This window comes from Nocardia sp. NPDC051030 (genome assembly GCF_040683015.1).
Taxonomy (GTDB): Bacteria; Actinomycetota; Actinomycetes; order Mycobacteriales; family Mycobacteriaceae; genus Nocardia.
Genome location: NZ_JBFBCD010000011.1, coordinates 112179 through 167536, shown reverse-complemented (window position 1 = coordinate 167536; position 55358 = coordinate 112179). Strand labels below are relative to the sequence as shown.

Annotated in this window: 60 protein-coding genes and 1 pseudogene (2 of these 61 cut by a window edge); 29 read left to right on the top strand and 32 right to left on the bottom strand. The window is 65.5% G+C overall.

Annotated elements, in window-relative coordinates; translation table 11 throughout:
- The 4 genes from AB0N05_RS33145 to AB0N05_RS33130 all read right to left on the bottom strand — a co-directional run.
- Positions 1-849 carry the 5' portion of a hypothetical protein gene (locus AB0N05_RS33145; RefSeq protein ID WP_364701283.1) on the bottom strand. The gene continues 129 nt to the left of window position 1, outside the view, so the window shows 849 of its 978 coding nt (coding positions 1-849); its start codon is at positions 847-849; its stop codon lies off the left edge, out of view.
- A gap of 99 nt (positions 850-948) precedes the next feature.
- Positions 949-1725 (bottom strand): iron export ABC transporter permease subunit FetB, encoded by a 777-nt coding sequence (gene fetB / locus AB0N05_RS33140; protein WP_364701281.1) that lies wholly within the window; start codon positions 1723-1725, stop codon positions 949-951.
- Positions 1722-2387 carry an ATP-binding cassette domain-containing protein gene (locus AB0N05_RS33135; protein ID WP_364701279.1) on the bottom strand — a complete coding sequence of 222 codons (666 nt, stop codon included), beginning with the start codon at positions 2385-2387 and terminating at the stop codon, positions 1722-1724. The genes fetB and AB0N05_RS33135 overlap by 4 nt, the downstream gene beginning before the upstream one ends.
- Before the next feature lie 54 nt (positions 2388-2441).
- Positions 2442-3008 (bottom strand): TetR/AcrR family transcriptional regulator, encoded by a 567-nt coding sequence (locus tag AB0N05_RS33130; RefSeq protein WP_364701277.1) that lies wholly within the window; start codon positions 3006-3008, stop codon positions 2442-2444.
- Positions 3009-3082: 74 nt separating this feature from the next.
- Between AB0N05_RS33130 and AB0N05_RS33125 the strand changes: the two genes are divergently transcribed.
- A complete protein-coding gene (locus AB0N05_RS33125; RefSeq protein ID WP_364701275.1) occupies positions 3083-4288 on the top strand; it encodes an FAD-dependent monooxygenase in 1206 nt (401 codons plus the stop codon).
- Positions 4289-4431: 143 nt separating this feature from the next.
- Positions 4432-4881 (top strand): nuclear transport factor 2 family protein, encoded by a 450-nt coding sequence (locus AB0N05_RS33120; RefSeq protein ID WP_364701273.1) that lies wholly within the window; start codon positions 4432-4434, stop codon positions 4879-4881.
- Here AB0N05_RS33120 and AB0N05_RS33115 read toward each other — a convergent pair.
- From AB0N05_RS33115 to AB0N05_RS33100, 4 genes are all read right to left on the bottom strand, one after another.
- Positions 4839-5438 carry a hypothetical protein gene (locus AB0N05_RS33115; protein ID WP_364701271.1) on the bottom strand — a complete coding sequence of 200 codons (600 nt, stop codon included), beginning with the start codon at positions 5436-5438 and terminating at the stop codon, positions 4839-4841. The two genes, AB0N05_RS33120 and AB0N05_RS33115, sit on opposite strands and share 43 nt — an antisense overlap.
- 9 nt (positions 5439-5447) lie before the next feature.
- Positions 5448-6011 (bottom strand): hypothetical protein, encoded by a 564-nt coding sequence (locus AB0N05_RS33110; protein WP_364701269.1) that lies wholly within the window; start codon positions 6009-6011, stop codon positions 5448-5450.
- Between the two features lie 97 nt (positions 6012-6108).
- A complete protein-coding gene (locus AB0N05_RS33105) occupies positions 6109-6837 on the bottom strand; it encodes a hypothetical protein (protein WP_364701267.1) in 729 nt (242 codons plus the stop codon).
- A 60-nt stretch (positions 6838-6897) separates the two neighbouring features.
- The gene (locus tag AB0N05_RS33100; protein WP_364701265.1) at positions 6898-7779 is read right to left on the bottom strand and encodes a TIGR03621 family F420-dependent LLM class oxidoreductase; all 882 of its coding nucleotides are present in this window, start codon (positions 7777-7779) and stop codon (positions 6898-6900) included.
- A 179-nt stretch (positions 7780-7958) separates the two neighbouring features.
- Here AB0N05_RS33100 and AB0N05_RS33095 point away from each other — a divergent pair, with 179 nt between their 5' ends.
- From AB0N05_RS33095 to AB0N05_RS33085, 3 genes are all read left to right on the top strand, one after another.
- Positions 7959-9197 (top strand): transcriptional regulator, encoded by a 1239-nt coding sequence (locus AB0N05_RS33095; RefSeq protein ID WP_364701263.1) that lies wholly within the window; start codon positions 7959-7961, stop codon positions 9195-9197.
- A gap of 123 nt (positions 9198-9320) precedes the next feature.
- Positions 9321-10838: an aldehyde dehydrogenase family protein gene (locus AB0N05_RS33090; RefSeq protein WP_364701261.1), complete on the top strand. Its 1518-nt coding sequence runs from the start codon at positions 9321-9323 to the stop codon at positions 10836-10838.
- 46 nt (positions 10839-10884) lie between these two features.
- Entirely contained in the window at positions 10885-11292 is a 408-nt protein-coding gene (locus tag AB0N05_RS33085) for a DUF779 domain-containing protein (RefSeq protein ID WP_364701259.1), read from the top strand.
- Between the two features lie 49 nt (positions 11293-11341).
- Here AB0N05_RS33085 and AB0N05_RS33080 read toward each other — a convergent pair whose 3' ends face one another.
- A complete protein-coding gene (locus tag AB0N05_RS33080) occupies positions 11342-12157 on the bottom strand; it encodes a methyltransferase domain-containing protein (protein ID WP_364701257.1) in 816 nt (271 codons plus the stop codon).
- A 51-nt stretch (positions 12158-12208) separates the two neighbouring features.
- The gene (locus tag AB0N05_RS33075) at positions 12209-12511 is read right to left on the bottom strand and encodes a cupin domain-containing protein (RefSeq protein WP_364701677.1); all 303 of its coding nucleotides are present in this window, start codon (positions 12509-12511) and stop codon (positions 12209-12211) included.
- Positions 12512-12596: 85 nt separating this feature from the next.
- On the opposite strand from AB0N05_RS33075, the gene AB0N05_RS33070 reads away from it, so the two are divergent.
- A complete protein-coding gene (locus AB0N05_RS33070; RefSeq protein WP_364701255.1) occupies positions 12597-13547 on the top strand; it encodes a helix-turn-helix domain-containing protein in 951 nt (316 codons plus the stop codon).
- A gap of 42 nt (positions 13548-13589) precedes the next feature.
- Here the strand turns inward: AB0N05_RS33070 and AB0N05_RS33065 are convergent, their stop codons facing one another.
- The 3 genes from AB0N05_RS33065 to AB0N05_RS33055 all read right to left on the bottom strand — a co-directional run bounded on the left by AB0N05_RS33065 (position 13590) and on the right by AB0N05_RS33055 (position 17538).
- Positions 13590-15143 (bottom strand): succinic semialdehyde dehydrogenase, encoded by a 1554-nt coding sequence (locus tag AB0N05_RS33065; protein ID WP_364701253.1) that lies wholly within the window; start codon positions 15141-15143, stop codon positions 13590-13592.
- 353 nt (positions 15144-15496) lie between these two features.
- Positions 15497-16015: a hypothetical protein gene (locus tag AB0N05_RS33060; RefSeq protein ID WP_364701251.1), complete on the bottom strand. Its 519-nt coding sequence runs from the start codon at positions 16013-16015 to the stop codon at positions 15497-15499.
- A 17-nt stretch (positions 16016-16032) separates the two neighbouring features.
- Positions 16033-17538: an alkaline phosphatase gene (locus AB0N05_RS33055; RefSeq protein WP_364701249.1), complete on the bottom strand. Its 1506-nt coding sequence runs from the start codon at positions 17536-17538 to the stop codon at positions 16033-16035.
- Between the two features lie 376 nt (positions 17539-17914).
- On the opposite strand from AB0N05_RS33055, the gene AB0N05_RS33050 reads away from it, so the two are divergent.
- From AB0N05_RS33050 to AB0N05_RS33020, 7 genes are all read left to right on the top strand, one after another.
- Entirely contained in the window at positions 17915-20290 is a 2376-nt protein-coding gene (locus tag AB0N05_RS33050) for a nitrate- and nitrite sensing domain-containing protein (protein WP_364701247.1), read from the top strand.
- Positions 20291-20321: 31 nt separating this feature from the next.
- On the top strand, positions 20322-20726 hold the full coding sequence (locus tag AB0N05_RS33045; RefSeq protein WP_364701245.1) for a roadblock/LC7 domain-containing protein: 405 nt from the start codon (positions 20322-20324) through the stop codon (positions 20724-20726).
- A gap of 8 nt (positions 20727-20734) precedes the next feature.
- Positions 20735-21328 (top strand): ATP/GTP-binding protein, encoded by a 594-nt coding sequence (locus AB0N05_RS33040; protein WP_364701243.1) that lies wholly within the window; start codon positions 20735-20737, stop codon positions 21326-21328.
- A 101-nt stretch (positions 21329-21429) separates the two neighbouring features.
- Positions 21430-23895, top strand: coding sequence for a nitrate- and nitrite sensing domain-containing protein (locus AB0N05_RS33035; protein WP_364701241.1), 2466 nt, complete (start codon positions 21430-21432; stop codon positions 23893-23895).
- Entirely contained in the window at positions 23873-24298 is a 426-nt protein-coding gene (locus tag AB0N05_RS33030; protein WP_364701239.1) for a roadblock/LC7 domain-containing protein, read from the top strand. The genes AB0N05_RS33035 and AB0N05_RS33030 overlap by 23 nt, the downstream gene beginning before the upstream one ends.
- The gene (locus tag AB0N05_RS33025) at positions 24298-24672 is read left to right on the top strand and encodes a DUF742 domain-containing protein (RefSeq protein WP_364701674.1); all 375 of its coding nucleotides are present in this window, start codon (positions 24298-24300) and stop codon (positions 24670-24672) included. The genes AB0N05_RS33030 and AB0N05_RS33025 overlap by 1 nt, the downstream gene beginning before the upstream one ends.
- Positions 24653-25243, top strand: coding sequence for an ATP/GTP-binding protein (locus AB0N05_RS33020; RefSeq protein ID WP_364701237.1), 591 nt, complete (start codon positions 24653-24655; stop codon positions 25241-25243). The genes AB0N05_RS33025 and AB0N05_RS33020 overlap by 20 nt, the downstream gene beginning before the upstream one ends.
- 124 nt (positions 25244-25367) lie before the next feature.
- On the opposite strand, the gene mtnC is transcribed toward AB0N05_RS33020, so the two are convergent.
- From mtnC to mtnA, 3 genes are all read right to left on the bottom strand, one after another.
- Complete coding sequence (gene mtnC, locus AB0N05_RS33015; RefSeq protein WP_364701235.1) at positions 25368-26066, bottom strand: acireductone synthase; 699 nt, start codon at positions 26064-26066, stop codon at positions 25368-25370.
- Complete coding sequence (locus AB0N05_RS33010) at positions 26063-26638, bottom strand: cupin (RefSeq protein WP_364701232.1); 576 nt, start codon at positions 26636-26638, stop codon at positions 26063-26065. The genes mtnC and AB0N05_RS33010 overlap by 4 nt, the downstream gene beginning before the upstream one ends.
- A gap of 63 nt (positions 26639-26701) precedes the next feature.
- Positions 26702-28474 carry an S-methyl-5-thioribose-1-phosphate isomerase gene (mtnA, locus tag AB0N05_RS33005; protein WP_364701230.1) on the bottom strand — a complete coding sequence of 591 codons (1773 nt, stop codon included), beginning with the start codon at positions 28472-28474 and terminating at the stop codon, positions 26702-26704.
- Between the two features lie 172 nt (positions 28475-28646).
- Here mtnA and AB0N05_RS33000 point away from each other — a divergent pair, with 172 nt between their 5' ends.
- Both AB0N05_RS33000 and AB0N05_RS32995 read left to right on the top strand, forming a co-directional pair.
- On the top strand, positions 28647-28928 hold the full coding sequence (locus AB0N05_RS33000; protein ID WP_364701228.1) for a hypothetical protein: 282 nt from the start codon (positions 28647-28649) through the stop codon (positions 28926-28928).
- Positions 28925-29338: a hypothetical protein gene (locus AB0N05_RS32995; protein ID WP_364701226.1), complete on the top strand. Its 414-nt coding sequence runs from the start codon at positions 28925-28927 to the stop codon at positions 29336-29338. The genes AB0N05_RS33000 and AB0N05_RS32995 overlap by 4 nt, the downstream gene beginning before the upstream one ends.
- Before the next feature lie 162 nt (positions 29339-29500).
- Here AB0N05_RS32995 and AB0N05_RS32990 read toward each other — a convergent pair whose 3' ends face one another.
- Entirely contained in the window at positions 29501-30745 is a 1245-nt protein-coding gene (locus AB0N05_RS32990; protein WP_364701224.1) for a KasA/KasB family beta-ketoacyl-ACP synthase, read from the bottom strand.
- Between the two features lie 39 nt (positions 30746-30784).
- Here AB0N05_RS32990 and AB0N05_RS32985 point away from each other — a divergent pair, with 39 nt between their 5' ends.
- A complete protein-coding gene (locus AB0N05_RS32985) occupies positions 30785-31351 on the top strand; it encodes a TetR/AcrR family transcriptional regulator (protein WP_364701222.1) in 567 nt (188 codons plus the stop codon).
- Between the two features lie 41 nt (positions 31352-31392).
- On the opposite strand, the gene AB0N05_RS32980 is transcribed toward AB0N05_RS32985, so the two are convergent.
- Complete coding sequence (locus AB0N05_RS32980) at positions 31393-32202, bottom strand: hypothetical protein (RefSeq protein ID WP_364701719.1); 810 nt, start codon at positions 32200-32202, stop codon at positions 31393-31395.
- Here AB0N05_RS32980 and AB0N05_RS32975 point away from each other — a divergent pair.
- The 3 genes from AB0N05_RS32975 to AB0N05_RS32965 all read left to right on the top strand — a co-directional run bounded on the left by AB0N05_RS32975 (position 32110) and on the right by AB0N05_RS32965 (position 34038).
- The gene (locus tag AB0N05_RS32975; RefSeq protein WP_364701671.1) at positions 32110-32409 is read left to right on the top strand and encodes a DUF559 domain-containing protein; all 300 of its coding nucleotides are present in this window, start codon (positions 32110-32112) and stop codon (positions 32407-32409) included. The genes AB0N05_RS32980 and AB0N05_RS32975 overlap by 93 nt on opposite strands.
- Positions 32382-32792 carry an NUDIX domain-containing protein gene (locus AB0N05_RS32970; RefSeq protein ID WP_364701220.1) on the top strand — a complete coding sequence of 137 codons (411 nt, stop codon included), beginning with the start codon at positions 32382-32384 and terminating at the stop codon, positions 32790-32792. Before AB0N05_RS32975 ends, AB0N05_RS32970 begins: the two co-directional genes overlap by 28 nt.
- 124 nt (positions 32793-32916) lie before the next feature.
- On the top strand, positions 32917-34038 hold the full coding sequence (locus tag AB0N05_RS32965) for a nitronate monooxygenase family protein (protein WP_364701218.1): 1122 nt from the start codon (positions 32917-32919) through the stop codon (positions 34036-34038).
- Positions 34039-34127: 89 nt separating this feature from the next.
- On the opposite strand, the gene AB0N05_RS32960 is transcribed toward AB0N05_RS32965, so the two are convergent.
- Positions 34128-34364 carry a hypothetical protein gene (locus AB0N05_RS32960; protein WP_364701216.1) on the bottom strand — a complete coding sequence of 79 codons (237 nt, stop codon included), beginning with the start codon at positions 34362-34364 and terminating at the stop codon, positions 34128-34130.
- 270 nt (positions 34365-34634) lie between these two features.
- Between AB0N05_RS32960 and AB0N05_RS32955 the strand changes: the two genes are divergently transcribed.
- A complete protein-coding gene (locus tag AB0N05_RS32955; protein WP_364701214.1) occupies positions 34635-35432 on the top strand; it encodes an HNH endonuclease family protein in 798 nt (265 codons plus the stop codon).
- Between the two features lie 35 nt (positions 35433-35467).
- The gene (locus tag AB0N05_RS32950; RefSeq protein WP_364701212.1) at positions 35468-35692 is read left to right on the top strand and encodes a hypothetical protein; all 225 of its coding nucleotides are present in this window, start codon (positions 35468-35470) and stop codon (positions 35690-35692) included.
- Between the two features lie 64 nt (positions 35693-35756).
- On the opposite strand, the gene AB0N05_RS32945 is transcribed toward AB0N05_RS32950, so the two are convergent.
- Positions 35757-36203: an SRPBCC domain-containing protein gene (locus AB0N05_RS32945; protein ID WP_364701210.1), complete on the bottom strand. Its 447-nt coding sequence runs from the start codon at positions 36201-36203 to the stop codon at positions 35757-35759.
- Between the two features lie 86 nt (positions 36204-36289).
- On the opposite strand from AB0N05_RS32945, the gene AB0N05_RS32940 reads away from it, so the two are divergent.
- Positions 36290-36820 (top strand): NUDIX domain-containing protein, encoded by a 531-nt coding sequence (locus AB0N05_RS32940; protein WP_364701208.1) that lies wholly within the window; start codon positions 36290-36292, stop codon positions 36818-36820.
- A 73-nt stretch (positions 36821-36893) separates the two neighbouring features.
- On the opposite strand, the gene AB0N05_RS32935 is transcribed toward AB0N05_RS32940, so the two are convergent.
- The 3 genes from AB0N05_RS32935 to AB0N05_RS32925 all read right to left on the bottom strand — a co-directional run bounded on the left by AB0N05_RS32935 (position 36894) and on the right by AB0N05_RS32925 (position 40860).
- Positions 36894-38114 (bottom strand): FAD-dependent oxidoreductase, encoded by a 1221-nt coding sequence (locus tag AB0N05_RS32935; RefSeq protein WP_364701206.1) that lies wholly within the window; start codon positions 38112-38114, stop codon positions 36894-36896.
- A gap of 90 nt (positions 38115-38204) precedes the next feature.
- On the bottom strand, positions 38205-39344 hold the full coding sequence (locus AB0N05_RS32930) for a serine hydrolase domain-containing protein (protein ID WP_364701204.1): 1140 nt from the start codon (positions 39342-39344) through the stop codon (positions 38205-38207).
- Between the two features lie 100 nt (positions 39345-39444).
- Positions 39445-40860 carry an MFS transporter gene (locus AB0N05_RS32925; RefSeq protein WP_364701202.1) on the bottom strand — a complete coding sequence of 472 codons (1416 nt, stop codon included), beginning with the start codon at positions 40858-40860 and terminating at the stop codon, positions 39445-39447.
- A 185-nt stretch (positions 40861-41045) separates the two neighbouring features.
- Between AB0N05_RS32925 and AB0N05_RS32920 the strand changes: the two genes are divergently transcribed.
- Entirely contained in the window at positions 41046-41525 is a 480-nt protein-coding gene (locus AB0N05_RS32920; protein WP_364701200.1) for a helix-turn-helix domain-containing protein, read from the top strand.
- Between the two features lie 65 nt (positions 41526-41590).
- Here the strand turns inward: AB0N05_RS32920 and AB0N05_RS32915 are convergent, their stop codons facing one another.
- Positions 41591-42718, bottom strand: coding sequence for a winged helix DNA-binding domain-containing protein (locus tag AB0N05_RS32915; RefSeq protein WP_364701198.1), 1128 nt, complete (start codon positions 42716-42718; stop codon positions 41591-41593).
- Positions 42719-42791: 73 nt separating this feature from the next.
- Positions 42792-43958 (bottom strand): thiolase family protein, encoded by a 1167-nt coding sequence (locus AB0N05_RS32910; RefSeq protein WP_364701196.1) that lies wholly within the window; start codon positions 43956-43958, stop codon positions 42792-42794.
- Positions 43959-44095: 137 nt separating this feature from the next.
- Here AB0N05_RS32910 and AB0N05_RS32905 point away from each other — a divergent pair, with 137 nt between their 5' ends.
- On the top strand, positions 44096-44854 hold the full coding sequence (locus AB0N05_RS32905) for a YoaK family protein (protein WP_364701194.1): 759 nt from the start codon (positions 44096-44098) through the stop codon (positions 44852-44854).
- Positions 44855-44891: 37 nt separating this feature from the next.
- Positions 44892-45494: an HdeD family acid-resistance protein gene (locus AB0N05_RS32900; protein WP_364701192.1), complete on the top strand. Its 603-nt coding sequence runs from the start codon at positions 44892-44894 to the stop codon at positions 45492-45494.
- 70 nt (positions 45495-45564) lie between these two features.
- Here the strand turns inward: AB0N05_RS32900 and AB0N05_RS32895 are convergent, their stop codons facing one another.
- Genes AB0N05_RS32895 through AB0N05_RS32875 form a run of 5 tightly spaced genes read right to left on the bottom strand, consistent with a single transcriptional unit; the run spans position 45565 to position 50570 of the window.
- Complete coding sequence (locus tag AB0N05_RS32895) at positions 45565-46443, bottom strand: phosphoribulokinase (protein WP_364701190.1); 879 nt, start codon at positions 46441-46443, stop codon at positions 45565-45567.
- Between the two features lie 40 nt (positions 46444-46483).
- A complete protein-coding gene (locus AB0N05_RS32890; protein ID WP_364701188.1) occupies positions 46484-47560 on the bottom strand; it encodes a class 1 fructose-bisphosphatase in 1077 nt (358 codons plus the stop codon).
- A gap of 16 nt (positions 47561-47576) precedes the next feature.
- A complete protein-coding gene (locus AB0N05_RS32885; RefSeq protein WP_364701186.1) occupies positions 47577-48647 on the bottom strand; it encodes an AAA family ATPase in 1071 nt (356 codons plus the stop codon).
- 26 nt (positions 48648-48673) lie between these two features.
- Positions 48674-49096: a ribulose bisphosphate carboxylase small subunit gene (locus AB0N05_RS32880; protein WP_364701184.1), complete on the bottom strand. Its 423-nt coding sequence runs from the start codon at positions 49094-49096 to the stop codon at positions 48674-48676.
- Positions 49097-49112: 16 nt separating this feature from the next.
- On the bottom strand, positions 49113-50570 hold the full coding sequence (locus tag AB0N05_RS32875) for a form I ribulose bisphosphate carboxylase large subunit (protein WP_364701182.1): 1458 nt from the start codon (positions 50568-50570) through the stop codon (positions 49113-49115).
- A gap of 124 nt (positions 50571-50694) precedes the next feature.
- On the opposite strand from AB0N05_RS32875, the gene AB0N05_RS32870 reads away from it, so the two are divergent.
- On the top strand, positions 50695-51570 hold the full coding sequence (locus AB0N05_RS32870; RefSeq protein WP_364701180.1) for a LysR substrate-binding domain-containing protein: 876 nt from the start codon (positions 50695-50697) through the stop codon (positions 51568-51570).
- Positions 51571-51575: 5 nt separating this feature from the next.
- Here AB0N05_RS32870 and AB0N05_RS32865 read toward each other — a convergent pair whose 3' ends face one another.
- Complete coding sequence (locus AB0N05_RS32865; protein WP_364701178.1) at positions 51576-52469, bottom strand: SMP-30/gluconolactonase/LRE family protein; 894 nt, start codon at positions 52467-52469, stop codon at positions 51576-51578.
- Positions 52470-52863: 394 nt separating this feature from the next.
- Here AB0N05_RS32865 and AB0N05_RS32860 point away from each other — a divergent pair, with 394 nt between their 5' ends.
- The 3 genes and pseudogenes from AB0N05_RS32860 to AB0N05_RS32850 form a co-directional block, all read left to right on the top strand.
- Positions 52864-53070 (top strand): hypothetical protein, encoded by a 207-nt coding sequence (locus AB0N05_RS32860; protein ID WP_364701176.1) that lies wholly within the window; start codon positions 52864-52866, stop codon positions 53068-53070.
- A gap of 72 nt (positions 53071-53142) precedes the next feature.
- The gene (locus AB0N05_RS32855; RefSeq protein ID WP_364701174.1) at positions 53143-53589 is read left to right on the top strand and encodes a nitroreductase/quinone reductase family protein; all 447 of its coding nucleotides are present in this window, start codon (positions 53143-53145) and stop codon (positions 53587-53589) included.
- A 14-nt stretch (positions 53590-53603) separates the two neighbouring features.
- Positions 53604-54182: pseudogene (locus AB0N05_RS32850) on the top strand (peroxiredoxin); the annotation flags it as partial.
- On the opposite strand, the gene AB0N05_RS32845 reads toward AB0N05_RS32850, so the two are convergent.
- Positions 54179-55358: the 3' portion of an FAD-binding oxidoreductase gene (locus tag AB0N05_RS32845; RefSeq protein ID WP_364701171.1), read on the bottom strand. 206 nt of this gene lie beyond the right edge of the window; the window shows 1180 of its 1386 coding nt (coding positions 207-1386); its start codon lies off the right edge, out of view; the stop codon is at positions 54179-54181. The pseudogene AB0N05_RS32850 and the gene AB0N05_RS32845 sit on opposite strands and share 4 nt — an antisense overlap.

Sequence of the window (55358 nt, the reverse complement as noted above, 5' to 3'; positions counted from 1 at the left end):
ACGGTCGGTGCCGGTGATGCCCGCGTCGTCGAGTTCGTCGGGGAGCCGCTTGCGGGCATCGGTCATCTGCTCGATGCACTCGGTCAGCATGGAGTTGACGAGTTCCATCGCCTCGGTGCGACTGTGCCCGTAGTGATATTCGGCCAGCAGCACCGAGTTGTAGAGATAGCCCGAGGCCTCGTCCGAGGGCACCGACAGCACATCGTTGAACAGTCCCATGTGCTCGACCGCGGCCTGCCGCAGTCGGTGCATGGCGGGCAGGTGCCGGGCTCCCGGATGCAGGTCGATGCCATCGGCGATCTCACTGATATCCAGAAATACGAACAGCGCCACGCCGTCTCGCCGATGTGCGCGATAGGTCTCGAGATCCGGCAGATTCCCCGATAGGCGGCCCACGCTTTCGGTGTAATAGGTCCACAACCAGGCGCGCAGTTCCGCGCGCACGCTCTCGCGCCATTCCACGGATCGACCGCGCGAGAGGCGATCCCAGAGATCCGCGAAGGCGATCGCCAGCAGGCCCGAGGGCGGTTCGCCGTCGAGTACCCCGTTCAGGCCGCGCACGATATCCAAACATCGTGATGGCTCGGGGATCTCGATGTCGAACTGATCGTCGACGACGAAAGCCCATGCGGTGTACTGGCTCAGCAGGGTCAGCGACTCCAGGTCGGCCCTTGGACACCACAGCGCATACATGCGTGTGGGCCGTGTGCGCTCCATTCGCCGGCGCGTCAGTTCGGTTGGTACCAGCCCGTAGTTCTCGAGCCAGGTCCACATTCCGGCCTCGGCCTCGACCTCCAGGGGGTTGAGACCCTCTGGATCGAATGGCATGAAGAATTCGGTTACTTCCATCGAAACTACCTATCCCCCAACTATTTTACCCACCACATCGTAACCATTACGACATTTCGGGCAGGTTCCTCATTCCGTTCGCTGGGAAACGGCTGGTAGTCACTCTGGGAGGGGGATGAGGCGCTGGGCCGAATCGAACAGGGTGCGCTCGGCCGCGCGTGCGCTGGCCAGGGCGGCGAGGGTGGTCGCGGCCAGCAGCATGTACATAACGACTATCTGGTAGCGGATCGCTGTCAGCGGGTCCACCCCGGCCAGAATCAGACCGGTCATGGCGCCAGGGAGGCTGATCAGACCGACCACCTTGGTCGAGTCGATGGCGGGGATGAGCGCCGTGCGCAGTGCGGAACGCCGGAACGGAAGAAAGGACTGATGCGAGGACAACCCCAGCGCCAGCCGGGCTTCGATCGAATCCCGCGCCGTCCGGGCATCCTCGACCAACCTGCGCAGGGCGATGCCGGTCGATTGCATTGCCGAAGAAACGATCATCCCGCCCACCGGAACCACCACCCGCGCATGCGTCGAGATAACCCCCAGCAGAATCAGCGCACCCAGCGTGATGGACGACCCGAACGCCACCCCGATCGTCGCCGACAGCTGCGCATGCGGCAGCCCCGCCCCGCGCCGCCCGGCCACGAACCCCGCGATAATGACCATCAGCACCACCCAGCCGAGCGCTCCCGGTAACCCGGTGTGGCGGAACAAGATCAACAGAATCGCGCCCACCGCGATCAATTGCACCCCGGCCCGTGCCGCGGCGATCAGCAGCTCGCGCGTGAGGTGCAGATGCTGCCGATAGGCAATGACCGCCGCCAATGCCACCAAGATCAGCGAAGCACCCACCCCGGTCCAATTCGGCACCGAAAGCTCTTGTGTCATAGCGCTTCCCGCCTGTTCACCCCGGACTGCGGGGATTGCCGGACCAGCCGGTTCCCCGTCACCGTCCACACGTCGTCGGCCACCTCGGCCACGAACCCCGGATCATGACTGACCAGCACGACGCTGCCCCCGGTCCCGACATGCGAACGAATGAGTGCCCCGATCGCGCCCGCCGCCACGCCGTCCAAGGCGGACGTCGGCTCATCCAGCAATAACACCTCGGGCTCGACGGCCAGCGCACGCGCCAGGCAAACCCGTTGTGCCTCACCCCCGGACAGCCCCGCGCAGCGGCGTTCCAGGAACTCTCCGGGCAGCCCGGCCCGGATCAGTAACTCCCGAATCCGATCGGTCCCCAGCTCCCGCCCGACCTGAACCTCGTCGCTCACCGTATTCGTGAGCAGTACCGGCCGCTGCGGCACCAACCCCACCCGTCGCCGGAGTGCCAGCACATCCATCTCCGCAATCGGCGTGCCGTCCAGCAGAATCCGCCCTCGGCCGGGCTCGGCGAAGCGATTGAACAGCCGCAGCAATGAGGTCTTCCCCGCCCCGCTCGGCCCGACCACCGCCGTGCATCGACCGGCCGGGAACGTGGCGTCGATATCGACGAGCAACGCCGTCTCCCCGGGACCGACGCAGACCCCCTCGAACGCGATGGCTGGCACCGGCCCACCCTATGCGCCGAACGCCGCGACGCCCGGGAACCTGGATCGCCCGCCTTATTCGGCTGGTTGCGGGAGTCCGACCATCCGCCGCAATGCCTCGGCGAGTTCGGTTCCGGTGGGGGCGGTTTCGGGATCGATGAGGTACTGGGCGGCGATGCCCACCAGTAGGGCTTGGTAGAGGGCTCCGGTGGCGCGGGCGGCGGCGGGGGTGGGGGGTTCGGTGGGTGCGAGGAGATGGGCCAGCCCGGTGCGGGATTCGGGCATCTCGGCGGCCAGGCGGGCGCGGGTCTCGGGGTGGGAGAGGGCGTCGAAGGTGGCGGACCAGAGGCCTCGGTGGGTGCCGATGGAAGCTCGGACGGTGTCCCAGGTGGCGGCGAAGTGCTGGAAGGGATCTGTGCGCGCGGGCGGGTTCGTAAGGAGTTGGGCCAGTTCGTCTCCCCATTCCCGGGTGGCGTCGGACAGGGCGGCGGTGAGCAGGGCCTCCTTCGAGCCGAAGTGGTAGCCGATGGCGGCCATGCTCACGCCGGAGGCGGTGGCTATGTCGCGGACGGTGGTGCGGGCATAGCCCTTGTCGACGAGGCATTGACGTGCGCCTGCCAGTAGATCCTCGCGGTTTCCCATGGTCAGCACTATAGCGCAATTGCCTAAGACATATGTCTTGCGCATTTGCCCAAATCCGTTGTACGGTTCTGGGCATGCCTCAGATGAAGAACCCGAACATCCTGATCTCCGGTGCGAGTATTGCGGGCCCGGCGCTCGCCTTCTGGCTCAAGCGCTACGGCTTCAATCCGACGATCGTCGAGAAGTCGCCGTCACTGCGCGAGGGTGGACAGGCCATCGACGTGCTCGGTACCGCCACCGAGGTGGTGCGCCGGATGGGGCTGCTCGAGGCGGTTCATGAGGTGAGCACCGGTAAGCGCGGCACGTCGTATGTGGACGCGAACGGCAAGCGGCGCGCCAGCATCAGCAGCGAGGTCTTCAATGGCGTGGGAGCCAATGGGGACACCGAGATCCAGCGCGGCGATCTGGCCCGGGTGCTCTACGAGGCGACTCGTGATGATGTCGAATACCTCTTCGGCGACTCCATCGCCACGCTGGACCAGGACGAGAACGGTGTGCACGTCACCTTCGAGAACTCCCCCGCCCGCACCTTCGACCTGGTGATCGGCGCGGACGGCGTCCATTCCCACACCCGCAAGCTGGTTTTCGGGCCGGAGGCGGATTTCGTGAAGCATATGGGCTACTACATCTGCATCTACACGGTGCCCAACCTGCTGAACCTGGATCACTGGGAGGAGGACTACAACACTCCCGGAACGATCGCCGGAACCTACAGTGCGCGCCACAATACCGAGGCCAAGGCGATTTTCGCGTGGGCGTCGGACCAGTTGGACTACGACTACCGCGATACCGATGCGCAGCGGCGCATTGTCACCGATACCTTCGCCGGTCAGGGCTGGGAGGTGCCGCGACTGCTGGCCGAACTGCCCAAGGCCCAGGACTTCTACTTCGATGCGATGGCCCAGATTCATATGGACAGCTGGTCCGAGGGGCGCGTCAGCTTGGTCGGGGACGCCGGATACTGCGCGTCGCCGCTGTCCGGACAGGGTGCGGACCTCTCACTGGTCGGGGCGTACGTGCTCGCGGGTGAATTGGCGGCGGCGGCAGGCGATCACACCGTCGCGTTCGCGCGCTACGAGCAGGACATGCGGCCCATGGTCGACGCCTGCCAGAAGTTCGCCGAGGGCGTGGGCGGCTGGTACGCCCCGAACAGCAAGGCCATGATCCGGATTCGCGACCTGAATGTCCGGTTGCTGCCGTACCTGCCGTGGCGCGGGCTCATCGGTGGCGCACCGCAGAAGGTCGCGCGCACCATTGCTGCCAAGGATTACGCCGCCTGACTTCCCGTCGTTCCCACTAACGAACCGGTCTGAACGAGATCTATTGCACCCCCGTATATTTCGGAAACGCCAAGATCAACGCCCGCGCCGCCGTACGCTTGCGCACCGTCACTGAACACCATCGGCACGACCCGGAGGCGCGCATGCTGTCCCTGCAGGAGATTTCGGACCGTCTGGAAATAGAGGACCTGATGGTCCGCTACTCCCATGCGGTGGACACCCACCAGTGGGACCTGCTGGACGAAATCTTCACCGCCGACGCGCATATCGACTACACCGCCATGGGCGGCCCGGCCGGTGACCTGGACTCCACCAAGAAATTCCTGGCCACCGTCATGCCGAACTTCTCCGCCTTCCAACACCTGGTCAGCAACTCCTCCATTCGCGTGGAAGGCGACCACGCCACCGCGCGCACCATGTGCCACAACCCCATGCTGGTGGCGGGCGCGGACGGCCACCAGCGCTTGATGCTCTGCGGCCTCTGGTACCACGACACCTTCGTCCGCGTGAACCACCAGTGGCGCATCCACCAGCGTGTGGAGGAGAAGAGCTACCTGTTCGTGGCCACCGACGCCGCACCGCCGACCAACTGATCGAACAGGTGGCGATACCCGCGCAGTGCCTGGCGCAGGGCCTCGGTGTCCGCGTCTTCGCTGCGCGACCACTGGGTTTCGAGCTCCTGGCGGCGCTGCGCACAGGTATCGGCGAGCTGATGAATCGCGCCGTCGACGAGTTCGTTCGCCCGAGTCACCGCATCGCGTGGATCGTCCACGAACAAGGTCTGGACCTCCCGCCACTGTCCGCGCAGCCGCTGCACCTCGGGCTCGGCCAGCAGTTGGTCGCCGCCATTCCCGGTGGTTGATATCGGCTTGTCTGCACTCTGTGCCGAATCGCCTGGGGCTGGTGTCGGCTTGCTTGCAGTCGGTGCCGGATTGTCCGGTGCTGTGCCGACTGAAGTCGATGCGGAATCGCCGGGGTTGCGTGCCGCGCTCTTTGCATCGAATGCTGAATCGGTGTGCACCGGAACGTTTTCGCCCCGCGCGGACCTCTCGGGGGTCTGCGGGAAATCGTCGGCTGTCGATACCGCTTCCGTGGACCGCCGCATCTTCTGGGTACGGTCGTCGTCGGTCTGTTCGGTTTCATTCTTCATGGTTGTGCCTCACTTGTTCTGTGCCGCATGGTGAGCGGGGTTGCCGTCGAGGACATCGATGAACAGCTTTCGGTAATGCACGATGGCGGCGCGCATGTCCTCGGTGGACGCCTCATCGCGCTCGGCTCGCCCGGCGATATCGTGCGCGGTGCGGAACTGGCCCAGCGGTTCGGCGTGCTCCACCGACAGGTCGGCAAGCTGCTGGTCGTAGCTCTCGCTCGGATAGCCGCGATCCTTCATCACCTGGGTGAGCAGCTGGTCGGCGGCGGTCAATGCGCCCGCGGGATCGTCGACGAACTGTTCTTGTACGCGCGCCCACTGCAATTCGTAGCGGCGCTTCTCATCCTCGGGCAGCGTCCGCAGCTCCAGCTGCTGATGGCGCTTCTCCCGTTCGGCGAGTTCACGTTCCGCGACCCGCCGGTTCTGCGACTCCTGCACGGTCCGGTCGTACTCCGGCCCGAATCTATCGCGCAGTCGCCGACTCCGGAATCTGGGCAGCAGGGCCAGCCCGACCACGAGCAGCGCCGCTATCACCAGCAATACGACGATCACAATCGTCACTACACCCGACATCTGAAACCTCCTTGTCGAGTTGGTCATATGTGACGTAATGCCTCGACGTGGCGTTCCCAAACGCGCGGTTACCGCGCGACCGGCGTGTCGGATGCGCTCACGAGTCGGTGAGGTTGCCCAGCGACACAATGACTCTGCCGTCACGGATGGATACATCCGCGCAGCTGCGGTACCGATCGAGCGGCCAGCCCTCCCCGCGACAGCCACCGGTCCAGGAGCCGGAGTCACCCGGTGCCGGGATGCTCGGGGTGAACGACCAACCGTAGGCATCGTGCAGGTGCGTCCGGACTCGCTCGGCGATCTCCTCGGGCGTTCCTCCCGAGCCCGCGATGACGAATTCCCGGTCACAGCCGCTGTTCGACGATCGTTCCGTGCAGCCCTGGTCCACGGTCGAGCTCACCGACAAGCCATCCGGCAGCGGTCCGATCGCGTCCGCGTCGGGAACCCACGCTTTCCCGCCCATCGTCGCGAACACCGCGGCCATCACGACAAGCAGCATCCCGCTCAGTACGCAGTACCCGAAGGTGAGAATGCGCCCGATCATCCTGCGCGCCTTGGCAGCCCCCACCGGTTCGGGATGGTCCACGGCCGCAACCGCTTCCACCGCCGGCGCACCCATCAGCACCACGATGATGAGCGCTTCCATGACGGCCACCCCGGTGAACTGGAAGCCGTGCCCCAGCAACTCCGATGCCAGCACCCACTGCCCCGCGAGCAGCGCCAGCAGAACCAGAACTCCGATGACCCGCCCGCGCATGGTCTCCGCCGCCAGCGCCCAACACACGACCGGTACGACACCGGCAAGCACCAAGTAAACGAGCAACACTCCCCCACCTTGTAACAGCCCCCGCGCCAAGGCTACCGGTGGCCGTGCCGAGCGCTGCGGTTACTCCCCGTGCAGGACTTCGATGAGCGGGGCGAACTTCTCCATATTGTGTTCCAGGACGGTGATGTAGTTGAAGCCGAACTGCTCTCGGCGAGCGCGGAGGGTTTCGGCCATATCGTTCGGGGTGCCGACCAGCATGGTGGGAATGTCCTCGGCCGCGTCGGCGAAGTCGAACGGCAGGTTGGCCGAGATCCACTGCAGGAGGGCATCCCGCTCGTTCGGCCCGGCCAGGCCCTGAACCAGGAGGTTGAATTCGACCTTCTCCGCGCGGGTTCCGAGCAGGGATCGCACATGGTCGGTCTTCTTGGCGGTGGTCGCGACGTCGGCGAGGGTGATCTTGCCGCTGTCGGCCGTGCCGCCGCCGGTGAAGGCGATGACGTCCGCGCGCTCGGCGGCCAGCCGCAGCATGCGGTCGCCCCATCCGGCGAGGAGCAGCGGCGGGCCCGAAGGCTGAGCGGGTTGCGGCTTGTATTCGGGGTCGGTGAAGAGGCGGCGCAGGGTGATGACCGTCTGCTCGAGGTGATCGATGCGCTCGCGGGCGGACGGGAATGGGATTCCGGCGGCTTCGAATTCGGCCTGCACGTAGCCCGCCCCGAGCCCGAGCTCGATGCGGCCGTCGGTGAGCTGGTCGAGTCCGGCCACGTCACGTGCGAGCAGGACGGGGTTGTAGAACGGCGTATTCAGCACGAACGTGTTCAAACGCGGCCGAGTGGTCACATCGGCGGCCAGCATCAGGGCGGGGAACGGCGCGGGCAGGCCGAGATGGTCCGGGACGCCGATGACGTCATAGCCGAGGTTCTCGGCATGCCGGCACTTCTCGATCCAGGAGGCCCGGGAGGTAGGGGCCATCATGTTCACACCGAAACGGAAGGGGAGCACCATATGTCCTGTCTACCAGTCGAATCCGAGCGCATTCCGGCCGGGATCCGCACCTTGGCGAACACTGCGAAGGCAGCTCGAATGAATTAACGCATGGACTGCGCGGAATGGGGTACGCGCGGCCGAACCGCGCGCCATCATGAGGTATCGCATTTCCCATCGCACTGCGAGGAGTTTGCGCGATGACACAGGTGCCCGCCATTTCGCAGCAGCGTGCGGAGCTGGAAAGGCAGTGGGCGCGCTGGGCTACCGGGTTGGGTGTGGTGGCGGGGCGGGCGGCACCGCCGAGTAGGGAGGTCGCGGTTCTGCGCGCCGAGGTGGTCGAATCGTGGGAGCGGTCGTTGCGCACGGTGGATCCCATGCGGGCCGTGGCACCGTCCACCGATCGGGATGAATTCGGCTCGCGCTGGGCCGAATCGCCGCTGCGCAGCCCGGTGACGGAGCTGGCGGGTGAGTTGCGGTCCATTACCGAGGACGCGGGGATGATCGCCGTGGTCACCGATGATGCGGGGATGGTGCTGTTCAGTTGTGGCGACCGGTCGGTTCGGCGACGGGCCGAGCAGGTGAACCTCGCCCCGGGTGGGTGCTGGGACGAGCCTTATATGGGGACCAGCGGTGTGGCGTTGTCGTTGAACAGCGGGCGGCCCAGTTCGGTCTGGGCGGCAGAGCATCTCGTCGAGGCATTGCACAGCTGGGTCTGCTACTGCGCGCCCATTCGGGGGACGGACGGGCGGCAGCTCGGCGTGCTGGATCTGTCGACCTATTGGGATCGGTCGCATCCGATGATCCTGACCACCGTCCGGGCGCTGGTCACCGCGATCGAATCGCGTTTGCATACCGAGCAATACCGCCCGGGCAATCGCACCCGCTTGGAATGTCTGGGCGTGCCGCGGCTGTATAAGGACGGCAAGCAGGTGCCCATGCGGCCGCGGCAGCTGGAGATCCTGACCTTGCTGGCGCTCGAGCCCGAGGGCTTCACCCCGGAACGCTTGCACGAGGCCGTCTATGGCGACCGGTCGGTGTCCTCGAGCACCCTCAAGGCCGATGTCTCCCGCCTGCGCCGCGCCACCGACGGCCAGATCGCCGATCGCCGCTACATGCTCATCGAACCCCTCGCCTGCGATGCCGCCGAACTCCTGACCGCCCTCGAATCCGGGGATCTCACCACCGCGGTCCGGCTCTATCGCGGTCCGCTGCTGCCGGATTCGGATGTGCCCGGTGTGGTGCAGTGGCGCGAGCACCTCGACGTCTGCCTGCGCACCGCGGTGCTCAACGATCACAATCCGGAACACGCGCTGCGCTTCGGACAGCGCTGCCCGGACGATATCGAAATCCACGAACACGCGGCCCGGCTGCTGCCTTACGGTGACAGCCGCCGCGCCCTGGCCACCGCCCGCCTGCACACCGCCCTGCACGCATGATCGAAATCGCCACGCGCACAAACTGACTCACCTACTTTTCGCCAACCGCGCGCCAACCTCACGCCAACCTTTCCGGTTCATAGTGACCCCCGTCACCGCAGATCTGGGATCAGGAGCCGCGCCATGATCTACGCCAAGCCGGGCACAGACGGCAGCATCATCAGCTACAACCGCCGCTATGACAACTTCATCGGCGGCGACTGGAAAGCCCCGATAGAGGGCCGGTATTTCGACAACCCCTCCCCCATCGACGGCGAAACCTTCTGCGAGGTCGCACGTTCCGGCGCCGCCGACATCGATATGGCCCTCGAGGCCGCGCACCGGGCCGCGGACGCCTGGGGTGCCACGTCGGTGACCGAACGTGCCAATATCCTCAATAAGATCGCCGATCGGATCGAGCAGAATCTGGAAAAGCTGGCGGTCGCCGAGACCTGGGAGAACGGCAAACCGGTTCGCGAGACCATAGCCGCCGACCTGCCGCTCGCCGTGGATCACTTCCGCTATTTCGCGGGCGCGGTGCGGGCGCAGGAGGGTTCGCTCGCCGAAATCGATGCCGACACAGTCGCTTACCACTTCCATGAGCCGCTCGGTGTGGTCGGGCAGATCATTCCGTGGAACTTCCCGATCCTGATGGCGACCTGGAAACTGGCCCCCGCGCTGGCCGCGGGCAACTGCGTGGTCATCAAACCGGCCGAGCAGACGCCCGCCTCGCTGCTGCTGGTCATCGAGCTCATCGCCGACCTGCTGCCGCCCGGAGTCGTCAACGTGGTCAATGGATTCGGTGTCGAGGCGGGTAAACCGCTCGCCTCCAGCCCGCGCGTGGCCAAGGTCGCCTTCACCGGCGAGACCACCACGGGTCGTTTGATCATGCAGTACGCCAGCGAGAACATCATTCCGGTCACTCTCGAACTGGGTGGCAAGAGCCCCAATATCTTCCTGCCCGACATCATGGCCGCCGACGACGACTTCCTCGACAAAGCCGTCGAAGGCTTCGTCATGTTCGCGCTGAATCAGGGTGAGGTGTGTACCTGCCCGTCCCGCGCGCTGGTCCACTCATCCATCTACGACGAGTTCCTGGCCCGCTGCATCGAGCGCACCAAGGCCATCAAGGGCGGCAATCCGCTCGACGATTCGACCATGATCGGCGCGCAGGCCAGTAACGACCAGTACGAAAAGATCCTGTCCTACATCGACATCGGCCGCAAAGAGGGCGCGAAGGTGCTCGCCGGCGGCGAGATGCGCAAGGTGGAGGGCTTCCCCAATGGGTACTACATCGAGCCGACCATCTTCGAGGGCCGCAATGACATGCGGATCTTCCAAGAGGAGATCTTCGGCCCGGTGGTCGCGGTGACCCGCTTCGACAGTGAGGCCGAAGCGATCACCATCGCCAATGACACGCTCTACGGCTTGGGCGCGGGCGTCTGGACACGCGACGGCAGCACCGCCTTCCGCATGGGACGCGCCATCAAGGCCGGGCGGGTATGGACCAACTGCTTCCACGCCTACCCCGCGCACGCCGCGTTCGGTGGTTACAAGAAGTCCGGCATCGGCCGCGAGAACCACAAGATGATGCTCGACCACTACCAGCAGACGAAGAACCTATTGGTCAGCTACTCCCCCAAGAAGCTCGGTTTCTTCTGAGTTCGCTTCCAGGTGAATCGAACTCGAGCAACCTGCGAGGAGTGACATGAAATCAGGTGTAGTCAACCGAGTCGGAATCACGGAGGCCGCCACAGCCGTACTAGAGGGCCTGATAGCCCATCACGGCCCGGTCATGTTCCACCAGTCCGGCGGCTGCTGCGACGGCAGCTCGCCAATGTGCTACCCCCTGGGCGAGTTTCGGGTGGGCGCGGCCGATGTCCTGCTCGGCCGCGTCTTCCCGGACACCTCGTTCTGGATGAGCGCCGACCAATACGAATACTGGCGGCACACCCACCTCACCGTCGACGTCGTCCCCGGCAGAGGCGGCGGCTTCTCCCTCGAAGCACCAGAGGGAGTCCGATTCATCATCCGGTCTCGGTTGTTCACCGATGCCGAAGCGGCGGCGTTGGAAGCGGCTCCCGCACCGCCACGAGGTGCCGACTTGACCGGATGATCAGGTGACGCGGCCGGTTTCTCCGGGCCGGCCGCGCCATCGCACTCGGCTAACGGGGTTTACGCCCCGTGCCGAGGTATGCCGTAGTGGAGAGCGGTGTTCCCGGGACGTAGTGAGCAATCAGATACTCGATCATGGTCTGCTCCTGGGCTTTCCACGTGGCCTCGTCGAACCGGCTGCGCATCACATGCACCGGGGCACTCCCCCGAGCCATGCGGTCCCACAGCTGTTCGCCGTTCTCATGGGTATAGGCGACGGTGTGCGGCTGCACGCTGACCTCGTCGAAACCCGCTGCCAGCAATTCGCTTTCGAAGACCTCGGGATTCGCCAGGTTCACGAGGTTGGGCGAGGGCGCGGTGTAGCCAGGGATGCCCGCTTGGTAGGCCCCGGCCATCAGCGTCATGAGTGCGGAGTCCGCGACCGAAGCCCAGCTCGACACGACCGCGAGGCCGCCAGGGCGCAGAACCCGGAACAGCTCGGCGAAACCCCGTGCGCGGTCAGGAAAGAACATCAGCCCGAACATCGAGAACCCCGCATCGAACGCGTCATCCCGATACGGCAGGGCCTGCCCATCGCCGACTTCGGCGTCGATATTGGTGCGCCCAGCCGCCTGTGCGTTCGCGCGCAGCCGATCGATCATGAGCGGCGAGAAATCGATCGCACACACCTCAGCCGTCACTTCAGCGGCAGGCAACGTCAACGTGCCCGGCCCCGCCGCAACATCCACGATGCGCGCATCCCTTGCGAGCGCGGCGATTTCCAAGGCACGCATCGCGAACGGCAACATGATCTCGACGGACGCATCGTCATATCCAGCGGCAATATTGTCCCAAGGTTCGGTCGAAGCGAGGGGATTCTGCGACATTGATGATCCTTTCGACAAGGTCATCGTGCCGGATTCGCGCCATCGGCGACACTAGCTTTCGGGGTAGAAGAGGAACAGGGTGCAGCCGGTTGTGGTTGCGGGGATGTGCCATGAACCGGCCGGGGCGTGCAGGAATGTGCCCGCGGGGTAGTCACGCGCGCCGTCGTTGAATGTGCCCGCGACGACGTAGACCTCCTCCGGGCCGGGCTCGTGGATGTCGCGGTGGGGCCAGGATGTTCCCGGATCCATCTCCAGCACGTTGGCGTGTGCGCCGGATTGGCCTTTCCATAGTGGGCGTAGTCGGATTCCCGGAAAGAGTTCGCGGACAGGGGATTCGGTTACGGAGGCGGACATGTAACCGTCCTGGGTGAGGATCTCGGGTTTCATGCCTCCACGGTGCCGGGGACGGGGCGGGGTGGACAGTGTCAGGAAAGACGCCATGGGGTACTTTTCTGCCATGCATCGTGTGGTGGCGTTGGTGCGACCGGTGCAGTCGACATTCGAACTTGGCTGCGCGGTTGAGGTATTCGGTACGCTGCGGGCGGAGGTGCCGCAGCACTACGAGTTCGAGGTGTGTACGGAGACGCCCGGGGCGGTGGCAACATCGGCCGGGTACTCGATGTCCGTGCCGCGGGACCTTTCGGCGCTAGAGGATGCGGACACTGTGCTCATCCCGGGCTGGACTCCGGTGGATACACCACTGTCGGAAGGTGTGCGGCACGCATTGCTGGGGGCACACGCTCGGGGTGCTCGGCTGGTCACGATCTGTTCCGGGGTGTTCGCGCTGGCCAGTACTGGGCTGTTGGACGGCCGGTCGGCTACCACGCACTGGGCGCGCGCTGCGCGGCTCGCTCGGGAGTTCCCCCGGGTGCGAGTGGAGCCGAACCGGCTGTATGTGGACCACGGTGATGTGGCCACGAGTGCTGGCGCGGGCGCGGGTATCGATCTGTGCCTGCACCTGGTCAGGAAGGACCATGGGGTCGCGCATGCCGCGCTGCTCGCGCGGCACATGGTGATGCCGCATCGAGAAGGCGGTCAGACCCAGTACGTGCCGAACCCGCCGCTGGGAGACGAGCTGGACGGACTTCTCGAGTGGGCTGGCGCACGACTCGGCTCACAGTTGTCGGTGCGCGAGTTGGCCGCGCACCTCAGCGTCTCGCCCCGCACGCTTGCCCGGCGCTTCGCCGACCAACTCGGAACGAGTCCGGGCGCTTGGCTTTTGGCGCGTCGGGTGGCCGAGGCGCGCACCCTGCTCGAGGAGACGGACCTTCCGGTGGAGGCGATCGCGGCCCGCGTGGGCCTAGCCACGGCGGTAAATCTGCGTCGTCGATTCCGTACTCAGGTCGGCACCACGCCCGGTGCGTATCGGCGGGCGTTTCGGGTCTCGTGAACGAATAGGTGTGTGCGGCAACCATGTTGCCGCACACGGATCTCAGCGGCCGGGGAGGAAGCGGAAGGTGCGGGCCAGGGTCATGAGGAGGGGCTGCCACTTGTCTTGGGGGAGGAATGAGGGGGCGTCGAGGTTCATGAAGCGGGTTACCACGACTGTTTGGGGTTCGGTGAATTTCAGGAGGCCGTCGGGGCCGTGGCGGCGGCCTACGCCGGAGATGCCCATGCCGCCCATAGGGGCACCGGTGGTGCCCCAGGCTGGGGCGTAGCCTTCGTCCACGTTGACGGTGCCTGCGTGCAGGCGGAGGGCGATCTGTTCGCCTTCGGATTTGCTGCCTGCCCAGACGCTGGCGTTGAGGCCGTACTCGGTGTCGTTGGCTCGGGTTACGGCCTCGTTGACGTTCTCGACGGGGTAGATGGAGACGAGCGGGCCGAAGGTTTCGTTGCGGCCGCATTCCATGGCGTCGGTGACTTCGCTGAGGACGGTCGGTTCGAAGAACAGGGGGCCCAGGTCGGGGCGGGGATTGCCGCCTGCGAGGACCTTTGCGCCCTTGGAGACCGCGTCGGCGACATGCTTGGTGACGGTCTCGAGCTGGGATTCGGAGATGAGGCTGCCGACATCGGTCGAGAAGTCGTAGCCTGCACCGAGTTTCGCGTCCTTGACGGCGGCGACGAACTTCTTGGTGAATTCGTCGACTACGGCCTTCTCGACGTACATGCGCTCGATCGAGATGCACAGCTGGCCCGCGTTGGAGAAGCAGGCTCGTACTGCGGCCTTGGCGGCCTTGTCCAGGTTCGCGCCGCGCGTCACGATCATCGGGTTCTTGCCGCCCAGTTCGGCGGAGAAGCCGATGAGGCGGCGGCCGCACTGCTCGGCCAGGGTGCGGCCGGTGGCGGAGGATCCGGTGAACATGAGGTAGTCGCAGGCGTCGGTGATGGCCGTACCGACCACGGTGCCCGGCCCGGTGACCACGGCGAACAGATCGCGCGGCAGTCCGGCGCGGGCGAACAGTTCCGCATTGGCCAGCGAGGAGTACGGGGTCTGGCTGTCCGGCTTGACCACGACGGCATTACCCGCGAGCAGGGCCGGAATCGAGTCGCCGACCGATAGGAGCATCGGGTAATTCCACGGCGCGATCACGCCGACGACGCCCTTCGGCACCGCCCGCACGCTCGCCCGGTTCAGGAGCGGAAACGCGCCGGGAACGCCGTGCGATTCCAGCAGTTTCGGTGCGACGCGGGCGAAGTAGCGGGCCGCGAACATCAGCCCCATGATCTCTTCCTGGGCCGCCCACCGCGCCTTACCGGTCTCGGCCTGCACCACATCCATCAGGTATTCGCGGTTCTCCACCACCAGCGCCCGGTACCGCTCCAGCACCTCGGCCCGATCCTTGGGCGAGCGCGCGGCCCATTCGGCCTGCGCGACACGAGCTCTGGCGACGGCCGCCTCCACATCAGCGGCGGTACCCACGGGCACCGACCCCAGCGCATTCCCGCTGAACACCTCGGTGATCGCACGGCTCTCGCGGTCCTGAGTGGTATCGACCGCTGCGAACGTCTTCAGACGTTCGAACACCGCGGCTGCCGGCACCGGCATCGTCGCCTCCTACTTACAAGTTACTAGCGGGTACACACAATCTACCCCGATGCTCCTCCCCCGACCGCCGTCTCCTGAATCCGGGCCGCTCGAGTCGGGTATTGGACCGGAAATGTCGGTCCCGCAACACTGTCCGGATCATCCGGTTTGCCGGACCTCGAAAATAAGCTGTAACCAGCGGCTTCACAGCAACGAAGAACAGCGCAGGTGGCCACCGCCCAGGCGAATGATCCAGGGCCACCGTCAGCTGAGCCCAGCCGCTTGCCTGCACTGAATGCACGATTGCGCTGAATGACGAAATCCCGCCCGCACCTGAGGGGTTGCGGGCGGGATATTCGTATGGTGGGGCGGCGCTACTCGTTCACGAGCACCGGGATCGTCAGCACCGCGGCGGATACGGCCGCATCGGCCGGGGCCGAGGTGATGGCGAAATCGATTCCGGCGTCGGAGGGGATGTGCGGGCCGCCGGTGACGGGCTCCTCGTCGGCGTGCTGGAACGTGCCCGTGCCGACCAGTTTGCCGGTGGCGTCGTAGAAGGCCGCTCGCACCTCCAGCGCCAGCACATCGCTGACATCGCTGGTGATGGCGAGCCGTCCGTGCACGGTGGTCCCGTCGAGTCGCATGCCGGTGACCTGAACCCGGTCGGTGAACGGACCGGGTGTCAGCCGCACTTCACCGGGAGCGGCGGTGATCGAGGCCGCCGCCGGCTCCGCGGTTTTGGGCGCGAGCATCGGGGCCGCCGCCGGTGCCGGGGTGGTGGCATCGGGGGTGGACGCACAGCCCGCCCCGAACGCCGCTACCGCCAGCATTCCGGCGATCAGCCCGCCGCGAGCAACTGAACTCAGCACCACGGCAACGGTTTTCACGTTCATGGTCGCGCCTCTCCGGCTCAAGGCAGCAGGGCCTTGTGCATCTTGGTGTACAGCGAGGTGTTGTCCTGGCTGGCGGCGAACACGTCCGCACCCGGGCCGTAGGCGTAGATCATCACGTCCGCGCCGGTGTGGTTGCCCGACAGGTAGGTCAGCCACAGGCTGGCCTCCGGCGAACCGTCCTTGACCTCGGCGGCATCATCCGGCGTGCGGAAGGTGGCCGGTGCGAAGTTCTTCGGATCCTCCTGGCCGGAGCCATTGATGAAGCCGTTGGACCGCGCCGGGTCCTTCACGTTCTCCTTGCCGTCACGCGAGGGCTTGGAGTTATTGGCCGAGTTGCCCGTATCCACATTGGTGGGCGGCGCGACCGCTTCGGCATTGGTGAAGGTGTTCTTCTCGATGATGTTGAAGCCGGCGCACTCATGGTCGGCGGTCACGATCACCTGGGTGTGGCCGTCCTTCTTGGCGAAGTCCATGGCCGCGGCGACGGCGTCGTCGAACGCCTTCACCTCGTCGAGCGTTTGGGCGGCGTCATTGGCGTGCGAGCGCTTGTCGATCTGCGCGCCCTCCACCTGCAGCAGGAAGCCCTTGCCGTTCTTGCCCTTCGAGGCCAGCAGGTCGATGGCCTTGGTGGTCATATCGGCCAGCGTCGGCTCCTGCTTCTGCGGCGCGGAGTCCGGCAGGGCATTGCGGGCATTGGTGACAGTCAGATTGCCGCGGTTGAACAGGCCGATCACCTTGTCGCCGCTGGCGGTCTTCAGGTCGGCGGCGGTGGCCACCTTCTGGCTGTCTGCGGTCTGCGCCTTCAGCGCCGGATCGCCCATATTGCCGAGCACGTGATAGCCGTTGTCGGTCAGCGCCTTCTGGTCATCGGGCTCGAAGCGAGCCATGCCGCCGCCGAAGATGACGTCCGCGGTGTTATTGCGGGCGATCTGCTCGGCGATCGGGGTGATCAGGGTCTTGTCCGCCGGAGCCGGCTCGAAGGTGCCGTCCGCCTTCTTCACCAGGCAGGTCGCGTCGGTGTAGGTCGGTCCCTGGCAGCCGCGCAGCAGCGCGTGGCTGAACATGGCGGCCGGGGTGGCGTCGGTGATCTCGGCGGTCGAGACATTGCCGGTGGCGTAACCGGCGGTCTTGGCCTGCTCCATGAGGGTCGGCACCGACTTGCCGAAGGCGTCGACGCCGATGGCGGCGTTATAGGTCTTCACACCCGACGACCAGGCGGTCGCGGAGGACGCGGAGTCGGTCACCAGTGACGGCTTCTTGCTGTTGGGCTCCACCGCGTAGGTGGATACAGCGCCCACGTAGGGCAGCTTCTCCATGTTCAGGTGCTCTCCGGCACCCACGAACCGCTGCCGGGCAGCAGTGATATGGGTGCGGCCCATACCGTCACCGAGCAGGTAGATGATGTTGTGCACCTCGTTGTCGGCCTTCTTGTCCGACCCACAACCCGCGACCAGGGTCGAACCGACGAGCGCGGCCGTGATGGCCGCGGCCGCGCCGAACCAGGCGCGTTTCCTGTGCTGCACTTAATCTCCTCCAACTTGCGGCACGGGACTCCGTGCACGTCCCGCTGTACCGGGGCGCGCCGAACGTAACCTTGGACGGTTGCCCAAAACTGACGGGAAGCTGTCGATTCGGTGAACGTCAGCAACTGCAAAGCGCACATGCGGGCGGTGCGGCAGGCTATCCTCTGGACACCAGGAAAGTAACCTGCATCACAGGTGGTGACCCGGGTTGGGCAGACCTTGGGCGGAATATGCTCTTGCGCAACGGATTCAGCGCTTCCCCTCCCCACTGTCTCCCATTTCCCACATACCGAACGACCGGTCGTTTCGTCAAATCCCATCCTGCTCAAAAGGACTCGTGCGGGCGTCTTCACGAATCGATGGCTACGTTCGGGCAATGCTTCGATTGCGGCTCGGTGTCCGTACCCGAATTCTCGCGATCGCCCTCGTGCCGAGCCTGGCGCTGGTCGTGATCGGCGTCGGCGCGACCGGAGTGCTCGCGGATCGCTCCAGCACCGCCCGGAACTGGGCCGATCAGCTCAAGGCGGGCATTGTGCCCACCCGCGAGTTCATCGAAGCCGTTCAGCTGGAGCGTCGGATCACCCTCTGGCGCAACGCCGGAGCCGAAATCGATGTACGCGAGCTGACCGCCGCCCGGCTGAGTGTGGACAATGCGCTGCGGTTACTCGCCCCCGCGCAGTCGAAGCTGTCCAGCATGGGTCCCGAGTCCATGAGCGCCAGGACCACGGCACTCGGGGCACTGAGTGGGCAGCTCGCCACCGTTCGCGCCGGAGTGGACGCGGGTACCCTGCCGCTCGCCGACGCCTTTGTCTTCTACGGCCGCCTGCCCGATCAAGTCGTCGCGGGCATCGAGATCGCCCAGCAGACCGCGCCGGACGCCGCGACCGCTGCCGAACTCGCTGAGGCGGAACAGGTGCTGCGCAGCCTCGAGTCCATGAGCCGCGCCACCGCGCTGGGCGCGGCTCTGGCCACCGACAGCGGCCTGCCCCCCGATCTGGCCAATGATTTCATTCGCCAGATCGGCTACTACCGCACACGTATCGAACAGGTCGCCGCCGATTCCGATCCCGAACAGGCAGCGGTCGCGAAGGCGCTCATCACCGGTCCGGCCTGGCAGCAGCTGGGCACGATGGAAACCGCACTGGCACAACATGCGCTGCCCCGGACGGCGGGCTCGCACGCCACGCCCGCACCGCTGCCCATGTCCATCGCCGAATGGCAGACCGCCGCCGAGGAAGTGGACAAGGCCCTCGCCGGCCTGTGGCAGGCGCAGACCACCGAGGCGCAGCGCCTGGCCGGTGACGCGGCGGCCGAGACCACCCGCAATTCGATCTGGGCGGGTGCGGCCATGCTGGTCGTCGCGGTCGGTGCCATCCTCGTGGCGCTGGCGCTGGCCAACCGGATCATCCGGCGACTCAAGGGATTGCGCGACCGCACCCTGGCGCTCGCCGACGTTCAGCTGCCGGAGACCATGCGGAGACTGGCGGCCGGTGAGGAACTGGAGCCCGCCGCGCAGACGCCCGCGCTGGACTTCGGCCGCGATGAGATCGGCCAGGTGGCAGAGGCTTTCGGTCATGCCCACGCCACGGCGGTGGCCGCCGCGGTCACCGAGGCCCGCACCCGCGAGGGCGTGCGCTCGGTCTTCCTCAATATCGCGCACCGCAGCCAGATCGTCGTGCACAAGCAGTTGGAGCTGCTCGACGAGGCCGAGTCCAAGCAGGAGGATCCGTCGGTCCTGGACACCTTCTTCCGCCTCGACCACCTCGCCACCCGCGAACGCCGCAATGCCGAGAACCTGGTCATCCTGGCGGGCGGGCAGCCGGGCCGCCAATGGCGCAATCCGGTCCCGCTGCTGGAACTGGTGCGCAGCGCCGTCGGCGAAACCGAGGACTACAAGCGAGTCCGAACCGGCCGCATGCCACAGGCTTTCCTCGTCGGCATCGCGGTCGGCGACCTCATCCACCTGCTCGCCGAGCTCATCGACAATGCCACCTCGTTCTCACCTCCGCAGTCGCGTGTCGAGCTCGCAGGCAGCACGGTCGGCCGCGGGGTGGCCGTGGAGATCAGCGATCAAGGCATGGGCGTCCCGGAACCGGAGCTGGACCGCATCAACACCTTGCTCTCAGCCCCCGTCGATTTCGGTGTGACCACGCTGTCCCAGGATTCCCGCCTCGGCCTCTTCGTCGTCTCCCAATTGGCAGCCCGCCACGGCATCTCGGTTCGCCTCTCCGAATCCGACTACGGCGGCATCCGCGCCATCGTCCTGATCCCCGGCGCGCTCCTCGCCGGTGAGCTACTGCCCGCGCCCGTCACCGGCCAATTCCCGATCCAGCCGGGCGGTGAATCCCAGTCGCGGGCAATGGGACCGAAGACGTGGGACTCACTCCCCGAACCGCCACGCGCCGCCCTCGAGCCGGAGGTGAACTCCCGGCCCGCGCTCAGGGCCGAGTCTCAGGCCTGGGCCTCGCCTGCCGCTGAGGCGTATTCGCGGCCCGACGTCGCACGTGAGGTTCCGCCGCGCCCCAATGGGTCCGGCACGCACCCTCGCCGCGAGGTGGACCCCACCAAGCCTTCGCTCCCCCGCCGACATCGGCAGGCCAGCCTCGCACCGGAATTGGCGCATGATCCGACCCCGGCCGAGTCCACGCCGCCCACTCCCGCCGAACGCAGCGCCGAGCAGGCGCGAGACCTCTTCTCCGCCATCGAGACCGGTACGCGACAGGGCCGTCGCACCGATCCCGGGCAACAGTAATCCGCAATAGCCTCTCGACAGGAAGACGACGGTGACAACTTCACATACGGGTGACTTGGACTGGCTCCTCGACGATCTCGTCGAGAAACTGGCCGGGGTCCGGCATGCGGTGGTGCATTCCACCGACGGCCTGCTACTGGGCCGCTCCAAGGGCATGACCCGGGAGGACGCCGAACACTTCGGCGCCATGTCCTCCACGCTGTACGGGCTCTCGCGCAGCGCCGGGCACCGATTCGACGGCGGCGGCGTCCGCCAAGCCGTCATCGAACTCGACCGGGCCGTACTGTTCGTCACCGCCGCGGGCAGCAATGCCTGCTTAGCTCTACAGGCGGGGGCAGATGCCAATCTCGGTATGGTCGCCTACGAGATGAATCTGACCGTGCAGCGCGTCGGGTCCTTCCTGTCCACGGCCGCGCGCCGCGGTGAATTCGGCTGAGCCGCGCCATGTTCGGCAGACACGCGGCCGCCGAGGACGAGGACCCCGGCCAGCCGCTCGCGCAATCGGTGAAAATCCTGATCGCGGGCGGTTTCGGCGTCGGCAAGACCACCATGGTCGGCACCATCAGCGAGATCACGCCGCTGCGCACCGAGGAGATCATTACCGAACGCTCCGCGGGCGTGGACGATCTCACCGGCGTCGAGGCCAAGACCACCACCACGGTGGCCCTGGATTTCGGCCGCATCACCATCGACGCCGGACTGGTGCTGTACCTGTTCGGCACGCCCGGTCAGGACCGATTCTGGTTCCTCTGGGACGAATTGGCGCGCGGTGCGCTGGGTGCGGTGATCCTGGCCGATACGAGGAGACTCGATGCCTCCTTCGCCGCCATCGACTTCTTCGAGCGGCGCGGCATCGGATTCACCATCGGCGTCAACCGTTTCGACGATTCGCCCGACTACACCGCGGAGGAAGTACGCGATGCGCTCGATCTCGACGAGCGCGTGCCGATCCTCATGTGTGATGCGCGAGACCGCAATTCGTGCAAGGAAGTACTCACCACGCTCGCCGAATACTTGATCACCCGAGCCCTCAACTGAGGGGATCATGCCGAAGCATGCATCACAAGCCCTGTCAATCATGTTCCCGTTCAACGGGACCCGGATGAAGTTTGTGATGTACGTCCCGTTACGTTGTGCCGATGTTCACTGCGAGGCTCGGTGTCCGGACCCGTGTTCTCGCCATCGCACTGGTTCCGAGCTTGGCGCTGCTCGTAATCGGTGTGGGTGGCGCGGGATACCTGGTCGTCCAGGGCAGAGACGCGCGGGATTGGGCGTCCGCACTGTCGGACGCCACCCCGCTGACGAAGGAACTGGTGGGGGCGGTCCAGCAGGAGCGGCAGCTCACCATGGCGCAGCTCGCCGGTGGCGAACCCAATCCGAAGGTGCTGGCGCAGGCCCGATTGCGGCTCGACAGTGCGTTCCGCGCCATGAACACCACCACCAAGACCATGGAGGACCTCGGTCCCGAGGGCGTCACCGGTGACGTCGGCGGCTTCCAGACCCTCACCAAGCAGATGGCCGCCGTCCGCACCCAGGTCGACGCCAATGCCCTGCCGGTGACCGACGCCTACTCCTTCTACGGTCACCTGCTCGACCTCATCTCGATCGGCACCCGCGCGGTGGAGACCACCGCCCCCAACCCGGAAGTCGCGATCGAGATCGCGGAGACCCTGCAGATCGTCTCGGCCTCCGAAATGCTGTCCCGCAGTGCGGCGCTGGCGGAGGTGCTGGTCAACAACGGCACGCTCGCGCCCGAACTGGCCATCGAATTCTCGCGGCTGGTCGGTAGCTACCGGCTGAGCATCGAGGGGCTCACGGCCGACTCCGACTCCCAGGCCACTGCGGCCAAGGCCGTCACCACCGATCCGTCCTGGCAGAAGCTGGTCATGATGGAGAATTCACTCCTGGCCCGCGCTCTGGACCCGATCACCTCCGCGCCGAAGCCCGGTGGCAAAACCGAAGTCGCGCCGCTGGCGTTCACCCCGCAGGAGTGGGAGGACGCGGTCAACGCCGCCAATAAGGCCCTGCTGGAGTTCTGGGATAGTCAGAGCAAGTACGCCCAGGGCCTGTCCGCCGACGCCGCCGATGACAGCGCGAACAATTCCGCCATCGCCGGTGGAGCCATGCTCGCCGTCTCGGTCGGCGCGTTCCTGCTCTCCCTGGTGCTGGCCAACCGAATCATCCGCCGCCTCAGGCGTTTGCGTGACCAGACCCTGGTGCTGGCCGATGAGCAGCTGCCCCAGCTGATGGCGAAGCTGCGTGACGGCCAGCAGGTCGATCCGGCCACCGAAACCTCCGTGCTGGACTTCGGCAGCGATGAGATCGGCCAGGTCGCCAAGGCGTTCACGCACGCGCACGAGGCCGCCGTGGCCGCCGCGGTCACCGAGGCCCGCACCCGTGAGGGCGTCAAGGCGGTGTTCCTCAATATCGCGCACCGCAGCCAGGTCGTGGTGCACCGGCAGCTCGAGGTGCTCGATGAGGCCGAGTCCAAGCAGGAGGATCCAGCCCTGCTGGAGATCTTCTTCCGGCTGGACCACCTCGCCACCCGCGAACGCCGCAATGCCGAGAACCTGATCGTTCTGGCGGGCGGACGGCCCGGTCGGCAGTGGCGAAACCCGGTGCCGCTGGTCGAACTCGTGCGCTCCGGTGTCGGTGAGGCCCTGGACTACACGCGTGTCAAGATCGCTCGACTACCCGAGGTGGCCGTGGCCGGCAGCGCCGTCGCCGACCTCATCCACCTGCTCGCGGAACTCGTCGACAATGCCTCCCACTTCTCGCCGCCGCAGTCGCAGGTCGAGGTGCGCGGCAATGTGGTCGGCAAGGGCGTGGCCATTGAAATCGTGGACCAGGGTATGGGCATTCCGGAGGCTGATCTGGGCCGGATGAACGACATGCTGCGCAACCCACCGGATTTCGGCGTCAATTCGCTGTCCGGGGATTCGCGCCTGGGCATGTTCGTGGTGGCGCAGCTGGCGGTGCGCAATGGCATCTCGGTGCGGCTGGCCGAATCCGATTACGGCGGGGTGCGGGCCATCGTGCTGGTGCCCTCGAGCCTGACCGTGGCCGTCGGGAACACCGGTGAAATCTCCGCCGTGCCCAGGCAATTGGAGCCCGTGGCGGCCGCCCGGCCCTTGCCCGCGGCACCGGCCCCCGCGCCGCTACCGGCTCCTCCGGTTCCGTCGGCTCCTCCGGCAACCTGGCTCCCGGAGCGGCAGATGTCGTTCGAGCAGCCGGTGGCCTTCGAGCCTCCGACCGATCCTGGTGTGCGGCGGCCGATTTCGCAGCCCGAACCGCAGCCGGAACCGGAAATCTCCTTCCGCCCGCGAGAATTCGGACGCTCCCAGTACACTGGCTCCGACGTCCGGCCCGCGCTCCCGCGTAGGCGCCGGCAGGCAAGTCTCGCACCGGAATTGGCGCAGGATCAGGCGACCGACGAGTCGGCTGATCAGCCCTCCCGCTCGGCCGAGCAGGCCCGAGACCTTTTCTCCGCCATCGAAAACGGAACCAGGCAGGGCCGCCGGGCCGAACCCGGCGCGTCCGCGCCTGAGTCGAAGCAATATCCCGACCGACAGGAAGGCGACGGTGACCACTTCCAACGCTGGTGATCTGAACTGGCTACTCGACGATCTGGTCGACCGGCTCGCGGGCGTCCGCCACGCGGTGGTGCACTCCACCGATGGACTGCTGCTGGGCCGATCCACCGCCATGAGCCGTGAGGACGCCGAACACTTCGGCGCCATGTCCTCGACCCTCTATGGCCTGGCCCGCAGTGCGGGAAGCAGATTCGACGGCGGCGGCGTTCGGCAGGCGGTCATCGAACTGGAACGGGCCGTGCTGTTCGTGACCGCCGCGGGCAGCCACGCCTGCCTCGCGCTCCAGGCCAATGAACACGCCAATCTGGGAATGGTCGCGTACGAGATGAACCTGACCGTGCAGCGCGTCGGCACGTATCTGTCCACCACCCCGCGCCATAACCTGGCCGGACAGGTCAACCCCCGACTGTCATGATGTCGCGGCCGGGGGAACATTGGTTCGATGATGCAGCCGGTCCACTGGTGCGCCCCTACGCCAGGACCGGCGGCCGAACCATGGGCGCGGGGCACGATCTCGACATGCTGACGGTGGTGGTGGTGCCCAATGCCGCCCCGCCGCTGCGGCGTGTCGAACCGGAATACACCGAAATCGTGCGGCTGTGCCGGCTCCCGCTGGCCGTGGCCGAAGTGTCGGCAGCCCTGCGGCTGCCGCTTGCGGTGACCAAAATCCTGGTCGGAGACCTCATCTCCGACGGCATCCTGAACTTCCGGGGACCGGCCTCACCAGAGGCCGTGCCCGGAGACCTCAACATATTGCGAGCAGTCCTCGATGGCATTCGAAAACTTTGATAACGCCACACCCATGGCCGCCTCGGTGAAAATTCTCATCGCGGGCGGCTTCGGGGTGGGCAAGACAACGATGGTGGGGGCGCTCAGCGAGATCACCCCCCTGCGCACCGAAGAACTCATCACCGAGATGTCCGCAGGCGTGGACGATCTCAGAGGAGTGGAAGGCAAGACCACCACCACGGTGGCCTTGGACTTCGGGCGCATCACCATCGACCAGAACCTGGTCCTATACCTGTTCGGGACCCCCGGGCAGGACCGATTCTGGTTCCTGTGGGATGAATTGGCGCGCGGCGCACTCGGCGCGGTGGTCCTCGCGGACACCCGCCGCCTCGAAGGCTCCTTCGCCGCGATCGACTTCTTCGAAAAGCGCGGCGTCGCATTCACAGTCGCAGTCAACTGCTTCGAAGGCGCGCCCGTCTACACGCCCGTCGAAGTCCGCGACGCCCTGGATCTGGACGAGCAGATCCCGGTGCTGCTGTGCGACGCACGTGACCGCGCATCGGCCAAGAACGTCCTCATGACCCTGGTGGAATACCTGATCGGCCGGGCCGCAGCCCGCGTCGGCGGCTGACCTACCTGATCTACCGCTTTACCCCCGACATCATTCGAGCCCGCTCCGGAACCCGGAGCGGGCTCGAATGTTTGTGGGGTGGAGTCCATTCAGCAGGACGGGCTCTGCTCGAAGACGCTGGGACTCAGATCAGTTCGGAGTCGTTGACCGCGAGGTCGGCGAAATCGTTGATGTAGCGGTGTGGGGGGCGGGAGGGGTTGGGTTCGCCTGGGCGGGTTACGCCGATGACTGACCAGCCTGCGGATACTGCGGCATCGAGTTCGTCCGGGTGGTCGGAGAGGAACAGGATGCTTTCGGGTGGGACGCCGATGGTTCCGGCGATCTTCTCGTAGGAGGTCGGCTCACGCTTCGGGCCTGCGGTGGAGAGGTCGAAATGGCCGCTGATGAGGGGGGACAGGTCGCCGCCGCGGGCGAAGGCGAACCAATCCTTCTGGTTGCGAACCGAACCCGAGGAGTAGATGTACAGCTCGAGTCCGGCATCACGCCAGGCCCGCAGCACTGGCGGGACGTCCGGGAAGAATTCGCCGTACAGCGACCCATTGCGGAAGCCCTCCGCGCAGATGATGCCCTGCGCGGCCTTGAGCGGCTCGGACTTCACATCGGTATTGAGCCAGGTGATGAGGATGCTCGCTACTTCGGCGGCATCCGCATCGGGGCGCTCGGCCTGGGCGCGGGTTGCCGCGATGATGGGATCGGCTTGGCCGCCCTGGTTTTCGGCCAGCCAGCCCGGCAGGCGGTCGCGGGTGTACCCGTACAAGTCCTCTCGGACCGAACTGGTCGGGCTGGTGGTGCCCTCGATGTCGAGAACGATGGCCTTGATCATGCGGCCAGCAGCTCGTCGAGGGTGGGAAAGCCGCCGGAGATCTTGTTGCCGGTGAAATCGCCGATCCAGCCGTCTTCTTCCTCGAAGAAGCGCACGGCGACGAACTCCGGCTCGGTGCCCATATCGAACCAGTGCAGGGTGCCCGCCGGGACCGAGACCAGATCGCCCGCGGTGCAGACGGTTGCGAGCACCTCATCGCCGAGATGCAGGTAGAAACAGCCCTGGCCGGCGGCGAAGAAACGCACCTCGTCTTCGGCGTGCCGGTGCTCGTCCAGGAACTTGGTACGCGCGGCGACGGCCTTGGCGGGCCATTCCGGATCGGACTCGTCCGGGTGGATCCGGGCCACATCGATGAACTTGTAGCGGCCATCGGCATTGAGTGCATTGATGCGCTCGGTGTATTCGGCGAGGAGGTCCTCGGTGGGGGTCGCGCCGTTCAGGCCCTCGAACAGCGGCCAGCGCTCGAAAACAATGCCCCGCTTGGCCAGTTCGGCGGCGATCACGGCATCGTCGCTGGTGCGCAGCGTGACATTACCGGCGTCCTTGTCGGACATGATCTGTAGCAGAGTCATAGTTCGGTTCCTCCTCGGAACGCTCTATTCATTTCGGCTGTATTCGGTTGAGCTGTGTCGAGTTCACGCATGGTCGCCCACCGGAATCTCGCGATGCCCGGTCAATGTCGTCAGCTCGCACATGGCCTCGAGGCATTCCGCACGATCCCGCGCCTGTGCCAGATTCGCACCCCACGCGGTGATCCCGTGGCCCGCGATGAACAGCACCGGTGGTGCGTCGGGATGCTCGGTCAGGTACTTCTCGATATCGACGCCGATCTGCGGCACATCGGCGTGATTCGGGAAGACCGGAATCTCAATGACATCCGGCAGATTCCCGCCGAGCCCCTTGATCAGTTCATACCCGGAGAACCGGATGGTCCCGATATCCGCCGCGGCCAACCGCCGGACCGTACCGAGGGACTGTGCGGTGGCGTGCGGTGGATGCACATGCACCACGGCCTCCGCACCACCCCGAGTCCGGTACACCGCGGTGTGAATGGTCGTCTCCGCCGAAGGCTTACGAGCACCGGCGTCAACCGGCTTCGAATCCACGACCGCGACCGACACCATGTCATTCGCCCCGAGCTCACCCTTGGACAGCCCGCTCGCCGTGATCACGGCCGAATCGCCTTGCCGCACCGAGATATTGCCCGCGGTCCCGGGCATCCAGCCATTGGCATACAGCCCGCGCGCGATGGCCGCGATCTCGTGCCCGGCCTGGTGGGCGGCATCGCTCGGAGCCGAGTTCGCGCCCTGCGTCGGCTGATTCACCGATCGCACCGGCGTCCGCGCATCGGCCAGGAGGTGCTCGGCATGTGCGGCCGAGACATCAACCGGGTCGGCGGCCGTTCGAGCGACTCCCGGGGAGTTCAGCACGCCGTATTCGGTGACGACGGCGGTAACCAGTTCAGCCGGGGTGACGTCGAAGGCGGGGTTGAAGGTTTTGGTGCCCTCGGGAGCCGTTGTGACACCGCCGAATCCGGTGACCTCGGCGGCGGCCCGCTGCTCGACCACGATGTCGGTGCCCCGAGCGGTCGTGACGTCACGGGTGGATTCGGGGGCCACCACGATGAAGGGGATGCCGTGGTGGCGGGCGGCGATGGCCAACATGTAGGTGCCGATCTTGTTCGCCACCGCACCATCGGCGGTAATGCGGTCCGCGCCGACGATGACCGCGTCCACGCGCTCGGTGGCCATGGCCCAGGCGGCGGCGGAATCGATGGTGAGGCGGTGCGGGATACCGGCTTCGGCCATTTCCCAGGCGGTGAGGCGAGCGCCCTGAAGCAGAGGGCGAGTCTCATCGACGATCACTTCGGAGACCTTGCCGCGCTGATGCAGCACACGCAGCGCACCGATGGCAGTTCCCCAGGCGGTGGTCGCGAGGCGGCCGGTATTGCAGTGCGTGAGCAGCCGTAGCGGACGATCGCCGCACAGCTGCTGAAGGAGATCGGCGGCCGCGGTGGCGGCGGCCAGATTGGTGCGGCCGTCTTCGGCCTGCATCTCCAGCGCCTCATCGAGCACGGCCTGCACGCCCTGCGGCAGCTTGGCCAGTGCGCGCTGCACACCCCACGCGAGATTCACGGCGGTCGGCCGGGCGTCGGCAATGCGCTGCGCTTCCTGCTCGACCTTGCCGGTGTCCACCACACCGCCGGTGCTGTGCGTGAGCGCCGCGATCACCACACCGAACGCGCCGGAGACGCCGATCGCGGGCGCGCCGCGAATGGCCAGGGTTTTGATGGCGTCGATGAGGTCGTCGACCGTCGTGATCCGCAGCTCCCGCAGCTCATGCGGCAGGGCTCGCTGGTCGATGGTGACAAGCGCACCGTCGGCCCACGCGATCGAACTCTCATCCATCTATGTGCGTCCTCTGGATCGGAATCGGCGCGGCCGTGGACACGGACGCAAGTCAACCGTATCGAACCTGGATCGCCGCGTGACCGGCAGGTTTCGGATCAGTCGAATCCGAATATCCGGACAGACCGGTTCCCTTTCACCGAGCCGGGACATACTCCGCTACCCTTCCGGTATGGCGAGAGAGCGTCGCACCCGAAAGATCACCGTGACGGTGCCGGAAGAGATCGCCGCCACCCTGGATGACTGGCGCAATAAGGGCCGCATCGAATCGGTGTCCGCGTTCGTGGCCGAATCCGTGCGAGCCCGCGTCGACCGCGCCGAATCCCTCTCCCGCATCGAGCAGATCTTCGGCGGCCGCCCGCCCCTCGACCTGATCAATCGCGCCCGAGCAGTGCAGGGACTCCCCCCATTATCCGAGGAGGATGCCACCGGCGACCACGCCGGCGCGGCATGACCTCCGCGGGCGCGACACTGGGTGGCGTCGTCTTCGATACCGCGGCCCTCACGGCCTGGGCCCACCGCGTCGCATACGTTCAATCGGTAGTCTGGGCCACCGCCGACGCCGGTCACACCATCATCATCCCCGCCACCGCCCTGGCGGCCGCCCGCGCGCTGATCCCGCCCGGCCGCCTCGACATCCTCTCGGTCCTCTTGGACCTCCCCAACACAGTTATCCAACCCTTGGACCGCCCAGCCAGCGACACCCTCGGCGCAGCCTTGGCCGACCGCCCCGACGCGGACGCCCTGATCCCCGCCGGCCACGCCACCATGGAAGCCGTCAGCCGCGACTGGCCCTGCCTCACCGACCGCCCGGATACCCTCCGCAAGCTGGATCCGCGCGTGCAGACGGACAAACTGCCCTAGCCGATCCGGCTGTCGCGTGGACGGTCTCAGCCCGGTAATAGCTGGTTCGCACCCAATCTGCTTGGTACGCACCGGCTTCAGGCGACCCACACCGGGTGCGAGCCAAACTGGAAGGGTGCGAACCTGGTGTTGAGCCCGGATGGCCGCCCGTGAGGGTGCAGGTCAGGCGCGGGCGAGGGCGAGGGTCACATTGTGGCCGCCGAAGCCGAAGGAATTGCTGAGGGCGACGTCCAGGATCTGGTGGCGCGGTTTGTCGGCGACGATATCCAGGGCGGTGCCGATGTCCGGGTTCTCGAAATTCAGTGTGGGCGGGATGATCTGCTCGCTCAGGGTGCGCAGGGTCAGGATCGCCTCGAGTGCGCCTACCGCGCCGATGGAGTGGCCGAGGGCTGACTTCGGGGCATAGACGGACGCTTCCGGGGCCACCGCCATGATGGCGTTCGCCTCGGAGGCGTCGCCGATCGGAGTGCCGGTGGCGTGTGCGTTGATATGGCCGATGTCGGCGGGTGAAAGCTGTGCCGTCGCAATGGCTTTGCGCATGGCACGGGCGGCCCCGCCGCCATCCGGTGCCGTACCGGTGATGTGATAGCCGTCGGAAGTGATTCCCGCGCCGAGTACCCGGCCGTGAATGTGTGCGCCTCGTGCCCGGGCATGCTCCTCGGATTCCAGTACCAGCAGTGCGCCCGCCTCACCGAATACGAACCCGTCCCGATCGCGGTCGAAAGGTCGTGAGGCCCGCTCGGGTTCGTCATTGCGCGTGCTCATGGCCCGCATCATGGCGAAACTGGCGATCGGCACCGCATCGATGTGCCCCTCAACCCCGCCCGCGACCACCACGTCCGCCTCGCCGGTGGCGATCAATCGCCAGGCGTGCGCAATGGCCTCGGACCCCGAGGCGCAGGCGGAAACCGGTGCGTACACACCACCTTTCGCCCCGATCTCCAATCCGACGGTCGCCGCGGACCCATTGGGCATCACCATGGGCACGGTCATCGGCGGCACCTTCCGATACCCACCGGCCCGCATCGCATCCACCGCGTGCACCAGAGACTCTCCACCCCCGAGCCCCGTCCCGACCGCCACCGCGAGCCGTTCGGGATCCACGTCCGGCGACCCGGCCGCGGGCCACACCTCCCTCGTCAGCACGACCGCCAACTTTTGCACGAACGACATCCGCCGCTGCTCGATCCGGTTCAACTTCTCCCCCGGCTGTGCCGTCAATCGCCCGCCGATCCGCACCGGCAATTCATTCTCGGTGACGAAATCATCTGTGAGCGTGCCGATCCCACTGTCCCCCGCCAGCAGCCGCTGCCAGGTGGTGTCCAGATCCGCCCCCAAACAGGTAGTAGCCGCCATCCCCGTCACGACCACGGCCCGCCGAGTTTCTGTACCAGTTGTTACACCCATGCGAACATGGATACCTGTACCACCCGCTACAGTCAACCCGTGCCCCGCCCACTCGACCACGCCCGCCGAGAAGACCTCCTCTCCGGCGTAATCAACTACATAGCCGACCACGGCCTGGCCGAACTCTCCCTACGCCCCCTGGCGGACTACCTCGGCACCAGCTCCCGCATGCTCATCCACTACTTCGGCACCAAAGAGCACATGCTCATAGCCGCCCTGGAAACCCAGCGCCCCAACATCTCCGCCATGTTCGCCGACATCCAAGACCCCGAAACCCTCCGCACCCGCCTGACTGCCTCCTACACCCTCAACACCACCGGCCCAGCCCGCACCAGCCTCCGGGTCCTCCTCCAAGTCCTAGGCGCCGCAACAGTCCCCAACTCCCCCTTCCACCCCTATGCCACAGACGCCATCAAAGTCCTCATAACCGCCCTAACCTCAGCCCTAACCCGCATAACCCCCACCCACCCCGACCCCGAAGCCGCAGCCACCCTCCTGATCTCCGGCATCCGAGGCCTGATCCAAGACTTCTGGATAACCGGCGACACCTCCCGCATAGACCGAGCCATCCACATGCTGGCCGATCAGGCTGTCCCACAAGCCTGACGCCACACCGCTGCGCTATTTCCCCTGTGGATCAACCGGTTTCAAGCCCGAATTGATCGTTTACCTGTGGATAACCCGAAGCGCATGTCAGGCGGACCGGTCACAGTTGGTATATGCGACTCGACGAACCGTTTTGTGGCACCGAAGCGGTACGAGCAGGCGTGGTCAGCGAATGGCAGTTGCGCAAGGAGTTTCAGCGCATCCATCCAGACGTCTACGTGCGCAAGGGTGTTGACCTGGATGCCCGCTCTAGAGTCCACGCCGCTGCCTGCTGGGCGAAGGGTCGGGCAATCCTCACCGGATTCTCTGCCAGCGCCCTCCATGGCGTGACTTGGTTCGTCAACGAGCCCGTCGAGCTGGCCGCCCAGGGCATAACCCGCCCACCGGCGGGAATCATTGCCCGGCAATATGATATCCACCCCGGAGAGGTTCAGTGGATCTCCGGAATGCGAGTCACAACTCCGGCAAGAACGGGCTACGACCTCGGCAGACGCCTGCCATTCAACCAGGCTGTCGAGGCACTGGACGCACTCTGCAACGTCACATTCGTTCGCCCGGAAGAGATAGCCGAAATCTGTGGCCACCACAAGCGCGCGCGAGGCAACAACACCCTCCGCACTGTCCTGACCCACGTCGACCCCGGCGCGGAATCGCCCCAGGAATCCCGAACCCGCCTCCTCCTTACCGCGGCCGGCCTCCCACGCCCAGAAACCCAAATCCGAGTGACCCTCCCCGGCGGTCGCACAGTCCGCCTCGACATGGGCTGGCGAAAATGGAAACTGGCAGTCGAATACGACGGTGCCCAACACTGGACCAACAAATCCCAACACTCCTGGGACATAGACCGCCACGCCCTCCTCCACTCCCTCGGCTGGACAATAATCCGAGCCTCCGCAGACCACCTACGCCACCGCCCCCACTCCCTCCTGGCCCGAGTCCAAGCCGCGATCCCCGACGAGCATGCAATGGCTGGGGCAAACGCCGAGAACAGCTCTCGGCCAGTGCATGCTCGTGCGGATAGGGTGCGGGGATGTGGACTGAGCGGGGACAGCAACTGATTGACACTGTGGCTTGGGTGCACATCGTGGAGGGGCAGATTTTGTGTGCTCGGCCTCGGGGGAAGGACGTCTTCTATATCCCCGGGGGGAAGAGGGAGGGGGACGAGACTGATCTGGAGACTCTGGTTCGGGAGATCCTGGAGGAGTTGACGGTTGAGTTGGTGCAGGGGTCCGTGAAGCATGTGGGGACCTATGAGGCTCTGATTCCGGATGCTGTGGTGCGGATGGCCTGCTACACGGCGGAGTACTCGGGGACCATCCAGGCCAGTAGTGAGATTGATGAGATTGCCTGGTTCACCTATGCGGATCGGCCTCGGGTGCCTCCGGTGGATCAGCTGCTCTTTGATGACCTCCTGGCGGACGAGCTGCTCGCACCCCGGTAACTAGAACATGTTGCTTGGATTGAACAACTGACCGGCTTGGCAGGTCTGGTCGAAATGTAGAACATGTTCTAACGTGGTGGCAACGACATTCCAGAGCCGGAAAGTTAGAGGAGCCCACCACACCATGCGTACCGAGATCTGCGATCGCCTGGGCATCGATGTCCCCATCTTCGCCTTCACCCACTGCCGCGACGTGGCCGCCGCGGTCAGCAATGCCGGCGGATTGGGCGTGCTCGGCGCGGTCGGGTTCACCGCCGAGCAGCTGGAAGTGGAGTTGCAGTGGCTGGATGAGCATGTGACCGGTGTCTACGGCGTGGACCTGGTTATTCCGTCCAAGTACGAGGGCAAGGGCGTCGAGGGGCTGTCGCCGGAGGAGCTGGAAGCTCAACTGGCCAAACTGGTTCCGCAGGGGCACCGCGATTTCGCGGAGAAGCTGCTCAATGATCACGGCGTGCCGCATCTGCCGCCGGAGGAGCGCCACAATCAGCTGCTGGGCTGGACCGCCACCACGGTCGCCCCGCAGATCGAGGTGATTCTGAAGCACCCCAAGGCCAAGCTGGTCGCCAATGCCCTGGGCACCCCGCCCGATGACGTGATCAAGCAGATCCAGGACTCCGGTCGCCTCATCGGGGCGCTGTGCGGGTCGGTCAAGCACGCGCTCAATCACAAGGCCGCGGGCCTGGACTTCGTGGTCATGCAGGGCACCGAGGGTGGCGGCCACTGTGGCGAGGTCGCTTCCATGGTGTTGTGGCCGCAGGTCGTGGACGCCATCGGGGATATGCCCGCGCTCGCCGCGGGTGGCATCGGCAATGGCCGTCAGGTTGCCGCGGCGCTGGCCATGGGTGCGGCCGGTGCGTGGACCGGGTCGCTGTGGCTGACGGTGGAGGAGGCCAATGTGCCGCCCGCTCAGATGCAGACCTACATCGACGCGACCAGCTCCGACACCGTGCGCTCACGGTCGTGGACCGGCAAGCCCTGCCGCATGCTCAAGAACGACTGGACCGAAGCCTGGGAGCAGACCGACACCCCGAACCCGCTGGGCATGCCCTTGCAGATGATGGTCGCCCTGGATGGCGTCAAGCGTGGCCACCGCTACCCGGAGCAGGCCAAGGACGTGAACTTCAATCCGGTCGGCCAGGTCGTCGGGATGATGAACAAGGTGGAGCGTTCCACCGATGTGGTGCAGCGGCTGATCACCGAGTACCTCGAATCCTGCGAGCGGCTGAACAAACTCAACAACGCCTGATTCCGCATGGATCGTCGCGCCGATCTTGGTGGCGGCGCGACGATCCCGAGAAGTCCGACGCTATCCCCTCTGCGGGATAGCGTTTTTCATCAGCAGAGCGGGTACTTGGATCCGGTGAAGCTGCCGCCCAGCAGACAGGTGAGGAACTTCAGGGCGTCGCCCGCGTAGGAGGCCGAGCCGCTGGCGGATCCGGTGCCGTCGATCTGCTGCGCTGCGGGGGCTTCTTGAGAAAACACAGTGGCTTGGGCCGGGGCGATCAGGACACTCGCGGGGGCGATCAGTGCGGCCGACACGACCAGGGTGCCCAGCATCTTCTTCGAATTCATATGCGACTCCGTTGTTCTCGATCTTGGCGGCAGTCAGTATGTAGGTAGCGTCGTGTTCGCCGACAGCCCCGATTCCTGGGACCCAGGTTCCATGGGCATGTGAGACCTGTCTCCGAACCGACCGTGTGGCTTGCTGTTTCGGGTAGTGGATTGCGACGGTGGTCGGGATATGTTGCAGAATGAGCCGTCACGCACCCCGCTCACCGCCGATGTGTCCCGGGCGCGAGAGCTATTGGAAACCCTCCCGATTCAGAACTGCGGTGGTGAGTCATGGTGAAGCTGCCGAGTTTCGGTAAGTCCAGCGGGACGAAGAAAGCCCTGGGGGCGTTCGTTTCGATCTGCTTCGTGGTGGCGCTGATCGTCGCTGCGGCAGTGCTCGAACATTGGGGCGGCAGCGGGTCGAGCAGCAAGGATACGAATCGATCGGGCGGGCCGGTGGCCACCGCGCAGGAGATGAACGGTCTGCTGACGAAACTCGTAGTGGCGGACGAATTGCCGATGACCGGCTACAGCCGCGAGAAGTTCCCGCACTGGGACACCAATAAGCCCGAGCACGGATTCGGCGACGCCTTCGCTCAGTACAGCCGCTGCACCACCCGCGAAGTCCTGATGCTGCGTGACTCGGTCGGCTCGGTGAAATTGGATCCCGCTACTTGCAAGCTGACCGTCGGCTCCGACGGTGGGTGGCGTGACCAGTACGGGGTGCCCGACAAGAAGACCAACGCGCTCAAGCCCTACAAGTTCACCACCGACTCGGCGGCCATGGACGTCGACCACATTGTGGCGCTGGCCGAAGCGTGGCGTTCGGGTGCCTCCAACAAGGACGACGACACCCGACGCCGGATTGCCAACGACTCCATGAACCTCGTCGCCTCCGACCCGACGGCGAACCGGTCCAAGGGTGATCAGGACCCGTCGACCTATCTGCCCCCGGGCAATTACCGGTGTGGCTATCTCGGGCAGTACCTGAGGGTCAAAGTAAAGTACGGACTGAACGTTGATTCCAAGGAACAAGCCGCGCTGCGCACCGCAGTGAAGGACTGTATCGACCGAGGAGAGTTCACATAGTCGCCATCGTCGAGATCCAGAGCGAAGCAGCCGTGATGACCCGGGAAGAGGGAACGGTTTCGGGGAATCTCGATGTCACACTGGACTATTCCGGTAAGGGACTGGTCCGCTACCGTGGCACGGCTACTTGGTACACCATCGGGAATCTGGAAGACGGGCAACCACAAACCTGGTCCGCCGTCGAAGACCTGGCGGCAGCGATCGAAAACGAAAGCGGTACCCGCGACGCGTTCGGGAATGTCGTACCGTTCGAGGCATGACATCCGCCGCCATTGCGTCGCGGCGAACCGGACTTCCATGGCGGCGGAACTGCCCGCGAAAGAGCTAGCCGCGCACCAGGGTTTCGGCGCGCTGCTTCAGGCCGTCGGTCATGCCATTGAAACCCTTGTGCAGCGCCTTGCTCATCAGGCCGCCGACCACCACTGACAGCGGGCCGTTCAGCTGGAAGTGCGATTCGTAGCGGGTGCGGCCATCGCCCAGCGGAGTCAGGGTGTGCTGCCGAATGCTGCTCAGCAGGCCCAGCGGCGCGGGCTTCATGCCGTAGCTGAATTCACTGCCCGGCGTGTGGGTCTTGATGTATTCACGCTGCGCGCGCGGCTTCGGACCGACCAGGCGCACCTGCATATCGATCGGGGTGCCCGGTTCCAGGGTGGTCTTGCACTCGGGGACGAATGGGTTCCACTCGCCGTAGTTGTCGACGTCGGTGAGCACCTGCCAGACCAGCTCGGCGGGTGCTTCGATCTCCACGGTGTTGTCGATGACGAAGGCCATGTGGGAACCATACTGAAACTGGTTCTACTCGGTGAGGCGGGTATCGGCCCCAGGCGCATCCATCGCGCCCCCGCTACCGTCGACTCATGACCGTCGCCGACCGCTACCCCCTCCTACACACACCCGCCCGCTGGGAATGGGGCGGCCTGGACGTCCAATTCTCCACCGACCTCCCACCCGACGAACTGGTCACCAACATCCACGTATTCGCCTTCGTGAACGACCGCATAGTCCTGTGCCGAGACGCCCGCGACTTCTGGATAGTCCCCGGCGGCACCCGCGAAGCCTCCGAATCCATCCACGACTGCCTGGTCCGCGAACTCGAGGAAGAAGCCGGAGCCGAATTGTCCGGCCCCATCCACCAATTCGGCGCCCACCACGCAATCTCCGACCGCCCAACCCCCTACCGCCCCTGGCAACCCCACCCCCGCAAAGCCTGGCTCTGGTGCACAGCCGATGTTGTCCTCACCGGCCCACCCACCAATCCGGCCGACGCCGAACAAATCCTGGAGGTCCAGGCGTTCCCCCTGAAGGAAGCCCTCCACCTATCCGCCACAGACGGCCCCCACATGCCCGAACTCCTCACCCTGGCAGTAGAAACCCATCAATTGAGGTGACGAGCATGCAATGGTGGCGGGACCTTCTCGACGTTTGCCCCCACCACTGCATGCTCACGGATTTCTCGGCGGGTTATGGGCGGGCGAAGGTGGGGGCTTTTTCTGGGCGGAGGCCTATGCCGCCTATGTAGGCGGATAAACCGGTTAGGGGTGGGATGCGGTTTATTAGGCGGAGGGGGGTGGGGATCTTGGTTAGGGTGCCGTTCAGGCAGGGGCGGATGAGGGTGTTGTGTTCGTTCAGTTGGGATTTTTGGGTGAAGGTGGTGGGGAATTGGCGGCGGCGTTGGACTTTTGCCAGGTGTGCGGAGTTCAGGGTGCCGGTGCGGAGTGGGGTGGCTAGGAGGCGGGCGGCGGCCACTGCGTCTTGGATGGCTAGGTTGACGCCGACTCCGCCTATTGGGGACATGGTGTGGGCGGCGTCGCCAAGGCAGAGGAGGCCGGGGGTGTGCCAGGTGGGGAGGTGGCCCATGGTTACCTCCAGGAGTTTGACGTCGGACCAGGAGTTCAAGGATTGGAGGAGGGTGGCAGGCCAGTCGAAGAGGGTGGCCAGTTCGTCGCGGAGCCATTGGATTCCGTTGGCGCGGAGGCGCTCATCGGCACCCTTGGGGATGAGGTAGGAGGTTTGGTGGTAGTCGCCCCGGTCGAGGGTGACCGCGGCGCGGCCATTGTCGAAGCGGGCGAAGACCTGGGAGTCGTGGCGGTCGCCCGCTTCTTCTGAGGGGATGCGGAACCACCAGACGTCCATGGGAACCTCGTACATGGTTTGGTGCAGCCCGGCGGCGATGCGAGCGGTGGAGTCGCGGCCGTCGCAGGCCAGGACGAGGTCGGTGGCCAGGGTTTCGCTGGCACCATCGGGGGTGCGGAACTCGACGCCGGTCACGCGGCCGGATTCGGTTCGAAGTCCGGTGAATTCGGTGGCCATGCGGAGGGTGAAGGTGGGTTCGGCGCTGGCCGCGTCGGCGAGCAGATCCAGGAAGTCCCACTGCGGAACCATGGCGATGCAGCGATGCCGACCCGGGATGCGGGTGAAGTCGGCGACCACCACGGTGCGGTCCGCGATGCGCATGTGCATTCGCTCGAGTTTGCGCTGCGGGAGGCGGGCGAAGCGCTCCCCCAATCCGAGCTGGTCGAGCAGACGGAGGGTCGAAGGGTGCACGGTGTCACCACGGAAGTCGCGCAGGAAGTCGGAATGCTTCTCGAGGACGGTAACTTTCACTCCGGCGCGGGCCAGTAGCAGGCCCGCCATCATGCCTGCCGGACCGCCGCCGACGACACAGCATTGGGTGAAATCCATTGTCTCAACTCCATTTCCATCACACGGCAAGCTACTACATTGAGTAGTAGCTTGCCCGGGATGGAGGCGCGAGGCAAGGGTGAAATCCGGTCAGGGGCAGAGGGCGTGGCTGATCAGGTCTTTGATGTTCAGCTCGGAGTCCACGCTGTCGGTGATGGTTATGGTTACTGCTCGGCCTTCCTTGGTGGCGCCGGTTATGGTGCTGAAGCCTGTGATGCCGCCGTTGTGGCCGAAATATTGGGTGGGGCAGGTCAGGTCGGTGGAGGCTATGCCTATTCCGTAGCGGGCCTCGAGTTGGGGGTCTTCTGGTTGGAGGGTGAGCATTTCTTGGAGTTGTGGGGTGGGGACTACCTGGGCGGATAGGAGGGCCAGGTAGAAGCGGTTGAGGTCGGCGCCGGTGGAGACGAGGCCTCCGGCGGCCCAGGGGACGGAGGGTTCTGTGCGGGTTACGTCGGTGCGGACGCCGTTGATGGTGGCGTAGCCCTGGGGGTGGGGGGTGCGGAGGTCGAGTTCGCCGGTGGCGGGGAGGTAGGTGCCGGGCAGTCCGTGTGGGGTGGTTATGCGTGCGGCCAGTTCTTCGGAATAGGGGCGGCCCGTTACTTTTTCGATGAGCATGGCCGCGACTATGTAGTTGGTGTTGGTGTACTTGAACCGCGTGCCGGGGGCGAATTGTGCGGGGAGGGTCAGGGCTAGGGCGACCTCTTGGGCGGGGGTGTAGGTGAGGCCTTGGACACCGGCGCGGTATTCGTCTATGTCGGTATCGGTCAATTCCGGTAGGCCGCTGCGGTGTTGGAGGAGTTGGCGGACGGTGATGTTGCGGCCGTCCACGCCATTGCCGGTGAGGAGGCCGGGGAGGTAGGTGTCCACGGGGTCGTCCAAGTGGACTCGGCCTTCGGCGACCAGTTGCAGGGTGATCGAGGCTACGAAGGTTTTGGCGATGCTGCCGACTCGGACTTCCTGGGGTGGGGCCAGGGGGATGGAGGCGTTGGTGGTGCGGTCGGCTACGCCTGCGGTCAGGGTGACGGTCTGGCCGTTCTCGGTCAGAGTCGCGATGACACCGGTGAAGCCGGAGCGGACGAGGGCGTCGATATCGGAGCGGACCTCGCCTACTCGCTTGGGCGACACCGCAACCGGGGTGCTGGTGATTGTCTTCGGCGTGGTGGTCGCCATGGTCGAGCATCCTGCCGCCGCGCCGAGCGCGAGCACTGTCACCATCGGCATGATTCGCATACTCCGACGGTAGGGATCAGGGGCAGGTGAAACATCCGAACTACCCCTGAATCCCACCCTGGGAAACCCTGAGGGTGACCCAGTCTTTCGGCGGATGTGGTTACGCTACCGCGGTAGCTTGCGCAACGGCGGGGCGCGGCATTCGTGCGGCCAATCCGGTCAGACCGGCGGCCGCCGCGGCAATCGCGATCACGTACCAGCCGCGCTGGAACGCCTCGAGCGTCGCATCAGGCCCGATGGGCGAACCCAGAGCGGCCACGAAAACCGCTACGCCGACAGCCAATCCGAGCTGTCGAGCCATGCTCAGCACCGCCGATCCGGTCGCGAAGCGCTGTGGCGGGAGTCCGGCGGTACCGGCCGCGAAGGTCGTCGGCATGGTGAGGCCCACCCCGAGTCCGGTCACCAGCATGCCGCCGAGCAGCCCGCCCGCGTAATCAGGTGTCAGGGTGACAGCCAGTGCCCACCAAACGATTCCGGCCGCGAAGATCACGCCGCCCGCGGCGATGACCGGGCCCGCACCGATCTTGGCAATGAACCGCCCCGCAAGGACGGCCACGATCGGCACGATCAGGGGCCCGGGTGCGATGGCCAGGCCGGTCTTCAAAGCCGACCAGCCCCAGACGTTCTGGGCCCACAGCACCACCGACAACAGCATCCCCGCGAACGCGATATTGAACAGCACCGCATTGCCGACCATGAGCGCGAAGTTCGGCAGGCGCAGCAGAGCCGGATCCACGACCGGACTGTGGTGCCGCCGCGAGGAAGTCACGAACACCGCCGCCAGCACGGCCGCGACGACGAACGACGTGAGAACACCGGTCGAGGTCCAACCCCAATCCGTACCCTTCACCAGCGCCAGGATCAAAGAGGCGACCGCCCCGATCAGGCTCAGCGCCCCGAGCCCGTCCGGCAGCGCGCCACCGTCACCGCGAGTGGACGGCAGCAACCGCCATCCGATGATCAGCGCGACAATCCCGATCGGCACATTCACCAAAAACACCCAGCGCCAATGCACTTCGACGAGCAGGCCACCGAACACCGGCCCGAGCGCGGCTCCCAGACCACCGAACGCCACCCACAGCCGCACCGCCATGGCCCGCTTCTCGGGCGGGGTCGCGGTCAGCACCAAACCGAGCGAGGCCGGGGTGAGCAGTGCCCCGCCGACCGCCTGCAAGACGCGGAATCCGACCAGCGCACCCGTATTCCACGCGACCGCGCACAGCGCCGACCCGAGCACGAAGACACCCAGCCCGACCAGGAAAGTGGTCCGATTACTCCCCCGGTCACCGAGCCGCCCGGCTGGTACCAGTAGCGCCGCGAACACGATCGCGTACGCATTCAGCACCCACGACAGCCCACTGATCTGCGACCCCGCGAAATCCTCCGCGATCTTCGGCAGCGCCACATTCACGATGAACAAATCCAGGCTCGACAGCAGTACTCCGACGGCCACGATGCCCAGCACCACCCGAGAATCGACGGTTCGCCGATCCTCCTGTACTTCAACGCTATTCACTGTTGTCCCTAACTCGCTGATGATTCGGTTATCCCTCGCCAGGACTCATCGACCGTCGCCTCCCAGGCTCGGTCGGCAGTCTCGGTGAGCGCGAACCGTGTTCGCACCGAGGTCCCAGTGAGTTGTTTCATGCAACGGACGATAGGGGAAGTCAGTCTCTTGACGCAACCGACTATGCTGTGAACATGCGCCGCGTCAGCTTCGAGGACATGAACTGTTCGATCGCCCAATGCCTGGAGGCGGTCGGCGAATGGTGGACGCTGCTGATCATCCGGGACGCACTCTTCGGCGTCACCCGCTTCGACGACTTCCGCTCCCGCCTCGGCATCGCCCGCAACGTCCTCACTCAGCGACTGGAACACCTTGTCGCCCAAGGCATCCTGGAGAAGACCCCCTACCAGGACAACCCGGTCCGCTACGACTACAACCTCACCGAGAAGGGCCGCGCCCTCTGGACAGTCGTCACCGCCATGCGGCAGTGGGGCGACGACTGGGCCGCCCCCGACGGCCCACCCATACAATCCACCCACAAATCCTGCGGCCACACCATGACCGTCCAGCCCGCCTGCTCCGAATGCGGCGACCCCGTCCACCTGAAGGAACTCCGCCTACAACTCGGCCCAGGCGCACACGACCCCGACCTGCTCCCCCCGGCCCGCCACTAAAGAGCCATCCCGAGGCCGAAGGCCGAGTAGAGGATCTGCGGCCGAGATGTCTCTAGTTCTTGGTTCTAACCCGAAGTAACCGTCAGACCCGCCTGTCCCAAGGCCCGGGCGACATGCTGCGCTTCGCGCTTCAACTTCGCCATCGGAGCCGGGACCCCGTCGAACATGGATACAGCCAGGCCCTCACCGCTGCTTTCCCAAGTCCCCGCGATCCGTCCATTGACGAGGACCAATGGCGAGATCCAACCCGCCGCCCGACTCACCTTCGACCGGTGTTCCGCAGGCAATAAGGCCGTGTCCCCAGTCCCAGGCCCCAACACGTACTGATCGAACGGCCCAAGAAGATTGACCGAGGCCACAGGTTTCGTAGCCGCCAGCTCGTCGGCATGCTCAGTGAGAATGAACCCGCTCCGGCCTTCAACTTCAACTTCGGTCAGCCGATCCCCCAGGTTCGAAAACCACCGCCGCACAGTAGCTTTCCGTAGAAAGTTACGAGTCAGCCAGGTATCGAAGATGTCCGGCGTGGCCGGGCCGTAGACGCCCAGGTAAGCCGGGATGAGCACAGCGGCAGCATCGTCCGGATCCGGAATCCCGGGCCACTCGGGAATCAGGTGGGCCGGGTTGGCGAAGGTGACCCGATTGCCTTGTGCGGGGCCATGGCACAGGGCACCTTGCCAGGCCAAGGGCTTGAGCATCGAACCCCAGCCGGAGCGAAGGTGCGCCTCGAGCGGGTGAAAGCGCGGTTCGGCGACGATGGCCGCGACCAGTTCCTCACGGGTGAGGACGGTGCCATCGAGGATTTCGCCGACAGCCTTCACCAGTGCCGCGACGTCTTCGGGTGTCGCACCGGCAGCCCTGGTCCAGGCTGGTTTCTCCCAGGTCCGCGCCGACCCCATCAGCGACAGCGCGGCCACCCCGAGCTCCGGAGTGAGCGCATGCAGAGTCCCGCGCATGGCCCAGGTCTTCACCAACTTCCGATCCGCCAGCGCCCGCACCACCGAGCCCGTCTCCCCCGCCGTGCACCGAAGCGCCACAGCGGTTTCCGCGGCCGAAGTCACCTGTGCCTGCACCCCACACAGCCGTTCCGCGACCCCCACGGCATCCACGTCCCCCCGCGGCAGCACGAATTGTCGCCGCATCCGCCAGGCAAAGACCTGATCCCACGAAACCCGCACCGCGCCTCCAGCATCCATATGATCGAAACTCGCGCCAGTTCACCCTACGGACTGGCACCGACACAGGACGCCGGAGACGCGCCTCAATCCCTCAGAGTCGTTCGATAATGGTGGCGTTCGCCAGCCCGCCCGCCTCGCACATGGTCATGAGGCCATAGCGGCCGCCGGTCTGCTCCAAGTGGTTGACCATGGTCGAGAGAATCCGGATGCCGGACGCGCCCAGCGGATGACCGAGGGCGATGGCACCGCCGCGCGGGTTCAACTTGGCGAGATCCGCCCCGACCTCCTGCGCCCACAGCAGCGGCACCGGCGCGAACGCCTCATTGACTTCGTAGGCGTCGATGTCATTGATGGACAGCCCCGCTCGCGCCAGCACCTTGCGGGTGGCGGGCACGACGGCGGTCAGCATGAGCAGCGGATCATCGCCGATCACCGAGAAGGAGTGGAACCGTGCGCGCGGCTTCAGGCCCAGCTGGGCGGCCTTCTCCTCGCTCATGATCAGCGCGGCGGACGCGCCATCGGTGAGCGGCGAGGAGTTGCCGGGGGTGATGGACCATTCGATTTCCGGGAATCGCGCCTTGAATTCGGCATCGGCGAAGGCGGGCTTCAGCCCGGCCAGCCCCTCGACGGTCGTCGTCGCGCGAATGGTTTCGTCGGCGGTCAAAGTCCCCGCGGCCACGATCTCGTTATCGAATCCACCGTTCGCGGCGGTCTGCGCGGCCAGCCGATGTGACCGTGCCGCAAACTCATCCAGCGCATTCCTGTCGAACTTCCATCGCGCCGAGATGACCTCGGCCGCAATCCCCTGCTGCACCAGCCCATCCGGATACCGATGCGCGATCGGCCCGCGATTGGCGTCCTTACCCTGCGCATTCGAGAACATGGGCGCCCGCGACATGGATTCCACACCGCACGCGATGGCAATGTCATAAGCCCCCGACATCACCCCCTGCGCGGCGAAGTGCGCGGCCTGCTGGCTCGATCCGCACTGCCGATCCACTGTGGTGGCCGGCACAGACTCCGGGAATCCCGCCGCCAGCACCGCGGTACGCGAGATATTGAACGCCTGCTCGCCACTTTGCGTGACGCAACCGCCGATCACATCATCGACCAGCGCGGGATCGATTCCGGTGCGTTCGACCAGCGATTCGAGCACCCCGGAGAGCAGTGTCGCGGGATGCACTTCAGACAGTCCACCACCAATTTTGCCCTTGCCCGAGGGTGTGCGGACGACGTCGACAATGACGGCGGAGGTCATGGCTTCTCCTTGTTCGCGCTACCTGACCGGATGAGAATTCCGGTTAACATATGCACTGTACCGCACCCTCGGCGTGAGGTCAGCCGTCGCTTTTCACCTCCCTGATCGATAGCTGATCCATTGCTAGCCTGGTCGTCATGACCTCCACCGATGTCGATTCCCCGAGCCCCTTCTGGGATCTGGAGGCGCGTCTGTCCACGGCGCTCCTGATGCTGGCGGGCTTCGTCGGCGCTGCCGCCTATGCGCATTCGGCCGGTTACTTCGTCACCTTCATGACCGGCAATACCGAGCGCGCGATCATCGGCAGCTTCGTCGGCGACCACACCATCGCGAAGAGCGCCGCGCTGCTCATTGTCTGCTTCCTGGCCGGTGTCTTCTTCGCCTCGCTGTGCCGGCGCTTCTGGTGGCACAACCATCCGCACGGCGCGACCATGCTCACGACCGCTGCCCTCATCTGCGCGGTCATCGCCGACACCATTCAGGAGAGGCACGAGGTCGGCATCGGTCTCGCGCCAATCCTGTTCGTGGCCTTCGGAATGGGCGCGCTCAATACCTCGTTCGTGAAGAACGGCGAGGTGGCGATTCCGGTGTCGTATGTGACGGGCACGCTGGTCAAGTTCATGCAGGGCGTCGAGCGGCATGTGGCGGGCGGCGGCACCGTGCGCGATTGGCTGGGTTACGCCGTGCAATACGCCTCGTTCGCGTGTGGCGCGCTCATCGGCGGTTTGGTGAGCCTGGTGGTGGATGGCCCATTCATGCTGGATGCCGCGGTGATCGGATCGGCCCTGGTCGCGGTGTATACCTGGCGTGCGGACATTCGCTGGGTTCGACGGCAGCAATCGCGGAAAGTGAAGGCGGTCGACGCGGATCACAACCCCGCAACACCGAGCAAATAAACCGCAAAGCCCTCTAACTGGGCATATTCTCCAAATCATGACAACCAGCAAAGAGGAAGTTTTCGAAGGGCCGGTTCATGCTCTGGCCCGGAGTGCTTGGCAGTCGATCCTGGTCACCGGCGTCCTGTCCATCGTTCTCGGAATCCTGATCCTCGCGTGGCCAGGTAAGACCATCCTGGTTGCGGGCATCCTCTTCGGCGTCTACCTGGTCGTGTCCGGTGTACTCCAGCTCATCGCCGCATTCGGGATGCACCTCAGCCCCGGGATGCGGATTCTCTTTTTCGTGAGCGCCATTCTTTCGCTGATCCTGGGCTTTCTGTGTTTCCACGATTGGCATGAGAAGGGCGAGGCCACGGCGGTTCTGCTGCTGGCCATCTGGATCGGCATCAGCTGGATCTTCCGCGGTGTGAGTTCGCTACTCGTCGGGATATCGGCGGACGGCGTGCCGGGCCGCGGCTGGATGATCTTCTTCGGCATCGTGCTGGTGGCCGGCGGCGGCATCCTGATCGCCTCGCCGTTCACCTCGATCGTCGCGTTGACGCTGGTGGCGGGCTGGTGGCTGATCGTCATCGGCATCATGGAGATCGTCTCCGCGTTCCAGGTGAAGAGTGCGGCCAAGGATGTTCCGGCCGACGCCTGATTCCAGTACCCCATCCGGCGGCTGCCTCGACTCGAGGCGGTCGCCGGTTTTCTTTTGGGCGGACCAGCTTTCAGCGCAGCCGCTTCGGCCGCTTATCCATCAGCCGCAGGATCAGTGGCGTGAAGATGAGCTGCATGGCCAAGTCCATCTTGCCGCCAGGCACGACAATGCTGTTGGGCCGCGACATGAACGAATCATGCAGCATGGACAGCAGATACGGGAAGTCGATCACCTTCGGGTCGGCGAATCGGATCACCACGAAACTCTCGTCCGCGGTCGGAATGGTCCGGGCGGTAAACGGATTCGAGGTGTCCACCGTTGGTACACGCTGGAAATTCACATAGGTCCGGGAGAACTGTGGACAGATATGCTTCACGTAGTCGGGCATGCGCCGCAGAATGGTGTCGATGATGGCTTCGCTGGAGTAGCCGCGTTCGGTCTTGTCGCGGTGCACCTTCTGAATCCACTCGAGATTCACGATGGGCACCACGCCGACCAGCAGATCGGTATAGCGGCCGCAATCGACGCCATCGGTCACCCCGGCACCGTGCAGGCCCTCATAGAACAGCAGGTCACTGCCCGGTGACAGCTCCTCCCACGGCGTGAATGTCCCCGGCGGCTGCCCGTACGGTTTCGCTTCCCCGTCATCGTGCAGATATCGGCGCACCGTGCCGACCCCGGTTTCCCCGTAGTCGCGGAACAAGGCCTCCAGCTCCTTCAGCAGATTCGCCTCCGGCCCGAAATGCGAGAAGTGCAGATTCCGAGTCTGTTCGGCTTCGGCCATGGCCAGCTGCATCTCGTTGCGGTCGTAGCGATGGAACGAATCCCCTTCCACGATGGCCGCGGTGATTCCCTCGCGGCGGAATATCTCCTGGAAGGTTCGCGTGACACTGGTCGTCCCCGCACCGGACGACCCGGTGATCGCGACCACGGGATGTTTGACCGACATGGCACCTCCTCGATTGTCGGACAACGAATTACGACATCACTCAGCGCCCCGCCGAACGGAACAGCGAGCGCGTCCCGAACAGCGAGGCGTCGAATACGGGCCCCTCCTCCGGCTCCCGGTGATAGCGCTCGATGCGCTGAACTTCGTTCCGGGAACCGAAGATGAATGGAATCTTCTGATGCAGCGCCTCCGGCTGCACCTGAAGCACCCGCTCATGCCCGGTAATGGCCGCTCCCCCAGCCTGTTCGACAATGAAGGCGATCGGATTCGCCCCGTACAGCAATGACACCCGTCCGGGCCGCGCCGGATGCCGGGTATCGCGCGGATACATGTACAGCCCGCCGCGCGTCAGAATGTGGAATGTATCGGCCACCAGCGAGGCGACCCACCGCATATTGAAATCCCGCCCCCGAGGCCCCTCCACGCCCTCCAGGCATTCGTGCACATACCGCCGCACGGGCCGCTCCCAGAATCGCTCATTGGCGGCATTGATCGCGAATCCCGAAGTGTCCTCGGGAATCCGCATGCGCGGATGCGTGAGCACGAACGCCCCCACTTCGCGGTCGAGAGTGAACCCATCCACGCCATTCCCGGTCGTGAGCACCAGCATGGTCGCGGGACCGTACAGCGTGAACCCCGCACACACCTGCTGCATGCCCGGCTGCAGGAAGTCGTCCCCCTCCGGCTCCCGCCCATCCTCGGGTGCCCGCAGCACACTGAATATCGTTCCCACCGGCAAATTCACGTCGATATTGCTCGAGCCGTCCAGCGGATCGAATGCCAGCAGATACTTGCCCCGCCGATACTCCGTCGGCACCGCGTGAATCCCACTCATCTGCTCGGACAGCAGCGCCGACAAGGGCCCGGTCCACTGACTTTCGGCCACCATCACGTCGTGTGCGATGGCATCCATCTTGCGATGCACGGTGATAGGCAGATTGTCGGCCTCGGCCGCGCCCAGCGATCCCACGATCGCGCCCCGGGTCACCTGGTTGGCAATGATTTTGGTGGCGGTGGCGAGCACGTTCAGCAAGGCCGAGAACTCCCCGGACGATCCGGGATGGCGATGCTCCTGCTCAATGGTGTACCGGGTGAGGGTCTTCAATCCTTCGGGCATACGCCTGCTCATTTCCTCACTGGGAAGCCCCCTCCGCTGCGGGGGCGTCGCCGAACACACTGCTGCCGTAGACGTCGCTGTCCGTCAGGGTGATCAGATCGGTGCGGCTGACCGGCCGGTGCAGTTCGACCAGGCGTTTGGCTTGGCGCAGCCGGCAGCGGTCGAGGGCATTGCGCACGCTGCGGGCATTGGCGAAGCGCGGGCGGGTCATGCGCAGTTGGAGGTAGTGCGAGAACGCGTGGGCCGCAGGCTCATCGAAGCGGAAGTTCTCCTGGCGAACCATGAGATCGGCGATGGCCACGAGTTCGGCGTGGGTGTAGTCGGGGAACTCGATGTGGTGGGCGACGCGCGAGGACAGGCCGGGATTGGCGGAGAAGAAAGTCTCCATGCGATCCGGGTAGCCCGCGAAGATGACCACCAGGCTGGTGCGCTCGTTCTCCATTTCCTGGAGCAGGATTTCGATGACCTCCTGCCCGTAGTCGCGCTCGTTCTCCGGGCGGAACAGGTAGTACGCCTCATCGATGAACAGGACGCCCCCGGCGGCTTTGGCGAGGGCTTCCTTGGTCTTGGGCGCGGTGTGGCCGATGAACTGGCCGACCAGGTCGTCACGGGTGACCGTGTGCACCTTGGGTTTGCGGATGTAGCCGAGGGCGTGCAGCATCTCGGCCATGCGCAGGGCGACGGTGGTTTTGCCGGTGCCAGGGCCGCCGGTGAAGCTCATGTGCATGGTGGGGCGAGTGGCCTGCAGGCCGAATCGCTGGCGGGCGCGGTCGATGAGCAATAGCGCGGCGATCTCGCGCACGCGGCGCTTCACATTGGCCAGGCCGACCAGTTCGGCATCGAGCCGAGTCAGGGTGTCTTCGACATCCTTGCCCGCGATATCCGTGGACAGGTCGAGCAGCGCATCGTCGGCCAAAGGAGTCAGGTGGTCGGCCGCCGCCGAATCCCCTGGTCGGGGATCCTCGGCGGCCGTACCGTGCAACGGGCCGGGGCTCGTGGCCCCGGGCCGATGCATCTGGAAGCCACCGCCCGGGCGACCGGGTGCAGGTTCCCGGCCGTTCGGTGTCGCGGGGCGTTCCGCGCTCACAATAGACCTTCCGTTACCAAAGGCATTCAGCCGCCGTACCTTTCACCAGGACGAGCGTCCAGTGCATAGGGATGAAAGCCGTAATTCTGGCGTCGGTCATTGGTGTCGGTGCGGTCCAGCCGGAAGCCGGGTTCCTCGGCGGGCCGCTGCACCAGGAAGCTCAATGCCGTGGTCTGCCTGCCATAGGAGGCGTCGTAGGCATTGACCCGAATGTAGTGCCGCGGGAATGTGGCCCGGCAGGCGTTGATCTCGGCGACCACGCCATCGGGCTCGTCCAGATCGAACAGCGGCAGGCCCCACATCTCCCAGTACACATTGCGCGGATGCGGATCGTCGGTGTACTCGATGGACACCGGCCAGTTATTGAGCAGCGCATACCTGACCTGGGCGGCGATATCGGCATCGCTGAAGTCGGGCAGATGCGAGAAGGTGCCGTGACGCAGATGCATTGCGGTTCCTCGTCTTTCAGTGCGTGACCGTGGGCACGGCGTCGGGGGCGTCGGTCGATGTGTACTCGAAGGTGACATCGCCCCAGACGGCGAGGGCGGCCTCGAGCGGCTTGCAGAGTTCGGCCGCGCGGCGCAGCACGTCAGGGCCTTCCTTGAGGAGATCGCGGCCTTCATTGCGGGCCTTCACGACTGCCTCCAGGGCGACGCGGTTGGCTTCCGCGCCCGCGGCGATGCCCATCGGGTGCCCGATGGTGCCGCCGCCGAATTGCAGGCACACATCGTCGCCGAACAGGTCGAGCAGTTGATGCATCTGCCCGGCGTGAATGCCGCCCGAGGCCACCGGCAGGACGCCGGGCAGGCTGGCCCAGTCCTGGTCGAAGAAGATGCCATTGCGCGGGTTCATCGGAATGTGGTTGTCGCGCAAGGTGTCATAGAAGCCCTTGACCGTGTGCGGATCGCCCTCGAGCTTGCCGATGACAGTGCCCGCGTGCAGGTGATCGACGCCGATCAACCGGCACCACTTGGCCAACACCCGGAAGCTCACGCCGTGCGTCTTCTGCCGCGTGTAGGTGGAATGCCCGGCCCGATGCAGGTGCAGCAGCATGCCATTGCGGCGCGCCCACTTCGACATGGACTGCATGGCCGTGTAGCCGACGGTCAGATCCATCATGATGATCACGCTGCCGAGGGATTTCGCGAACTCGGCGCGCTCGTACATGTCCTCCATGTCGGCGGCGGTGACATTGAGGTAATGCCCCTTCAGCTCACCGGTTTCCGCGGTCGCGCGATTGACGCCCTCCATGGCGTACAGGTAGCGGTCGCGCCAGCGCATGAACGGCTGCGAATTGATGTTCTCGTCATCCTTGGTGAAATCGAGGCCGCCCTTGCAGGCCTCGTACACCACGCGGCCGTAGTTGCGCGCCGAGAGACCGAGTTTCGGTTTCACCGTCGCACCGAGCAGTGGGCGGCCGTATTTGTTCAGGTATTCCCGTTCCATGACGATTCCGTGCGGCGGACCCTGAAAGGTCTTCACATACGCCACGGGAATTCGCATATCCTCCAGGCGCAAAGCCTGTAATGGCTTGAAACCGAATACATTTCCGATGACCGAGGAGGTCAGATTGGTGATCGAACCCTCCTCGAAGAGGTCGATATCATAAGCCACATAGGCGAAGTACTCCCCCGCCCGGCCCGGCACCTCCTCGACCCGGTAGCACTTTGCCTGGTAACGGTCGTGAGCGGTCAACCGGTCGGTCCACACGACCGTCCAGGTGGCCGTGGAGGATTCGCCCGCGACGGCAGCCGACGCCTCGATCGGGTCCACGCCCGGCTGCGGCGTCACCCGGAACACGGCCAGGACATCGGTGTCCCTGGGCTGATAGTCGGGGGCGTAGTATCCCATCGAGGCATACGAGTGCACGCCCGGATCCCACCGGCCGCGCGCGCCATCCTGGTCATCGGCAGCTCCGGCCATCTTTCCTCCTGCGAACGGGGTTGGGCCACTTGTGTTTCCCAGGATGACGGCGGTGTTATCGACAAACAATTCGATTGTTCCTGGTCTCACTCAACTATTTCGTCGTGTTTGATACCGTTTGAAGATGGGTACGGTGAGCGCGGTGCGAATGGAAACCTTTCTCGCCGTAGCCCGGCACAGCAGCATCCGGCGTGCGGCCGCGCAGTTGCACATCACCGAAGCGGCCGCTTCCGCGGCAGTTGCGCACATAGAAAAACAGTTGGGTGCCAAACTGATTGCGAAATCCGGTCGCGGTATTGCGCTCACAGAAGCCGGGCGCGTCTACGCCGACTACTGCCGCAGCATCCTCGGGCTGATGAAGGAAGCGCATGCGGCCGTGCGGGAGGCCGAAACGGGGCGGCTGCGCATCGGGGTGGTGGCCACGGCGGGCGAATACGTGCTGCTGCGGCTGCTGGCGACCTTCCGGAACCGCTACCCGGAGATCGAACTGGGCCTGTCCATCCAGCCTCGGGACGTGCTGTTCCTCGAATTGACCCACCACGAAACGGATCTCGTCGTAGCCGGTCGTCCACCGCGCGATGGCGGCCTGGTCACCCGCGCCCGCCGCCCCAGCCAGCTGGTCGTGGTCGGCGCACCCGGCCGCTGGCCTGACCCCTGCGAGGCGACCTGGCTGCTGCGCGGCACCGGCTCTGGCACTCGGGACACCACACTCGCCCTGTTCGACCGGCTACAGATCCGCCCGCCGACCCTCACCCTCGGCACCCACGGCGCGGCCCTGGCGGCTGCCCGGGAAGGCCTGGGCATCACCCTGATTCACTCCGATGCGATCGAATCGGACGTGGCCGATCACTACCTGGAGGTCGTCCCGGTGGAAGGCACCCCCTTGAACCGTCCCTGGCACGCCGTGACCACCCGGACACCGACGCCCGCCGCGCGCCTGTTCCTCTCCCATATCACCGACCCTGATCGAGTGGGAGACAAAGCGTTTCGTGCCGCCTGATCCGCTCAACGCGGGGTAAGCCGAGTGACCGTACCCAGGTAGCTGCTGACATACAGGGAATTCCGATCCCAACCCGGACCACTCCCGAACTGCACCCCGGTGCTCAATGGCAGGTTTTCCGCGACCGTGCACCACCGCCCGGCGTCCGGGTCCACCCGAACCACCTTGCCGCCCACACTGAATGCGATATACACCTTGCCGTCCGGCCCGATGGTGAGGCCATCGGCCGCATTCAAGGGTCCGAATCCAGGCAGCTCGAACCGCGTAGGCTCCTCCGGCCGAGCCGTATCGACCATCGCGAGCACCGTCACCGAATCGAAGGTCGTCGACACGTAAAGGCGTTGCCGCGCAGCATCATAGGCAATCCCATTGGTGGAGGTCACCGCCGAGGAGTACGGCCCCGCCGAGACTCCGCCCCGCACCCGCATCAGCCGGGTGTCGTCCCCCATATCGCTGGTGACCACGAAATCACCATCCGGCAATTGCGCCAGCCCATTGGGCACCCGCAGACCACCGGCAATGGTCCGCACCGCCCCACTGTCCAAATCGACGGACTGAATGCCACCGGGACTCCCGGAGAACTTCGCCTGCAAACTCAGCCCTGTAGTGAAAAACGCGGTATCCCCGACAATGCTGATTTTTCCCGCCCCATTCACATCCGCCAGCACGGTGCTGCGCTCCCCTTCAGCCCCCAACCGCCGTATGCCGCCCCCGGTTCCGCTGACAGCCTGCTCGGACAGCAGCATCCCGCCCCGCCCGTCGAACCCCAGGCTCTCCAACATCCCGTATCCGCTGGCAACCTGACTGGCCGTCCACACGCCACACTGATCCGCACCGGCAGGCGCGGCATGTCCCGCCCCCGCGAACGCCGTGAGCGCGACCCCCATCGAAGCCGTCACCAGTACGCGAACTGTCGATCTCCGAACTCCCACGTGGGCACGCTAACCGACAATTCCGACCACCTGCGTCAATTTCCCGTCGAATTGTCAAACAGCACAACACATCACCCGAATGATTCGCCCCGAATCATCCCATTCCACATGACCGGTCCCCCCGTTTCGAACTTGGCACGATCCGTCACACCCTCGACAGTCGCGTATGCCCGAATTGCCTGATCAGGCCCCATTACAGTGGTCGACGGTCCGGGGGGTGTGGGCACTGCCCGGACCAGATCGAGGGGTGGAGGTCTCGCCCGAACTCCCGGTGGCTAGCTCTTGGTCCGGGCGTGACCTTCACTACCGCAACACCCCGGTCGACACCGGGCGCAGGGTGGTGGCGAGAGGCGGGGGAAGGGTGACGAGCGCGCAGCAACTGCTGGCCGAGATCCTGCGGCGCTACGGAACCGTGGACGCCTTCTGCGCCCAACTCCGCCGTACCCTGACCGACCCCGAAGACCCGACCCCCGAACTCCCCCCAACGGTCGCCGCCTGCACCGACTTCAGCAGCCCCTGGCCCGAACCCACCCCCGGCGGCCGCCACCGCCGCCCGGAATCGGACTGACACCTACCCGATCGACCCGTAACAAACCAAAGCGACCTCCCGACAACCGTTTTCGACAGGGAGGAAACAAAAATGGCACAAACCCCGGAGCAGTTCCGCCGGAAGGTCGCGAAATTCAACAAAGTGATCGTCGGATTGCACAGGATGGGAATCGCCCTGGGCCCGCAGGCCTTGATCACCGTGCCCGGCCGCCACAGCGGCCAAATGCGCACCGCACCCATCGCGGTGGTCCCCATCGCCGGACAGCGCTACATCTTCCAGGCCTATCCGAAAGCCGCCTGGGTCGCGAATGTCCGTGCGGCAGAGTCGGTCACCCTCTCCCGAGGCCGCCGATCCTCAACGGTCCGCCTGGTCGAACTCCCGCTGGAGGAGCGCCGGGTGATCCTGCACCAGCACATTACGAACAGCCCCGCCCGAGTCGGCAAGATGCTGGTCACCACCGGCCTCGTCGATACCCCGACCCCCGAGGCAGTGGCCGCCGCGGCGGAGCGCATCGCGGTGTTCAGGATCGAATCATGAGCGAGCAGAAGGCGGACCTGTCCGCGCTCCCCTCGGACCTACCCGCCCCGATCGACGATGGCGCGGCGGCGCATCTGTCGGGGCGACAGATGCCTGATCTTGTTCTGGACAGCACGGACGGGACGGCAGTCGATCTTGCTGCGTTGGGGGCGGGTCGGACGGTGCTGTATCTGTATCCGATGACTGGCAGACCGGGTGCTGAGCTCCCCGAGGGCTGGAATGACATTCCGGGAGCTCGGGGGTGTACCGCGCAGGCCTGTGATTTCCGGAATCACCACGGAGAGTTGCTGGCGGCCGGGGCTCGGCATGTGTTCGGGTTGTCTACGCAGGAGTCGGATTACCAGCGGGAAGCGGTTGAGCGGCTGCATCTTCCGTTCGCGATGCTGTCCGACGCGGAGTTGCGGCTGGCTGGTGCGCTGGCGGTGCCGACCTTCGAGGTTGATGGGGAGAGGCTGTACCGGCGGATGACGCTTGTGGTTCGTGACGGGGTGATCGAGTACGTCTTCTATCCGGTGTTTCCGCCGGATCGGCACGCGGATGAAGTGCTCGGGTGGCTGCGTGACAATCCGGCGGAAGGCTCAGCTGCGGACTAGGTGCGGGGAGCGGGCTCGCCGTCGACCAGGCGGAGGCGGCGGGCCAGGTCCGAGACGAAAATGTGTTCCGGGTCTGCGGCGTCGCGGATTTTGCGCCATTCCTCGAGGCGGGGGTACATGGCGCGGATCATTTCGGGGGTGGTTCGGGAGTCCTTGGCGAAGTAGAGGCGGCCACCGGCGTCGAGGACTCGGTGGTCGAGGTCGGTGCAGAAGTCGCCGAGGCCTCGTTTGAGCGGGAAGTCGAGACTCAGCATGTAGCCGGGGTGCGGCCAGGACAGCGGGGCCTGGTTGCCGGGGCCCATGCGTTTGAACACATTGAGGAACGAGCGGTGGCCGGAGTGGGCGATCGCCCGGACCGCCTCGGCCAGTTGCTGTTCCGCGCCGAACGGCATCGAGAACTGGTATTGCATGAAACCGCGACGGCCGTAGGCGCGATTCCATTCTCCGAGCAGGTCGAGCGGGTGGTAGAACTGCGTCAGGTTCTGGATGTGGCCTCGGGCCTGTTTGGGGTAGAAGCGGTAGGCCACTTCGGAGGCGAGGCGGGTGGTGAAGTTATTGACCATGCCGTTGGGGAAGATGTCCGGCACGGTGAACAGTTGCGGCGCATCGAATTTGAGGGGATCGCCGCGCAGTTCGGCCGGGAGTTCATCCAACTTGGCCAAGGAGCCGCGGCTGAAGCCCGCGCGGCCCAGCTTGGAGCCGGTGCTGATGGTGTCGGGCACCGACATCGAGTACTCGTAACCGTCATCGGAACCGCCGGTGAGCAGTTCCATGGTCTCTTCGAGATTATTGGTGCGGTCATTGTCGACAATGAAGTACGCGGACTCGGTGTGCTTCATGCGAACCCGTGCGCGCACGATGATGCCGGTCAACCCCATGCCACCCACTGTGGCCCAGAACAGTTGGGCGTCAACGCCTTCCGGAGTGAGCGTGCGCAACGAACCATCGGCCATGAGCAGATCCATCGACAGCACGTGATTGCCGAAACTGCCATGCGAGTGATGATTCTTGCCGTGAATATCGGAGGCGATCGCGCCCCCGACGGTGACCTGACGGGTGCCCGGCAGAACCGGCACCCACAACCCGTGCGGCAGCACCGCCCGCATCAGCCGATCCAGGCTCACCCCGGCATCCACATCGACCACGCCGCTATCCGGATCGATCACGTGGATCCGC

Bases quoted from the DNA above. Each gene is read 5' to 3' on its own strand.
- fetB (WP_364701281.1), bottom strand. From the start codon at position 1,725: ATGACACAAGAGCTTTCGGTGCCGAATTGGACCGGGGTGGGTGCTTCG.
- AB0N05_RS33130 (WP_364701277.1), bottom strand. From the start codon at position 3,008: ATGGGAAACCGCGAGGATCTACTGGCAGGCGCACGTCAATGCCTCGTC.
- AB0N05_RS33125 (WP_364701275.1), top strand. From the start codon at position 3,083: ATGCCTCAGATGAAGAACCCGAACATCCTGATCTCCGGTGCGAGTATT.
- AB0N05_RS33120 (WP_364701273.1), top strand. From the start codon at position 4,432: ATGCTGTCCCTGCAGGAGATTTCGGACCGTCTGGAAATAGAGGACCTG.
- AB0N05_RS33115 (WP_364701271.1), bottom strand. From the start codon at position 5,438: ATGAAGAATGAAACCGAACAGACCGACGACGACCGTACCCAGAAGATG.
- AB0N05_RS33110 (WP_364701269.1), bottom strand. From the start codon at position 6,011: ATGTCGGGTGTAGTGACGATTGTGATCGTCGTATTGCTGGTGATAGCG.
- AB0N05_RS33100 (WP_364701265.1), bottom strand. From the start codon at position 7,779: ATGGTGCTCCCCTTCCGTTTCGGTGTGAACATGATGGCCCCTACCTCC.
- AB0N05_RS33095 (WP_364701263.1), top strand. From the start codon at position 7,959: ATGACACAGGTGCCCGCCATTTCGCAGCAGCGTGCGGAGCTGGAAAGG.
- AB0N05_RS33090 (WP_364701261.1), top strand. From the start codon at position 9,321: ATGATCTACGCCAAGCCGGGCACAGACGGCAGCATCATCAGCTACAAC.
- AB0N05_RS33085 (WP_364701259.1), top strand. From the start codon at position 10,885: ATGAAATCAGGTGTAGTCAACCGAGTCGGAATCACGGAGGCCGCCACA.
- AB0N05_RS33080 (WP_364701257.1), bottom strand. From the start codon at position 12,157: ATGTCGCAGAATCCCCTCGCTTCGACCGAACCTTGGGACAATATTGCC.
- AB0N05_RS33075 (WP_364701677.1), bottom strand. From the start codon at position 12,511: ATGTCCGCCTCCGTAACCGAATCCCCTGTCCGCGAACTCTTTCCGGGA.
- AB0N05_RS33070 (WP_364701255.1), top strand. From the start codon at position 12,597: ATGGGGTACTTTTCTGCCATGCATCGTGTGGTGGCGTTGGTGCGACCG.
- AB0N05_RS33065 (WP_364701253.1), bottom strand. From the start codon at position 15,143: ATGCCGGTGCCGGCAGCCGCGGTGTTCGAACGTCTGAAGACGTTCGCA.
- AB0N05_RS33060 (WP_364701251.1), bottom strand. From the start codon at position 16,015: ATGAACGTGAAAACCGTTGCCGTGGTGCTGAGTTCAGTTGCTCGCGGC.
- AB0N05_RS33050 (WP_364701247.1), top strand. From the start codon at position 17,915: ATGCTTCGATTGCGGCTCGGTGTCCGTACCCGAATTCTCGCGATCGCC.
- AB0N05_RS33040 (WP_364701243.1), top strand. From the start codon at position 20,735: ATGTTCGGCAGACACGCGGCCGCCGAGGACGAGGACCCCGGCCAGCCG.
- AB0N05_RS33035 (WP_364701241.1), top strand. From the start codon at position 21,430: ATGTTCACTGCGAGGCTCGGTGTCCGGACCCGTGTTCTCGCCATCGCA.
- AB0N05_RS33025 (WP_364701674.1), top strand. From the start codon at position 24,298: ATGTCGCGGCCGGGGGAACATTGGTTCGATGATGCAGCCGGTCCACTG.
- AB0N05_RS33020 (WP_364701237.1), top strand. From the start codon at position 24,653: ATGGCATTCGAAAACTTTGATAACGCCACACCCATGGCCGCCTCGGTG.
- mtnC (WP_364701235.1), bottom strand. From the start codon at position 26,066: ATGATCAAGGCCATCGTTCTCGACATCGAGGGCACCACCAGCCCGACC.
- AB0N05_RS33010 (WP_364701232.1), bottom strand. From the start codon at position 26,638: ATGACTCTGCTACAGATCATGTCCGACAAGGACGCCGGTAATGTCACG.
- mtnA (WP_364701230.1), bottom strand. From the start codon at position 28,474: ATGGATGAGAGTTCGATCGCGTGGGCCGACGGTGCGCTTGTCACCATC.
- AB0N05_RS33000 (WP_364701228.1), top strand. From the start codon at position 28,647: ATGGCGAGAGAGCGTCGCACCCGAAAGATCACCGTGACGGTGCCGGAA.
- AB0N05_RS32995 (WP_364701226.1), top strand. From the start codon at position 28,925: ATGACCTCCGCGGGCGCGACACTGGGTGGCGTCGTCTTCGATACCGCG.
- AB0N05_RS32990 (WP_364701224.1), bottom strand. From the start codon at position 30,745: ATGGGTGTAACAACTGGTACAGAAACTCGGCGGGCCGTGGTCGTGACG.
- AB0N05_RS32975 (WP_364701671.1), top strand. From the start codon at position 32,110: ATGGGCTGGCGAAAATGGAAACTGGCAGTCGAATACGACGGTGCCCAA.
- AB0N05_RS32970 (WP_364701220.1), top strand. From the start codon at position 32,382: ATGTGGACTGAGCGGGGACAGCAACTGATTGACACTGTGGCTTGGGTG.
- AB0N05_RS32965 (WP_364701218.1), top strand. From the start codon at position 32,917: ATGCGTACCGAGATCTGCGATCGCCTGGGCATCGATGTCCCCATCTTC.
- AB0N05_RS32960 (WP_364701216.1), bottom strand. From the start codon at position 34,364: ATGAATTCGAAGAAGATGCTGGGCACCCTGGTCGTGTCGGCCGCACTG.
- AB0N05_RS32955 (WP_364701214.1), top strand. From the start codon at position 34,635: ATGGTGAAGCTGCCGAGTTTCGGTAAGTCCAGCGGGACGAAGAAAGCC.
- AB0N05_RS32950 (WP_364701212.1), top strand. From the start codon at position 35,468: ATGACCCGGGAAGAGGGAACGGTTTCGGGGAATCTCGATGTCACACTG.
- AB0N05_RS32945 (WP_364701210.1), bottom strand. From the start codon at position 36,203: ATGGCCTTCGTCATCGACAACACCGTGGAGATCGAAGCACCCGCCGAG.
- AB0N05_RS32940 (WP_364701208.1), top strand. From the start codon at position 36,290: ATGACCGTCGCCGACCGCTACCCCCTCCTACACACACCCGCCCGCTGG.
- AB0N05_RS32935 (WP_364701206.1), bottom strand. From the start codon at position 38,114: ATGGATTTCACCCAATGCTGTGTCGTCGGCGGCGGTCCGGCAGGCATG.
- AB0N05_RS32930 (WP_364701204.1), bottom strand. From the start codon at position 39,344: ATGCGAATCATGCCGATGGTGACAGTGCTCGCGCTCGGCGCGGCGGCA.
- AB0N05_RS32920 (WP_364701200.1), top strand. From the start codon at position 41,046: ATGCGCCGCGTCAGCTTCGAGGACATGAACTGTTCGATCGCCCAATGC.
- AB0N05_RS32915 (WP_364701198.1), bottom strand. From the start codon at position 42,718: ATGGATGCTGGAGGCGCGGTGCGGGTTTCGTGGGATCAGGTCTTTGCC.
- AB0N05_RS32910 (WP_364701196.1), bottom strand. From the start codon at position 43,958: ATGACCTCCGCCGTCATTGTCGACGTCGTCCGCACACCCTCGGGCAAG.
- AB0N05_RS32905 (WP_364701194.1), top strand. From the start codon at position 44,096: ATGACCTCCACCGATGTCGATTCCCCGAGCCCCTTCTGGGATCTGGAG.
- AB0N05_RS32900 (WP_364701192.1), top strand. From the start codon at position 44,892: ATGACAACCAGCAAAGAGGAAGTTTTCGAAGGGCCGGTTCATGCTCTG.
- AB0N05_RS32895 (WP_364701190.1), bottom strand. From the start codon at position 46,443: ATGTCGGTCAAACATCCCGTGGTCGCGATCACCGGGTCGTCCGGTGCG.
- AB0N05_RS32890 (WP_364701188.1), bottom strand. From the start codon at position 47,560: ATGCCCGAAGGATTGAAGACCCTCACCCGGTACACCATTGAGCAGGAG.
- AB0N05_RS32880 (WP_364701184.1), bottom strand. From the start codon at position 49,096: ATGCATCTGCGTCACGGCACCTTCTCGCATCTGCCCGACTTCAGCGAT.
- AB0N05_RS32875 (WP_364701182.1), bottom strand. From the start codon at position 50,570: ATGGCCGGAGCTGCCGATGACCAGGATGGCGCGCGCGGCCGGTGGGAT.
- AB0N05_RS32870 (WP_364701180.1), top strand. From the start codon at position 50,695: ATGGGTACGGTGAGCGCGGTGCGAATGGAAACCTTTCTCGCCGTAGCC.
- AB0N05_RS32855 (WP_364701174.1), top strand. From the start codon at position 53,143: ATGGCACAAACCCCGGAGCAGTTCCGCCGGAAGGTCGCGAAATTCAAC.